Consider the following 57,105-nt stretch of genomic DNA (forward strand, 5'->3'; position numbering starts at 1 on the left):
GTTACTTACTGGCAAGGTTCTCTGAAATAGCACCTTTTTTGTTACTTATGCCGAGAATGATGATGCATACTTTATCTGTGATGTTGCTTTTGGTGATGGTGTCTTTAACGGTGAGCCTGGTGTGCTGGCTGGTTTTAGGTGTGTCTTTGCGGCGGGTGTTGGCGTTTTTATGTAACGACCAGCGCGATGAAGTGAAGGAAATCAGCGGTATTTTTTGGCAGCGGTTGTATTTGAGCCTAACCCTGTTTACGCCGCTGTTGTGCGTACTGCTATTTGCGCCGAATTTCGAGCGCAGTTTGGCGGATAACCTGCTTTACGCCCTGCGCTGGGCCGTGTTTGGCGGCGTGAGTTTGCTGCTGGTATTGGCCTATTTGGTACGCAAACAGATTCAGGTGCTGCAACGCAGCGGTTTTGAGGGTGTGCAAGCAGACAAACAGCCTGCGCAGTGCCGCTTGGAACATGAAGCTACGAATGGTTTGGAGCCTGTTGCTGCATGCGAGCCCGGCCATCAGGCTCAGCACTCATAGCCCTAGGATGCCATTGAGTGAGCAAAGGAAGTGGATTTTAGGCTACCTGAAAATGCAAACCTGAAGCACATGCGAAGGAGTACCAATATGAACATCCTCCTTTTCGGCGGCAACGGCTTTATTGGCAGCCGCGTTGCCAAAATCCTGCGCACGCACGGCCACACGCTGCGCACCCCATCACGCAGTGAGTTTGACTACTTGCAGCCAAACGAAGCTGCCGCCCGCAGCATTCTGAGCGGTGCCGATGCTGTGTTCAACTGCATCGGCGTGATGAGCCGTCATGAACGCGTGCTGGAAACCGTGCACCACCGCACGCCCGCGCTGCTGGCAAAAATCGCAGCGGAACAAGGCGTCCGGCATTGGGTGCAGCTTTCCGCTTTGGGCGCAGACCCGAAACACGCCGTGCATTTTGTCGGCAGCAAAGGGCGCGGCGACGAAGCCGTATGCCAAATTGGCACGGTACACGGCATGAGCGTGGCGGTGGCGCGGCCGTCTATTGTGTATGGTCGCGGCGGCGCGAGCTGCGAGCTGTTTATCCGCCTCGCCAACCTGCCTCTTATCGCTTTGCCCAACGGCGGCCGCTTCGATGTGCAGCCCGTCCATGTTGCCGATGTAGTACAGGGCTTGGCCAATTTATTAACCAGCAGCCTGCCGCACGGTACGGTGCTCAATATGACGGGCAGCCGCTCACTCACGCTGGAACAATACCTCAACATCCTGCGCCAAACCCTACACCGCAAACCAGCCCAGCACGTACTGCCGATACCGCTGCCACTACTGCGCCCGGTGCTGCCGCTGGCCAAACTGTTCAGTAACGGCATCGTCAGCCCGGATAGTTTTACCTTGCTGCAACAAGGCTCTTGCGCCGATAGCCAAGCCTTCGCCGAGCTGCTCGGCCGCCCGCCGTTGGCGGCAGAACAGTTTGCCGAGTATAAATAACCCGCTTCGCTCACTTTTAGGTAGCCTCAGGAGCAGCAACCATTACTGCGAACCAGGGAACAAAAAATGACGAAAATCCAAGCGCATATTTATAACGAATCGACATTTAAATCAGTGCAGTGCAAGCCAACGCAGAGCCGGTTTAAATGTGGCGCACTACTATTGCTGCTCACAAGCTTGCTCACCGCCTGCCAAGAGCCCGACCGAGGCCCCGAAAAACGGCCTGCGCCCATCGTCCCCACCCACTGGCGCGACGGCACGCCGATTGCCGCCGATTATCCGCGCGACCATTATGGTGTGCCTTATCGTATTGGCAATTTGGGCGGGCAGCCGGTTAATTTGCCGGTTCACAGCATGGAAACGCCGGTGGAATATGAAGATTCGCCCGGTTTCGACTGGCGCAAAGCCGAAAACTACAAACCGCCGGTGCGGACTTATAAGGACGTGATTGAAAGCTTTGGTTTTTTTATAGACTACACCGATGGCACGATATACGACAGCTGGCATCCCAATGGCAACAAATGGTATGAGGCAAGAAAGGTAGCGAGAACCTCATGGATACATGTAGGGGTCAGAAGCGGTTCAAGATATCCGAAACGTGAGCATATCTACGATATATATTTGGATGGCAATTTAAATGACTATGCCCGACCACCTCACTATATTCTGCTTGATGTTTATGCAAAAACAGGCGAAACCAAATTCGGCCTGGAGGTATATGCCAACCCCGGCATCAACCCGAAAAACGGAATTGCCTGGCGAAATAACCATGGAGCAAAAGATCTGTTTGTTCAACGCGATGCTGATGGGCATATTGTCAGCTATATCAAATGTTCCAATAATCCTGTGCCCAAACCGCCATGTGATCATCGGTTTCTGATGAAAGGCAATGATATGAAAGTGGCCATGCAACTTTTATATGACCGCCAAAACCTGTCGCATTGGCGGGAAATTGAGGCACAGGCGGAGAAAGCCGTACACAGCTTTATTGTCCGTCCGCCGTCTGAAGCCGTGCAACAGAAGTGGCGGGGCGGATAGCAGGCGTACCCCTTGTGCCTTGTTTTGGTTCACACGTGGCTGTTTGCTGCCGTAAGCCAAAGAGGCTACCTGAAAAGGGATTTCTACTTTTCAGGTAGCCTCTTAGCGTTTTCAGGTAGCCTCTTAGCGTTTTCAGGCAGCCTCAGAGAAGAGTAATAGGCAAACTATTTTATGCTGGCAATCTGTTCTTCCTTCGCAGGTGGTGGAGTGATTTGGCAGCGAAATCAGTGGCAGGTTTGCCTAGCTGGCAAGGATGGAAACCAGAGTCGGGAAGGTATGCAGGTATTTAGCCGCGCCGCCGTTGCAGCACCCATTTGATGTCGTCGCCCAGCTGTTCGATGCCCACGGTGTACCAATCGGGCTCGCGGCTGAGGGCGGCGGGGTTTTCAGGTAGCCTGAACAGGGTGGGTGATTGGGTGCCGCCGAGCAGTTTGGGCGCTTGGTAGCAGACGATTTCGTCCACCAAATCCTGCGCTAAAAACGCGCTGCCCAGTGTGGCGCCGGCTTCCAGCATTAGCTCGCCAATGCCGCGCGCGGCCAAATCGGCCAGCACGGCATTCAGGCTGAGGCGGCCTTGGGCATCAGCCTCCAAACGGCAGATTTCAGCCGCTCCGGCGGGTGCAGGGCGGTCGGACAAGGTGTAGATAAGTGTGGGGGCGCTGCCGTCGAGCAGATGGCTGCCGGCGGGTAGGCGCAGTCGGCTGTCGAGCAGCACGCGCAGCGGGGGGCGCAGGGTGGGGAAGTCGCGCACGGTGAGGCGCGGGTTGTCGGCCAGGGCGGTGCCGATGCCGGTGAGCACGGCGCAGCTTTCGGCGCGCTGGATTTGCACGTCGTGCCGCGCGGCTTCGCCGGTAATCCATTGGCTTTGGCCGTTGGCGAGCGCGGTTTTGCCGTCGAGGCTGGCGGCAGTTTTCAGCTTCACAAACGGGCGGCCGCGTTCGATGCGGGAGAGGAAGCCGCGGTTGAGCTGCCGCGCTTCGCGTTCCATCAGGCCACAGGCTACCTGAATGCCGGCGGCTTCAAGCATGGCCAGCCCTTTGCCCGCCACCAAGGGGTTGGGGTCTTGCATGGCGGCCACCACGCGGCGCACGCCGGCGCGGATCAGGGCTTCGGCGCAGGGCGGAGTACGACCGTGGTGGGCGCAGGGCTCGAGGGTAACGTAGGCGGTGGCGCCTTGCGCGGCGCTGCCGGCCTGGCGCAGGGCGTGCACTTCGGCATGCGGCTCGCCGGCCTTGAGGTGGAAACCTTGGCCGACAACCTGCCCGCCCTGGGCAATCACACAGCCGACGCGCGGATTGGGCGAAGTGGAAAAACGGCCTTGCCGGGCAAGGGCAATGGCTTGCTGCATCAGGGCGTGGTCGGCGGGGGAGAATTGGGGCATTTTGAGTAAGGAGCGGATAGGGAAACGGGTTAAATAAGGTTTTCAGGTAGCCTTTCTTGCTGTTTAAAGGCTACCTGAAAACGAAGCGAAGCAAAGTTTCTGCGAAGCTAAAACGAAGCGAAGCAAAGTTTCTGCGAAGCTAAAAGATGCCGATGGTTTCAGGTAGCCTTCAGGGCTTAAACGGCAGGCCGAAGTGGCTGTAGCTGCGTTCGGTGGCGACACGGCCGCGCGGGGTGCGCTGGAGGAAGCCTTGTTGGATGAGGTAGGGCTCGATCACGTCTTCGATGGTGTCGGGGCTTTCGCCGATGGCGGCGGCGATATTGTCCAGGCCGACAGGGCCGCCGGCAAATTTGTGCAGCACGGCTTCGAGGAATTTGCGGTCCATCATGTCGAGGCCTTCGTTGTCCACATCGAGCATTTGCAGGGCGGCATCGGCTAGGGCGGCATCCACTCGGCCGTTGCTTTTTACTTCGGCATAGTCGCGCACGCGGCGTAGCAGGCGGTTGGCAATGCGCGGGGTGCCGCGGCTGCGGCGGGCGATTTCGAAGGCACCGGTGTCGTCGAGGCTCATTTGCAGCAAGCCTGCGGAGCGGGAAACGATGGTGGCGAGGTCGGCGCTACTGTAGAACTCGAGGCGGGAGACGATGCCGAAGCGGTCGCGCAGGGGGTTGGTGAGCATGCCGGCACGGGTGGTGGCACCTACTAGCGTAAATGGGGGCAGGTCGATTTTCACGCTTCGGGCAGCGGGGCCTTCGCCAATCATGATATCGAGCTGGTAGTCTTCGAGGGCGGGGTAGAGGATTTCTTCCACCACGGGGCTGAGGCGGTGGATTTCGTCGATGAAGAGCACGTCATGCGGCTCGAGGTTGGTAAGCAGGGCGGCCAGGTCGCCGGCACGCTCGAGCACGGGGCCGCTGGTTTGGCGCAGGTTGACGCCGAGCTCTTTGGCGATGATGTGGGCGAGGGTGGTTTTGCCCAGGCCGGGCGGGCCGAACAGGAGGGTGTGGTCGAGGGCTTCACCGCGTTTTTTGGCGGCTTGGATGAAGATGCCGAGCTGCTCTTTGGTTTTGGCCTGGCCGATGTAGTCGGCAAGGGTTTTGGGGCGTAGGGCGCGTTCGAGCTGTTCTTCCTGGCTGGAAATCTGGCGGGCGGTGATGAGGCGTTCGGGTTCGGCGGCGGTGAGGGAATCGGTGTGGAGCATGATGGGGAATGGGGTTTCAGGTAGCCTTAGTGGGTTAATTTGATTGCGGTTTTGTTTGGTCTTTACAGCAGCGCTGCCTTGGTTTTGACAATTAGTTTCGCAGGAACTTCGCTTCGTTTTAGCTTCGCAGAAACTCTGCTTTGCTCCGTTTTCAGGTAGCCTTTTGGGAAGGCGGGGGAGAAGCAGGTGGGCTACCTGAAAATTATATTGCTGTGTCCGGTTGCATTTTAGCGAAATTTGTTCGAGCTTGCCGTTTGCCTTGCTGGCGCTCAGTTCGTCTGCTTTCAGGTAGCCTGTTGGGCTAGAAAGGCTTCGATTGAGCCGGGCTGGCGCCGGCTGTTTTCCAGCCATTCCGGCAGCCATTCGGTGATGCGTTCGCCGACACGGCGGATGAAGGTGCCGGGCTGGGGTTCGTCGATATATTCTTGCTGGCGGACGAGGACGAGCGGGGCTTCGCTGCCGGGCTGCCCTTGGGAAAAGGCGAGGGCTTCGGCATGGGTGGCGAAGGAATGGAAGTAGTCGTCGCCTTCATATAAATCGGGGGCACCGCGCTCGGGATGGCATACGCGGTATTCGAGCACGTCGTCGTAGAAATAGCTGCCGCCGGAATGGCAGTGGGCAGGGTAGATGCCTACTTTTTCCGGATAGGCGGCGGGCGGGTAGGGCGGCTGGCTCATTTTGTGCAACGCTTGCTTGGAAAATAATCAGAAGGCTACCTGAAACGGCAGCCTTCTGTTGCTGGGCTAGGGGGCAGATGCGCCCTTCGGCGGGGCGGAAGCGGCCGAGGCGGCGGCCGGTACGGATGCCGGCATGGCCGGGGCACTGGAATCGGCGGGCAGGGAGCTGTCGGGCAGCAGGTTTTCATCGGCCTGCGATTCGATGCGCTTGCCGTTCATGCTGAAGGTTCTGTTGCGCATCACGATGTGGGTGCTCACGATTTGCTTGCCGTCGATTTTCAGGTAGCCTTGCCGCGCCATGCTTTCGAGCACGCTGTCGAGCCACAGGCGCACGGCTTCTTTGATTTCATGGTCGGCATCGGGCAGGGAAGGATCGACGCTGATGTAGTTTTTGGCTTGAGCGGTGGTGAGCCGTTCGATCACTTGCTGCGGTACGGCGATATGGAAATCGGCGTCGGTTTTGGCGAGCAGATTGTCGATATCGTTCAAATCGGCAGCGGTAAGGCCGCTGAATTTGAGTTCGCCGTTGCCGCTGATCATGCCTTGCGGGGTGGTGAGGTCGAACTGTTTGAGCCGGATAACGGGATCGTTGGTAAACAGGCCGGCGGCTTCGTTGCGCAGGGCGGCAAGCAGGGCTTCGCGCATTTGCTCGTCGCTGAGGCGCTGGGTGATGAGCTGGTCGCGGCGGGTTTTGAGCGCGGCGAGGCTTTCGGCATCGAGGTGTTCGGCGCTCACGTGGATGGCCAGCGGGCCGTAGTTGTCGCTGCCGTAGTTGAGCTTGGCGAAACCGAATTTGCCTTCGGTGTTCACCCAGCGGCCGTCTTGATCCATGCGGGTTTCGATTTGCAGATCGTTGAGGGTGATTTTGGCAGGCGGCACTTGACCGTAGGGGTTGATGAAGCTGCCGATTTGCAGGTCGGACACCATGTTCAGCACATCATTGAGACGGATGTCGTAGTTGATGCTGTCTTTCCATTCTACTTCCACCTGGCCGAGAGTGAGCTTGCTGCTGCCCAAGGCAAGGTTGTGGCTGCCTTCGCGGGTTTCGGTGTGCAACTGGAGGTTTTTGTAGGAAACGCTGCCTTTGTCGGCCAGGGTGATGGTGAGGCCGGGGTTGTTCAGGCTGCTTTGGTATTCGGTGAAGTATTTGGCGTAGTCGGTGCTGCCTTCGAGGCCTTGCCAGTTGATGGCGATGCCGGAGAGCTCTTGGTATTTGAAGGCGGGTACCTGCCAAGTGAGGCGGCCGTTGCCGTTGAGTTGGATCACATTGCGCAGGCTGGCAGGGGCTTGGCTGCCGAAGAAGCGTTGCAGTATTTCGCGGCTTTCGGGCTGGAAAACGAATTCGGTGTCTACCACGGCGCGCACAGGCATGCTGCCGTTGGCAAACAGGCTGTGTTTGATGTTGCTCTCCAGCGTGATGGGCTGGGTGAGGATGGTTTTGATGTTGTCGGGCAGTTTGTCTTGCAGCTGCGCCAGGAAGGTGGGCTTGAAGCGCACCACGGTGGTTTCGTGCGAACTGAACCAGCCGCGCTCGTAGCGGCGGGATTCGACTTGCAAGAAGGATGTGTGGCTTAGGATTTCATGCTGTTTGTTCAGGCTTTGCTCGGCTTTGATACCAAGATAGTAGGGCGCGCCGAGGAACAGGGCGGCCAGCAGCAGGATGAGGCCGGAGAACAGCCAAAGGAGTTTTTTCATGCAACAACCAAAATGCGTGATATTAGGAAAGCGCAAGGATAACACCAAAACGGGGCACTGTCTTGGTGCTGGGCAAGCAAGAGGCTACCTGAAAACGGATTTTTACTTTCGTTAAAATTGTTTTCAGGTAGCCTGTATGCCCTTAACGGGCTAAATCGGGCGGAAAATTAGGCGCCGGTGCCGCTTAGGGCGTTGATGCTGTAGCCGCCGTCCACATAGGTGATTTCGCCGGTGATGCCGGAGGAGAGGTCGGACAGCAGGAAGGCAGCGGTATTGCCCACTTCTTCGATGGTTACGTTGCGGCGCAGCGGGTTTTGCGAAGCAACGTGGCTGAGCAGACGGCCGAAATCGGCGATACCGGCAGCGGCCAGGGTTTTAATCGGGCCGGCGGAAATGCCGTTGCAGCGGATGCCTTCGGGGCCGACACAGGCGGCAGTGAAGCGGATCGCGGCTTCCAAGCTGGCTTTGGCCATGCCCATCACGTTGTAGTTGGGGATGGCACGCACGGCGCCCAGATAGGTGAGTGCGAGGATGGCGCTGTTGCGGTTGCGCATCATCGAGCGGGCGGCCTTGGCCAGTGCAGGCAGGCTGTAGGCGGAAACGTCGTGTGAAATTTCAAAGGCTTCACGGCTGATGCTGTCTAAGAAGTCGCCACTGAGGGCCTCTTTGGGCGAGAACGCGATGGCGTGTACCAAGCCGTCGAGGCCGTCCCATTTTTTGCCCAGATCGGCAAATACTTGTTCAATTTCAGTATCATTTTGCACGTCGCAGCGGAATACCAGATCAGAGCCGAAGTCGGCCGCCATTTTGCGCACGCGCTCTTCCAATTTGTCTACCACATAGGTAAACGCCAGCTCAGCGCCCTGTTCGCGGCAAGCTTTGGCGATGCCATAGGCAATGGAACGCTCGGAAATCATGCCGGTAATCAGGATTTTTTTGCCTTGCAAAAAGCCCATTTTTCGTGTCCTCGGGGAAGTTGTCTGTGTGCAGGCTGTTTGGTTTTCAGGTAGCCTGCGCCCAAAAGCGGGGCATTATAGCTTAATTTAGATTAGCAGAGTAAATCCGGCGTTGTTTTACAGGCGTTATAAATAGCCGAAACCCGCTGTTTTCGGCAGCGGGCTTCAACTTTTCGGTTTTGAGTATTGGGATGTTAAGCAATTGGTTTCGCTAGGCGCACTCCTGTGGAATTGGGTAGATATAGCTTTTTTGCTATACCCCATAAGAAAGGGGTATGGCTATTATACACAAACGATAATTGTTATCAATATTTAAATGGAAAATATTTTTATCAATGAGCATGGGTGCGATTTATTTTCACAATACAGCCAACAGGCAATACGGGCTGCTACCCAGCCGTTATATAATGCCGCCCCACTTTCGCTTTTAATCTTTATAACACCATGAACACAGCGCACCCCACCGTTTCCGCACAACTGCTGCATGCCAACCAACTGGGCACAGACGAAATCGCCCGTGCTTTATCTGCTATTTCCACCCATCAAGTGGACTATGCCGATATCTACTGCCAGCGCACTGCTTATGAAAGCTGGCATTTGGAAGAGGGCATGGTGAAATCCGGCAGTTTTCAGATTGACCAAGGCGTGGGCGTGCGGGCGGTGTCGGGTGAGAAAACGGCGTTTGCGTATGCCGACAGCCTAAGCCCAGCCGTATTGCGGCAGGCAGCGGAGGCAGTGCGCACCATCGGCGCAGCCGGGCAGGAACGGCAGATCAATCTGGCTGGTTCAGCCAGCCACCAGCAGCTTGCACTCTATACGCCGGATAATCCGATTCACGGCTTAGACTCCGCCGCCAAAGTGGCGCTGCTCAACCGTGTGGAGCAACTGGCCAAAGCTGCTGATCCGCGGATTGTACAAGTGATGGCCGGGCTGACTTGCGAACACGATTTAATCTATCTGGCGCGGTTGGACGGCATTACCGCTGCCGATATCCGCCCGCTGGTGCGCCTGAGCATCACCGTGGTGGCCAAGCAGGGCGAGCGGCGCGAAGTGGGCAGCTTCGGCGGCGGCGGGCGGCTCGGGCTGGATTATTTCAGCGAAGAGCGGCTGCGCAGTTATGTGGAGGCGGCGGTAAAGCAGGCTTTGGTCAATCTGGAATCGCGCCCTGCGCCAGCCGGCAGCATGACCGTGGTGCTCGGCAGTGGCTGGCCGGGCGTGCTGTTGCACGAAGCCGTGGGGCACGGGCTGGAAGGTGATTTCAACCGCAAAGGCACCAGCGCGTTTGCCGGTCGTTTGGGCGAACGGGTGGCTGCCAAAGGCGTAACCGTGGTGGATCAAGGCAATATCGAGCAGCGGCGCGGCTCGCTCAATCTGGACGACGAAGGAAATGCCACCCGCCAAACTGTGCTGATTGAAGACGGTATCCTGGCCGGCTACCTGCAAGACGAAACTAACGCCCGACTGATGGGCATGGCAGTAACCGGCAACGGCCGCCGTGAAAGCTACGCCGCTACGCCCATGCCGCGCATGACCAACACTTTCATGCAAAACGGTAACCGCGAGCCGGAAGAAATCATCGCTTCAATTGAAAAAGGCCTGTATGCCGTGAACTTCGGCGGCGGGCAAGTGGACATTACCAGCGGCAAATTCGTGTTCAGCGCCTCCGAAGCGTGGTGGGTGGAAAACGGCAAGCTGCAATATCCTGTGAAAGGCGCTACCATCATCGGTAGCGGGCCGGAAGTGCTTAAACACGTGAGCATGATCGGCAACGACATGGCGCTCGACAGCGGCATCGGCGTGTGCGGCAAAGAAGGGCAGAGCGTTCCCGTGGGCGTGGGACAACCCACGCTGCGTATCGATGCCGGCTTAACTGTCGGCGGCAGCGAAACCGCTTGATAGACTTGTCGGCAAAGGCTACCTGAAAGAGGGTTTCAGGTAGCCTTTGTTGTATCTCACTTTCGTACTACTGGTACATCATCGCTTGGTATGAAGATATATTTAATCCAAGTTTCAACATCAAAAGGCTACCTGAAAACTGTTTCCCTCGCAGGAACCCATTTCCAGGTAACCTTTACTAATACAGAAGGCAAGACCAGCAAATAGCCCGTTGTGCCTAATGAAATAGTAATAGTTATCATGCACACACAAACCAATGTTTCTAATGAAATTCCTAAAAAACACACTATTAAGTGCAAAGAAAAGTAAATAATTTATCCACTGATAATCATTGGCAGATTCACTTGGCTAAACTAAGCTGCCTAACCATTTTATTTTCATGAAATTTTCTACTGCACACTAAAAAGAAATTGCTTATTTTTCAGGATAATTATTCGCATTAATAAGCGCGATATGAGAATTTTCGCATTAAGCTGCGTATAATCCACCAAGTTGAAACGACAGCATATATTACTGCTGCCATTACACGCATCATTCTATTTATTTACAGGAGCAAAACAATGCAAGGCAATAAAGAAGTTATCGACTACATGAACCAACTATTGGCTGGCGAACTTGCCGCCCGCGATCAATATTTCATCCACTCCCGCATGTACGACGAATGGGGCTACACCAAGCTCTTCGAGCGCATCGGCCACGAAATGGAAGACGAAACCGGCCACGCCGCCGATTTCATCCGCCGCATCCTGATGCTCGGCGGCACACCACAGATGGTGCCCGCTCCTGTGCGTATCGGTCGTAATGTGCGCGAAATGCTGCAATTCGATTTGGATACCGAATACGAAGTACGCGAAAACCTCAAACGCGGCATCAAATTGTGCGAAGAAAAGCAAGACTATGTAACCCGTGATTTGCTGATTAATCAGCTCAAAGACACTGAAGAAGATCACGCCCACTGGCTCGAACAACAGCTGCGCCTTATCGACCTCGTTGGCGAGCAGAATTATCTGCAAAGCCAGCTGTAATACAGAAAGGAAAACGCATGAAAGGCGATCGCGAAGTTATCCGCCAGCTCAATAAAAATTTGGGCATCCTGCTCATCACCATCAACCAGTATTTCCTGCATGCCCGCATCCTGAAAAACTGGGGCTTGGGAGAGCTGGGCGGTTATTTCTACAAACAATCCATCACCGAGATGAAAGCAGCCGATGCCCTGATTGAGCGCATCCTCCTGCTGGAAGGCCTGCCCAACCTGCAAGAGCTCGGCAAACTGCTGATTGGCGAAAACACCGAAGAAATCATCCGCTGCGACCTGCAAAAAGAGCAAGACAAACACCAAGCACTGGTAGAAGCCATTGCCGTGTGCGAAGAAAAGCAGGACTACGTTTCCCGCCAGCTGTTGGAAAAACAGAAAGGCGAAAACGAAGAACGCCTCGACTGGCTGGAAACCCAGCTGGATCTGGTGCAAAATTTGGGCTTGCAGAACTACCTGCAACTTGGGGCGCAAGAGGACTAAAAACACCAAACCATTGCCAAACTCGGCAAAGCCCTTTCCAAATAGCAACAGCCTGTACGCTTCAGCGGCAGGCTGTTTTTTGTGGGATCAATCCGATTCAAGTAGCAGGCTACCTGAAAAACTACGCTGCAAGTTTTAACTGCGCTAAGGCTTCCGCTTTCAGGTAGCCTTCGTTTAGCCGGTTTAGGCTACCTGAAACTTATTACTAGGAAAAGACAAGCAAATTTGGAAGCAAGGTGGCACAGCTATGGCTGTTGGTTCTCCGGCAGTTTCTGTATCCACTGCCATTGCTGTTGCAGTACATCTTGCAAGGCGCGTTGTTTTTGTTCGGGGCTTTGCAGATTGCCGGTGATGCGTTGGTAGTCGAGGGCGAAGTTGGGGCGGCTGATGCTGCCGTTGATTTTAAGCGGCAACCAGAGGTCTTGGCCTGCGCTAGCGAGCACGGCGTAGTTGAGGGTAGCAGTTCGAATGTCGAAGTTGCCTTGGCCGCTGAGGTTGAGGCTGTCGCTTTGCAGGCTGAGGCGCGGGGTGGTGCCGATGCCGTTTTCTACACTGGCTTCGATGCTGAAATGGCGGAAGGGGGTGCTGCTCTCGGCGTTGTAGCGGATCAGGTTTTGGGCGGGTAGATTCTCGGGCCTGTTGAGGAGTTTGCCGAGGTTGATGCCTTGCCACGCGCCGTTGTCGAGCACGATTTTGCCGCGCCCGGCTAGGGTGGTGTGCCATTCGCTGCGTTTGAGGCCTTCGGCACCCAGGCGGAAGGATGCGTTGCCGCGCCCGCTGAGGTGGTTGAAGCGGAAGGCGTCTTGCAGCATGGGTTTGATTTGGATGTTGCTGAATTGGAGGGCGGCTTCCCATTTGGGGCGGCTGCCTTGGTGCAACACGGCGCTGCCTTCGGCGCTGCCTTCGTACATCTGCATTTTGATGGTTTGGGCTTCGAGCTTGTCGGCATCAAGGTGCAGGGTGCTGTGGAAGTTTTGGATTTGCAGGCCGGAGCTTTCGAGTGTGCCGATATCGAGGGTGAGGCTGATTTGGCGGCGGCTCAGGGCCTGCGGCCAATATTGGAGCCATAGGGGCAGGGTGTTTTCGGCGGCGGCGGGGCGCTCGGATTCGAGGTAGCCGCTGAGGGAGAGTTTGCTCAGGTTGAGGGCAGCTTGGATGTCGTGGCCTTGTTCGCTGAGGCTGCCGGAAATTTTCAGGTAGCCTTCGTTGTTGTCGAGGCTGCCTTGCAGCTCGGCGTTCCAGCTTTGGCCGTTGCCGGCGGCTTGGCCGTGCCATTGGCCGGAGAGGTAGGGCATGCTGCCGGGGGCGGCGTTGTGGCGGGTGCTGAGGTAGAGGCTGTCGATTTGGAAATGGCCAGGGCCGGCTTGGAGGCGGCCGTTGGCGCTGTAGCCGCTGCTGCCCCGGCCGTATTCGGCGGTGCCGCTGATTTGGAAGCTGCCGATTTCCAGGGTTTGGTTTTGATAGGAGACTTTGTTGATGCTGCCGCTGCCGCTGTGGCGCACGGCATCGGCGGGGGGCTGGCCGTTTGCTGGGTCGGCGTTGCTGAAGATGATGTGGGTTTCGGGCAATACGGCGCTGCCGGGGGTGAGTTGCCAGTTGCGGGTATTGCCTTCGATGTTGAGCTGCCAATCGGGGATTTGGATGCTGAGGCGGCCTTCTTTGGTGTTGAGGCGGCTTTGCCCGGGGGTATAGTCGGCATTGCCTTGCCAGGCGGCGGTGAAGGGCTGGCCGTCGGGTAGGAAGCCAGCCAAATTGGCTTGAAGTTGTTCAAAGTGGCTGCCGCTATAAGCGCCGGAAGCTTCTATCCGGTATTCCTGCGGGGTAAACAGGCTGGCAGAGAGGCTAAAGTTTTCGTCGGCACGATCGATAAAGCCAGACACTTGGCGCAGGGTTTGTTTTTGTTCGCCGTATTGCAGACGCAGGGAACAATCATCAAGTTCGATATGGCGGGGCAGGGTGCTGCTCGCTGTTTGGTTAGCAGTGAATCCAGCCACTTCCCATTGCCCGCTTTCCAGCCGACGTGCGCTGATGCTGGCACGTTGCAGGTGCAAGCTGTGGATAGATACATCGCCCCACAAAGCCGACCAACTAAATGAAAGCCGCACGGCCTCGGCATCCAGCGTTTGGCCGTTTTCCTGCGCACGGCTCAATCCCACTTGGTGCAGCACCACATAAGGGTAGGGAAACCAGCCGCGTTCGATTTGGCGGCCGTCGAAATTCAGCTGCTGGCCTTGCGCAGCCAGCATTTGATTGGCGGTTTGGCGGATGCGGGCTTCACTGAGCAATCGGCTCAAACCGAATGATGCACCCAGCCACAATGCCAACAAAACCAGGCCGAAAAGCAGCGCTTTCAGCCAGAGTTTGCTCCAAATTTTGCCGGAATACAGCTGTTTGCTCATCGAAATACCGTACGCAACAGGGAATCAAACGAAAGGTAGCTGCTTTATGCCCGTCTGGCAAGGGTTTTAGCCGATTTTTTCAGAGGTGGAGGAGGGTAATCTGAAAATATCGGTTTAAAACCCTTGCCAATTTTTCAGGTAGCCTTTGCCGATATGAGGCTACCTGAAAATGTAAACCCCAAACACCCAGGCAAAATGGTTATATAATGCCCGCTTTTCTCCGTCTGCCTACTGTGCCATGCAGCTTGCCGATTTCGATTTCCACCTGCCCGAACACCTGATTGCCCAACAGCCGCCCAAACAGCGCGGCAGCAGCCGACTGCTCGATGCCCGCTCAGACGGCCTCCTATGTGACCGCCTGTTTGCCGAGCTGCCAAACCTGATCGAAGCCGGAGACCTGCTTGTGTTCAACAACACCAAAGTGATGAAAGCCCGCCTATTCGGGCACAAAGCCAGCGGCGGGCGCATTGAAGCCTTGATCGAACGCGTATTGGGCGAACACTGCGCCCTGGCGCACATCCGCTCCTCCAAGTCGCCCAAACCCGGCAGCCTGCTGGAATTTGACGGCGGCATTCGGGCGCAAATGGAAGAACGCGAAGGCGAGCTTTTTAAGCTGCGGTTTTCAGGTAGCCTCAACGTATACCAAATTCTCGAACAAACCGGCCGCTTGCCGCTGCCGCCCTATATTGAGCGTGCTGCCGACGCAGCCGACGACGAACGCTACCAAACCATTTACGCCAAACACCAAGGCGCCGTTGCCGCTCCCACCGCCGGCTTGCACTTCACCTCTGAATTGTTGAACCAACTGCAGGCAAACGGTATCCGCCGCGCCGAAATTACCCTGCACGTGGGCGCCGGCACCTTCCAGCCCGTGCGCAGCGAAAATATTGCCGAACATAAAATGCATAAAGAGTGGTATAGCATCCCCGCCGAAACCGTTGCCGCCATTGCGGAAACCAAAGCAAACGGCAAACGCGTATGGGCTGTCGGTACCACCTCCATGCGCAGCCTGGAAGCCGCAGCCCAAAGCGGCCATCTGCAAGCAGGCGAGGGCGATACCGATATTTTCATCACCCCGGGCTACCGCTTTCAGGTAGCCGACGGCCTGATTACCAACTTCCACCTGCCCAAGTCCACCCTGCTGATGCTGGTGAGTGCCTTTTCCGGCGTCGAACACATCCGCGCCGCCTACCGCCATGCCATCGAGCAGCAATACCGCTTTTTCAGCTACGGCGATGCGATGCTGCTTACCCGGGCAGAGGCTACCTGAAAACAGGGCAGGGCGGCCATTTCCATTTTTCAGGTAGCCTCCCATCCTCAAAGGGCTACCTGAAAACCATCCCTTCTCACACCCAACAGGAGAAAACATGATTCAAGAGCAGCTCAACCCCCTCATCCTTCCCGATCAAAACGGCAACTTCGGCCAACACGGCGGCCGCATCGGCCATCCCGCCCTTGCCCAAGCCCTCTCCGAACTGGAAGCCGGCTTTCACAGCATCATCCGCGATGCCGATTTCATCAGCGAAATGAAACGCCTGCAAGCCACCTATGTCGGCCGCCCCAGCCCCATCTACCATGCCCGCACCCTCTCCAAACGTGGCGCACAAATCTTCCTCAAACGCGAAGACCTCAACCACACCGGCGCCCACAAAATCAACCACTGCATCGGCGAAGTGCTGCTGGCTAAAAAACTCGGCAAGAAAAAAGTGATCGCCGAAACCGGCGCAGGCCAACACGGCGTAGCGCTGGCCACCGCCGCTGCCTTGCTCGGGCTCGAATGCGAAATCCACATGGGCGTGGTCGATATTGCCAAAGAGCATCCCAATGTATCCCGCATGAAAATCCTCGGCGCCAAACTCGTGCCCGTATCCGCCGGCGCCGGTACGCTTAAAGAAGCCGTTGATAGCGCTTTTGCCGCCTATCTGGAACAAATCGACAGCAGCATGTTTGCCATCGGCTCCGTGGTTGGCCCGGCACCGTATCCCGAAATGGTGGCCTATTTCCAAAGCATTGTCGGCCACGAAGCGCGCGAACAATTCCAGCGCGAGCAGGGCGGCTTGCCGGATGAAGTCATCGCTTGCGTGGGCGGCGGTTCCAACGCCATCGGCCTGTTCAACGCCTTTATGGAAGACCAATCCGTAGCCTTGGTGGGCGTAGAGCCTGCAGGAGAAGGCCTCGACAAGCCCGGCCGCCACGCCGCCACCATGACCAAAGGCAAATTCGGCAATATCCAAGGCTTCAACTGCTACTACCTGCAAAACGAAGACGGCACTCCCGCCGCCGTACATTCCATCGCCTCCGGTCTGGATTACCCCGGCGTCGGCCCGCAGCATTGCCATTTGAAGGATATCGGCCGCGGTCGCTACGAAACCGCCACCGATACCGAATGCCTCAGTGCCTTCCTGACACTCTCACGCGAAGAAGGCATTATTCCCGCGCTCGAATCCGCCCACGCCGTTGCCTATGCCTTACGCCGTGCCGCCGAACTCGACAGCAGCAAACGCCTGCTGGTAAATCTTTCCGGCCGTGGTGATAAAGATATCGACTTCGTGTTAGGTAAATTGGATTTTGCTTAAATCTGTTCCGCAATAATAAACAAACGCCGAAACGGTCAATCAATCCGTTTCGGCGTTTTTTGAAGGCGTATATTTTAAAAGATCAGCATAAGTAGCAAAGCCATCTGTATACAACTCAGGCATACGATTCAATATTACTTACGAATAATTTTACATAATATACATTATGCGAATTTTAGTATTATTCATTTTATGCAGGCTAATAATATACATTTGCTGGTGGTAAACAATCTGCAAGGCAGCGAAAATTTTCAGGTAGCCTTCTCACATGCAATCAGGCTACCTGAAAATCTGCTGCACCAATTTAAACTACTTATAGATACACAATCTCGCCACTGCGGCCTTTGCTTTCCTCGCTCATCCAATACACAAACTCAGGGGCGAGTTCGCTTAATTCGCGGCGTTCGCTGCGGGATTCGCCGGGATGGGTTTTCATGCGTTGTGGGGAGTTAATGGGGCCGGGAACGAGTACATTGGCGCGCAGATTGGGAAAACGCGCCCATTCATCGGCGGCAACTTTGCACAAATAGTTCAAAGCGGCTTTGGAGGCGCCGAAGCCGCCCCAGTAGGCTTGCGGGGTTTCACCGTGGCTCTCGCCGATAAAGGCCACCGATGCGTCGGAGGCGGCCTGCAGCATAGGCAGGCAGGCGCGGGTGAGCGCCATGGGAGCGACGGTGTTGATGCGGTATTGGTTTACCCACTCAGCCACAGTTTGGAATTCGAGCGGCGAGAGTGCGTAAAAATAGGCGGCACTATGAATGATGCCGTTGAGACGGCCGCCAGTGGCTTCGGCCACGGCTTTGGCCAGGCGTTCGTATTCCTGTTCTTCAGCGGCCATCAAGTCGAACACCACGGCAAAGGGCTCGGGACAGCCGGCGGAAACGATGGTGTCGTACACTTTTTCCAGCTTTTTCTGATGCCTCCCCACCAACACTACGGTGGCGCCGGCTTCGGCACAGGCGCGGGCGGCTTCTGCCCCAAGGCCTTGTGATGCGCCGGTAATCAGGATGACTCTATCTTGCAGTTTCATGCGTTTCCTTTCTGATGGATTGAGCTGGTGATGGATATGCAGAAACTTGTCTTCCTGCGTAAAGATTGCGTATTTTCAATTGGCTTGATGTTTTCAGGTAGCCTGATGAATGCTGCTTGAGGCTACCTGAAATATGGAAATATCCAGGCGAGCGCGTGCGGTTGTGCGCCAGCCTGGGGCAAGTTTGCGCCCCTATTGCAGGCTGCCATTTTCAGGTAGCCTACCGCCCTACCCGGCCAAACGGCTGCAATCAGCTGCCGATTTTGATCACTTCTGCGCCTTCTGCCCGGCCGATAATCAGCACGTGGGCGGGATGGCGGGCGAACAGGCCGTTTTCCACGATGCCGGGGATGCGGTTGAGTTCGTCTTCCAGTTTGAGTGGCTCGTTGATGGGCATATTGTGCACATCGATGATTTTGTGGCCGCTGTCGGTGGTGAAATTCAAGCGCAGCTGCGGGCTGCCGCCGTATTTGAGCAGCTGGCGCGATACCAGCGAGCGGGCGGCAGGGATGATTTCGATCGGCAGTGGGAATTTGCCCAGCCTGGAAACGTATTTGCTCTCATCTACGATACAAACGAATTTTTCGGCGGCGCTGGCCACGATTTTTTCGGCCAACAGCGCACCGCCGCCGCCTTTAATCATTTGCAGGCTGTGGTTGACTTCGTCGGCGCCGTCGATATACACGGGCAGCTCGGCGGCTTCGGTGAGCGGCACTTCGGGAATGCCGTGTTGTTTCAAGAGTTCGCTGGTGGCTTTGGAGGTGGAAACGGCACCTTTGATGCGGATGCCGCTATTGGCCAGCTCTTCGATGAAAAAGTTTACGGTGCTGCCGGTGCCGATGCCGATGTAGGCATTTTCGGGCACGAATTCGAGGGCTTTTTGGGCGGCGGTGCGTTTGAGTTGGTCTTGGGCGGACATAGTGTTCTCCTGTTATCGTGATTGGTGGGCTTGGCTTCGTTTCAGGTAGCCTTATTCTACTATGCGGGCGGGAGTTTGGGTATGCGGCCGCCCTGCTCTTTTGCTTTGGCGGACGGGATTTAGAACTTTGCCCAGCCGGCAAAATCTTTTTTAATTTCCCAGCCTTTTTTCGTCAGCTCGGCGGCATGGGAGGGGAATAAATCCATGATGCAGTCTTGCCATGCGCCGGAAAGGCCTTCATTGCAGGGGTAGGCCGTATTGCGTTTGTTTCCGCAGGCGCAAACCGGCTTGCAGCAGCGCACTGAGGCGGTCGAGCAATTCGTACACAACAGTTTCGCCCAGTTCGTCGAAATAATCTTGGCGGAAGCTGAGCAGCAGGCCGCTCTGCGGCAGGCCGACGTAACTGGCGTCATCCAGCATCAGGGTAAGTGCCGGTGTGGTGTCTTGCTTGGAACAGGTAACGGGGCTGGGGAAATCGGCATTGAGGTAGGAAAATTCAAAGGCTTCCGGCTGGGCGCTGAGGTAGTAGTTATCGGCAAGTTTCTGCAATATTTCCGCGCACCACGATAGACGGCCGAGTTTGACTTTCCCGTTGCCGTCATACTGGCCGGCGCCGATGCGCGGTATTCCTTTGATTTTTCCGGCGAAGGGAGTGATTTCGTTGATGAAGGTGGGCCAGAAGGCACGGTTTTCAAGGTGTTGCTTGATGCTGAACGGGGCGAGGAGGATAAAGTTTTGGTGGAGATTGGTGAATTTCATCGTGCGGCCTTTCCGGCTGGTGGCAAAGAGGCTACCTGAAAAGGAAAGAAGGGGCAAATCCGGTTTCAGGTAGCCTGATGGGGCTTGAGGCTACCTGAAAAACGGGCGGCTTGGCAAATCCGCACCCCTCCCGCTAGTTTTTCGTTTTTATACTCGGAATTCGGGGTTTATCCGCCAGCCCTTTCCAGCAGCACCACGGCTTGGGCTTCGATGCCTTCCATGCGGCCGAGGTAGCCGAGTTTTTCGTTAGTTTTGCCTTTGATATTGACGCAGTTCTCAGCCAGCCCCAAGTCGGCAGCGATGTTGGCGCGCATGGCGTCGATATGGGGGCGCAATTTGGGCTGCTGGGCGATGATGGTGCTGTCCACGTTCACTACGCGCCAGCCTTGGGCTTGCACAGCAGCGTAGGTTTGGCGCAACAGGGCGCGGCTGTCGGCGTCTTTATGTTCGGCGGCGGAGTCGGGGAAGTGGGTGCCAATATCGCCCAAGGCGGCGGCTCCAAGCAGGGCATCGGTGATGGCATGCAGCAGGGCGTCGGCATCGGAATGGCCGAGCAGGCCTTTTTCAAAGGGGATGGTTACGCCGCCGAGAATGAGCGGGCGGCCGGGCACGAGCTGGTGGACGTCGTAGCCTTGTCCGATGCGGAGGGTCATGGAAGTTGCCTTTGTTGGGTGGATTTTAGGTTTCAGGTGGCCTTGGGCAGGAGGCTACCTGAAAAATCAGTTGTCGATCAAATGGCCGAGTTTGGCGGCTTTGGTTTGCAGGTAGCCTGTGTTTTCGCGGTTTTGGCCCACCAAGAGCGGCACGCGTTCGGTGATTTTAATGCCGCTTTGCTCCATCTTGTTGATTTTATCGGGATTATTGGTAAGCAGGCGGATGAAGTGGACGCCGAGGTGTTGGTAGATAGCTTGGGCCAAACTGAAATCACGGGCGTCTATGGGCAAGCCGAGGGCGAGGTTGGCTTCTACGGTGTCGAGGCCTTGGTCTTGCAGCGCATAGGCGCGGATTTTATTGATCAGGCCGATGCCGCGCCCTTCTTGGCGCAGATACACAATCACGCCGCGCCCTTCGCGCTGCACGGCCTGCATGGCGGCTTGCAGCTGGGGGCCGCAGTCGCATTTTTGCGAAAACAGCGCGTCGCCGGTGAGGCATTCGGAATGGATGCGGGAGAGCACGGGCTCGCCGTTGGCGATGTCGCCCATGCTCAGGGCAATGTGTTCTTGGCCGCTGGGCTCTTCGAAACCGTGCATAGTGAAGATGCCGTATTCGGTGGGCAGGCGGCAGGCTGCGATGAATTTTAGCGGGGTCATGGTGGTTACTTATTGTGTTGTGCGTGGAATGGTTATTTTTAATTTTTCAGGTAGCCTTTATTCGGTGGCTTCTTCCGGTTGCAACAAGGCGGCAAGCGGTTCGGTCAGGGCGAGAGCCAGGCCGACCCAGATACTTTGGGCGGCTTCGTCGAAGGCGGCGGTGTGGCCATGCTCGAGATACACCACGCCGAGCACGCGGCCGTTTTCGGCGCATACCGGCACGGCCAGCTGGCTGCCGGGGCGGTGTCGGCTGCCGGCGAGGTCGCCGTTTTGCAGCCATTGGGCGACGTCGTCTATTTGGTTCAGCCAGCCAGTTTGCGCGCTGCGTGTGGCCAGGTGGACAGTGTGTGCGGCTTCTAAGTCTTGCTCTACCGCGAGCAGCTTTTCCAACGGCTTGCCTTGTGCCACCAGGTGCAACAGGCTGCCTGGTGTGTGCAGCAGATACACGGCGGCACTGCGGCAGGGGCTGGCGGTGTAGGCGGAATCGAGCGCCATAAAGATTTGGCGCAGCCGGGCGTGGTGCGCTTCGTTGCGCGGCAGATGTTGCTCCAATGCGCCGTCTGCACCGCGATACCACAGGATTTCCGGCTCAATCTCCGCCCTGCCCGCTGCCATCACGCTACTGGCAGTGAGCATGGCGATCTGCACCGCCTCTGCCGGCAGTTTCAGGCCTTGGGTGCGCAGGTAGTCTTGAATCAATACGGTGCTCATGGCGGCTTTCTTGAAAAATGGGCAATGATACTGCCAGGGCGGGCAAATGACAATTTCCATTGCCATAGCAACCGGCTATCGCCGCCCTGCCCCTTGTGCCGTGCCGCCATTTTCAGGTAGCCTTCCCTCCTTTGATAACCAGCCATCCAACCCCATCATGAAACTCAAACCCTTCCTCACCCAGGCTGCCTCCGTACTGCGCCGCCTCGACCAAATCCTGCCGCCCGAACAGCGCGAACCCGATTGGCAAGCCATCGCCTTCCGCTGGCAGAAACACGGCAACGGCGGCTTGCTCACCGCCCTGCCCCGCCCGCACACTTTTCCCCTCGCCCGCCTGTGTGCCATCAGCCCGCAAACCCAGCGCCTGGTGCGCAACACCGAGCAATTCCTAGCCGGCCGCCCAGCCAACAACGCCCTCCTCACCGGCGCGCGCGGCACGGGCAAATCCTCGCTCATTAAAGCCCTGCTGCACGAATACGCCGAGCGCGGCCTGCGCCTGATTGAAGTGGACAAACACGACCTGGCCGGCCTACCCGCCCTGCTCGATTTACTCGCCCCACGCAGCGAAAAATTCATCGTTTTCTGCGACGACCTCTCCTTTGAAGACGGCGAAGACAGCTACAAAGCCCTCAAAACCGCGCTGGACGGCGGCCTCTCCCGCCGCGCCGACAACGTATTGGTGTATGCCACCTCCAACCGCCGCCACCTCATGCCCGAGCACATGGCCGACAACCTTGCCCGCACCGGCGAGCGCGGCGAAGTACACCCGCAGGAAGCCGTGGAAGAAAAAGTCTCCCTCTCCGACCGCTTCGGCCTTTGGCTCAGCTTCTACCCCTTCAGCCAAGAAGACTACCTCGCCGCTGCCGAAAGCTGGCTGGCCGATGCCGGCCTGCCGCTGGGCGACACCGCCCGCCGCGCCGCCCTCCAATGGGCACAGATGCGCGGCAGCCGCTCCGGCCGCACCGCCTACCAGTTCGCCAGCGACTGGGCCGGCCGCCTGCCGCACGAGCGGGAAGTGGATTAGCCGTTTGGAATAGATAAAAACCAAAGGCTACCTGAAAACCTTGGCAATAAGATTTTCAGGTAGCCTTTTTCATGCTGCGGCTAAGCCGCTAGCATCATCACACAAAATCCAAAATCGGCCAGCCGCGCTGTGCGGCGGTGAGGGTGAGCACTGGATCGGGATTAACGGCTACGGGTTGGTTTACCTGTTCCAAGAGCGGCAGGTCGTTGCGGGAATCGCTGTAGAAATAAACTTTTTCGTAGTCGGCCTGGCTTTGGCCGCGTTCGGCCAGCCATTGGTGCAGGCGGGTGACTTTACCCTCTTGGAAACTGGGCGTGCCTATCGGGCGGCCGGTGTAGTTGCCTTCATCATTGGTTTCAAGGCTGATGCCGATGATGTTTTCAATGCCGAATTCGCGGGCGATAGGGGTGATGATGAATTCGTTGGTGGCGGAAATCAACAGCAGTGTGTCGCCGGCATCACGGTGGCTATCGACCAGCATTTTGGCCATTTGGGTAATACTTGGGCGGATACGCTGCATGAACTCGCGGTGCATTTCGTCCAACTCGGCACGGCTGTATTCGGCCAACGGGCGCAGGACGAATGCGAGATAGGCATCGAGATCGAGGCAGCCTTTGCGGTAGTCTTGGTCGAACGCTTGGTGGCGCTGCATATCGGCATCGCTGAAGATGCCTTTTTCATGCAAGAAATTGCTCCATTCGCTGCTGGAATCACAGTTGATGAGGGTGTGGTCGAGGTCGAAGATGGCGAGGTTCATTGGTTTAAATATCCTGTTGCAGCAGTTGTTTGAGCAAGGGCAGCGTGATGGGGCGGTGGCTGGCTAGGGCGTGGCGGTCGAGCGCGTCGAGCATGGCCATCAGGCTGCCGATGTCGCGCCGCCAGTGGTGCAGCAGGTAGCGGAAAATATCGGGCGAAATGCGGATTTGGTGGAGGCGGGCGGCTTCAACCAAGGCGGCGATTTTTTCTTCGTCGCTGAGCGGTTTGATTTCATACACCAGGCAGTAACCCATACGGGTGCGCAGGTCTTCGCGCACGGCTAAGCGCGGTGGCGGCACGCTGGCGCCAATCAGGAGCGCGCCCTGCCGGCTTTGGCGGATGTGGTTGCAGAAATTGAACAATTCGGCTTGGCCGTCGGCATCTAGGCTGTCGATTTGGTCGAGGGCGAGATGGCAGCCTGCCGGCGGCATCTCGTGCAATGGCTCGTTGGCAGCATTCAGGTAGCGTGCGCTCAATCCGGCCGCTTCGGCCTGCGCCGCCCAGGCTTGGAGCAAATGGCTTTTGCCGGCGCCGGCCGGCCCCCACACATACACAAAGGGCTCGCGTTGCTCGCGCAAAACTTGCAACAGCTCGCGGTTGCCCTGGCCGAGAAAGGTATCGAAACTCGGCGGGGCAGCGGGAAAATCGAGGATGAGTTGATTCATGATGTGATGGAGGCTACCTGAAACAGAATGACCGCTTTCAGGTAGCCTTTCGCAGGCTTAAGCCGATTCGCGGATACGGCGCAACACTTCTTCTTTGCCGATTAAGGCCAACACGGCATCCACGCTCGGCGTTTTGGCGGTGCCGCACACCGCCAGGCGCAGCGGCATACCGAGTTTGCCCATTTTGATGCCTTCGGCTTCGCAGAACGGTGGGAACAAAGCGTGGATGTTTTCTGCCGTCCAATCCTGTTCTGCCAGCTCGGCTAGTTTTTCGGCGAAACGCTGCATTCGGGCGGGAGCTTCGCCATCCCAATGTTTGGCCACATCGGCTTCCAGCGGCACGGCTTTGCGGTAGAAGTAGGCGCATTCGGCGGCCAGCGCGTTCAAATCGTGGGCGCGGTCTTTCACCAGTGCCAGCACGTCTTCCAGCTTGGGGCTACCTGAAACCGCAACACCTTGTTTTTCCAAGCGCGGCAGCACCAGTTTGGCCAGTTCGGCGTTGCTTGTGGCTTTGATGTGTTCGGCGTTGATCCAATACAGTTTTTTTGCATCCATGCGGCTGGCGGAGGAAGAAACGTGTTCCAGCTCAAACCATTGCACGAACTGCTCCATATTGAAAAACTCGTCGTCGCCGTGCGCCCAGCCCAAGCGGGCGAGGTAATTGAGCAGGGCTTCGGGCAGAATGCCCAGATCTTCGTATTCGGTAATCGCCACGGTGTCGCCGCTGCGTTTGGAAATTTTCTTGCCCTGCTCGTTCAGAATCATGGGCAGGTGGGCGTATTCGGGCGGGGTGGCGCCGAGGGCTTTGAAAATATTGATTTGCTTCGGCGTGTTGTTCACATGGTCGTCGCCGCGGATAACGTGGGTGATGCCCATGTCCATATCGTCGGCCACCACGCAGAAGTTGTAGGTGGGCGTGCCGTCGGCGCGGGCGATGATGAGGTCGTCTAGCGCGGCGTTGGGAATACTGATTTCGCCTTTCACCAAATCGTTCCAGCTGGTTACACCGTCGGTTGGCATTTTGAAGCGGACCACGGGTTCTACCCCGGCGGGAATTTCCGGCAGCGTTTTACCGGCTTCCGGCCGCCAGCGGCGGTCGTAAGTGGCCGTGCCTTCGCGTTCGGCTTTTTCACGCATCTGCTCCAATTCTTCTTTGCTGCAATAGCAATGGTAGGCGTGGCCGGAATCCAGCAGTTGTTGGATTAACTCTTTGTAGCGCTGGAAATTTTGGGTTTGGTAAACGATATTATCGGCATTGTCGGCGTGCAGGCCTACCCATTGCATGCCGTTGAGGATGATTTGCACAGACTCGGCGGTGGAGCGTTCCAAATCGGTGTCTTCGATACGCAGCAGGAATTCGCCACCGTGGTGTCTGGCAAATGCCCAGGAATACAGCGCGGTGCGTACGCCGCCGATATGCAGGTAGCCGGTGGGGCTGGGGGCGAAACGGGTTTTGATGGTCATGATGTTGGCTTTCGGAATGAGATAGATAGAGGATTAACCGGCTTTCGATGCCAGGCAAGCTGATGCCATGGCAAAACGCAGTGAATCCGCTATTGGGAAAGGGCGTATTGTAGCGGATTGGGCTGGCTTCGGGGAATGTGGCGGCAGATATAGTGAATTAACAAAAACCAGTACAGCGTTGGCTCGCCTTGCCGTAACGTGTGTACTGTCTGCGGCTCGCCGCCTTGTCCTGATCTAAATTTAATCCACTATAAAAGGCTACCTGAAAGGCCATGCAGCACAATTTTCAGGTAGCCTGTTTGCCATTTTGGCAGGCGCGTTACAGCGTGGTATTCAATGCGGTATCGATGTCGCGCCAAATGTCTTCAATGTCCTCAATGCCCACGGAGAAGCGCAGCAGGCCTTCGCGGATACCGAGTTTTTCTTTCACCGTCGGGCTCATGCCGCTGTGCGACTGGCTGAAGGAATGGTTCACCAGGCTTTCCACGCCGCCGAGGCTGGCGGCCATGTGCAGCAGTTTGAGATTGCGGATAACGGAATCGGCAGCGGCTTGGCCGTCTTTCTTCAAATATACCGACACCACGCCGCCGAAGCCGCGCATTTGGCGTTTGGCTAATTCGTGGTGCTCATGGCTGGACAGGCCCGGATAGAACACTTTAGCCACGGCGGGATGTTGTTCCAAGCGGCGGGCGAGCTCGGCAGCGTTGGCCAGATGCTGCTTCATGCGCACGGAGAGGGTCTTGATGCCGCGCAACACAAGGGCGCAATCCATCGGCCCGGCAATGCCGCCGGTGTTCACCATGATGCTTTGCAGGCGTTTGGCCAAGGCTTCTTCCTTAGCCACCACAATGCCCATCAGCACATCGGAATGGCCGCAGAGGTATTTGGTGGCAGAATGGAACACAATGTCGCAGCCCATATCGAGCGGGTTTTGCAGATAGGGAGTGGCGAAGGTGTTGTCGATGCCCACCACCGCGCCGGCGGCTTTGGCTTTTTGTGCCAACAAAGGGATGTCCACCAGCCGCAGCAGCGGATTGCTGGGGCTTTCCAGCCACACGAGTTTTACTTTGTGTTCGGCCAAAAGCTTATCTAGGTTTTCAGGTAGCGTGAGGTCGGCGAATACGACGTTTACGCCCCATTGGGCATACACTTCGGTGAGCAGGTCGTAGGCGCCGCCGTAGATATCGGCCACGGCGATGATGGTGTCGCCGGGACGCAATACGGTGCGGAATACGGCATCGATGCCGGCCATGCCGCTGCCGAAGGCGAAGCCGGCGCAACCGTGCTCCAATTCGGCCACGGTGTCTTCCAAAATTTTACGCGTGGGATTGGCGAGGCGGGAATAGCGGTAGGGGATGTTTTCGCCAATTTGGTGCATGGCAAACATACTGTTTTGATAAATCGGCGGCATGATGGCGCGGTTGTGCTCATCAGGGTTGTAGCTGCTGTGGATGATTTCAGTATCAAAATGCATGGAATCTCCTTTCAGGTAGCCTATTTGGCTGAAATAGATACAAAAAAACAGCCTGGCGGTGTGGCCGGCTGTTTTTATTCTTGGCTTTGCAAAGCCGATGCCCTGCAAAAATATTCTGGCGGAAAGGAAGGGATTCGAACCCTCGATACGCTATTCACGTATACACGCTTTCCAGGCGTGCGACTTCAACCACTCATCCACCTTTCCGAGGTAAGGAGTGGAATTATACTAAAACGCCAATAGCAACACAACCATTTTCTGCCCTAGCCCTGCCGGCAATTTCCCGGCAACAATGAAAAGCCTTCGCCCCGCAGTTTGCCGGCCTTTTCGCGCAACGGGGTAAGCGGGTACACTGTTTTCACTGCTGCCAAGCCATAAGCCGCAGCAGCTGCCGGCCACCAGCGGTTGCCCGCCAGCTCCATAAACTGCCATCGCTGCAGCGTCCGCTCGCTCTCCCATGGCGGCACATAGGCCATAAACCGCCCCGTATCCGGCCTGAAACCGGCCTCAGCAAGCATCCGCCGCACTTTCGGCAACGGCAGAGCATGGGCGCGCAGGCCGAGTTGTTTTTCAGGTAGCCCGAAGCGCCACAGCGAATACGGGTTAAACCCGCTGAGTACCAACTTGCCATTGGGCAGCAATACGCGGAAACACTCCCGCAGCAACTCTTCCGGCTGCGCGCATAATTCCAAACCGTGCGGCAGCAGCAAAGTTTGCACGCTACCTGACAACAGTGGCAGTTGCGGCAGGGCACACACCACATCTGCCTGCGCCCTACCCTGCCCCAGCCGCACCACCTGCTGCGGCCAGCCATCCCAGCAGCAGAGCGAAGCGACCACGGTGGTGCCATATGGATTGGCCGTATGCGTAGCAAAAAATGTCTGTTCCGCTGTTTTCAGGTAGCCTCCTGTGGCGGTGTTGTCCAGCCATTCGGCCAACCTGTGTTCTTCTATCATGCCGCCTCCTCATTCTGCCAGCCATCATACCGGTCAAACAAAATTTTGCAAAATACAGCGTAAAGAAACCTGCCGGAAAAGAGAGTTTGGGCGCCCTCTCGTGTTATCATTCTATCTTTGCACATGCCGTATCGGCAAAGTGCCCAGCTGCGGCTTGACACTATTTCCGCCCAGCCTTTAATATCCAAAAAAATTTATCCAATCATAACGTTAACCACGACGGACTCATTCCTCTGCCATGAGTAAATTGAAATTTCTTTCCTTGGCCATTTTAAGCCTGGGAATTCCTGCTGCTGCCCTCGCCCAAACTTATACGCCGGAGCAGATTGCCGCCTCCATCACCAATCTCAACGCTGCTATTCTGCGCAATCCATCCTCCCATCACAACAATCTGTGGGGACGTATGCGGCAAGACTTCCGCATGAGCGAAGTCAACCCGGAAATCGTTCGCCGCCACGAAACCTACTACAGCACCCGCAGCGCCTATTTCAACCGCACCGTAGAGCGCAGCCGCCCCTATCTTTACCACATTCTCTCCGAAGTGGAAAAGCGCAATATGCCCTCCGAAATTGCCTTGTTGCCGTTTATCGAGAGTGCATTCGTTACCAAAGCCCGCTCACATGTGGGCGCCTCCGGCTTGTGGCAGTTTATGCCCGCCACTGGCCGCCACTACGGCCTGGCGCAAAACAATATTTACGATGGCCGTCACGACATCTACGCTTCCACCAATGCCGCGCTGAACTATCTGCAATATCTGCATAATATGTTCGGCGACTGGTCGCTCGCATTGGCTGCCTACAACTGGGGCGAAGGCAACGTGAGCCGTGCCGTGAACCGCGCCCGCAGCCAGGGGCTCGAGCCGGTATATGAAAACCTCAATATGCCCAACGAAACGCGCAATTACGTGCCCAAACTACTGGCCGTGCGCAACCTCGTGAGCAACCCGCAAGTATTCGGCTTAAACCTTTCCAACATCGAAAATAAGCCCTATTTCGAAGCCATCAGCATCGACAGCCCGATGGACATTAACGCCATCACCCGCCTGGCCAACATCAGCCAAGCCGAATTTGAAGCGCTCAACCCCAGCTTCAAAGTGCCCGTGTTCCTGCCCGAAAACGGCCAACGCAAACTGCTTCTGCCCGTAGGTGCGGTAAACGCCTTCGAGCGCAACCTGCGCAATGCGCCCAAAGAGTCCCTGCTCTCCTACGACATCCTGCGCTCTGATGGCGCCACCACCCTCAGCGATATTGCCGACCGCAACGGTGTGAGCGTGGCCGACCTGCGCCGCACCAACGGCTTGAGCAGCAATACCATCCGTGCCGGCCTGCCTATCCTCGTGGCCAAAAACAGCCTGAATAACAGCCAGCTCGGCCGCGGCGTGCAGATGCTGGCTGATAACAAGCCCGCCGGCGACGACCCGCTGGGCAACCTTATTCGCCGCAACAGCCAGAACATAGCCGAACGCACCAGCACCGTGGCTGCTGCCAAACCGGCTGCCCAGCCTGTTGTCACACCGCCCGCCCCCGTTCAGGTAGCCTCAGCCCAACCGGCCCGCCTGCCCGAGCCCGTTCGTGCGCCCGTACAGCAGGCAACAAACCCAGCCCCTGCCGCTTTTGCCGCGTTGGCTGCCAATAGCCCCCGCCCTGCCGAGCCTGCGCCGCGCATAATCAGCGCGCCCGATATTCAGGTAGCCTCGGCTCCAACGATTACCCAAACGGCTGCCCAATCTGTAGCCCAGCCTGTTGTATCCGGCAACATCACTACCTCCGCAGACAGGCTACCTGAAACCGACGAGCTTACCGACGACAGCAATCTCCAGCCCGATCCGTTGATGTCCTTGGCCAACAACGACAGCGTGGCAAACGACACCCCGCCTGCCGACGAAGCCGACAACGGCAATAGCGCCGCAGCCGCCGTGCGCGCTTCCTTAGCCCAAACCGAAGCCCAGGAAACCCGCCGCCAAGCCCAAGCTGAGGCGCGCCGCGCCAACAACGTCGGCTTCGACCAGCTGGCCGCCAACACTGGCAACAACCAACGCCGCGCGGCCCGCCAAGAACAGCAGGCCAACCGCCGTGGCGCACAAACCGTCACCCACAAAGTGCAGGCCGGTGAAACACTGTATTCCATTGCCCGCCGCTACAACGTAGATATGGCCGAACTCAGCCGCGCCAACAATCTGCGCGGCAACAACATCCATCCAGGTCAAGTATTGCACGTGAGCGGCGGCAGCAATCAACAGGCTGCCAACCGCCATGCCGACAACAAACCCAACAGCCGCAACGAACGCGGCAACGAGCGTAATAATCGCGCCACCAACGATCGCAATGGTAGAAACAGCCGCCAGCAAACCGTATCCCACACCGTGCGCAGCGGCGATACCCTGCAATCCATCGCCCGCCGCTACAATACCTCCGTGGCCGACATCAAGCGCAGCAACAACTTGAGCAACAGCGTGCTGCACCCCGGCCAAAAACTGCGCGTGAGCAGCGGCACTTAACCGTTGCCCAAGCCCGCAACGTTTTCAGGTAGCCTCAATTAAGGCTACCTGAAAATATTTCTACAGCTTATCCAGTAAGTTATAGTAAATTAAAAAAACCAGTACAGCGTTGGCTCGCCTTACCGTAACGTGTGTACTGTCTGCGGCTCACCGCCTTGTCCTGATTTTTGTTAATCCACTATATAAACATCATCTCTGTCAAACATGAACCCGCAAAAACGCCGCGAAATCTTCCAGCGCCTGCACGACGCCAACCCCAACCCCACCACCGAGCTGGTGTTTCACAGCCCCTTCGAGCTGCTCATCGCCGTGCTGCTTTCCGCCCAAGCCACCGATAAAGGCGTCAACAAAGCCACTGCCAAACTCTTTGCCGTGGCCAACACTCCGCAAGCCATCCTCGATTTAGGCCTGGAAAAGCTGATGGAATATACCCGTACCATCGGCCTCTACCAAACTAAATCCAAACACATTATGCAAACCTGCCGCCTGCTCCTGGAAAAGCACGGCGGCGAAGTGCCGAATACCCGCGAAGCGCTCGAAGAGCTGCCCGGCGTCGGCCGCAAAACCGCCAACGTCGTGCTCAACACCGCCTTCGGCCAACCGACCATGGCCGTGGACACCCACATTTTCCGCGTGGCCAACCGCATGAATCTTGCCCCCGGCAAAAACGTACGCGAAGTGGAAGACAAACTTATGCGCTTCGTGCCCAAAGAATTCCTGCTCAATGCCCACCACTGGCTCATCCTGCACGGCCGCTACACCTGCAAGGCGCAAAAGCCCCTGTGCCACGAATGCATCGTATACGATTTGTGCGAATACAAAGGCAAAACGGTTTAAACCAATAAAGCCAAGCCCTGTATTTTTCAGGTAGCCTCTCAATAATAAGGCAGGCTGCCTGAACAGACATGGCTTGGTTTTGGGGTGGCAGATATGTTTCAGGTAAGCCTCTCACTGGTTTGGAGGCTACCTGGAACATAATGTGCACACTGTGCTGCTCAATAATCAACTTTCCGAACGGAAGAAGCGGCGGATATCCTGCTCCAGCGTATCCAACATTTCATAACGTTTGCGATACATAGAGCGTTTTTTGCTTTGCACTTCTTCCAGCGGCGTGCGCTCGATCTGGGTGGGCAACCGCCAATAGCCGTTGGCATCGAGGCTGCCTTGGTTTTCCTGCCAGAAGGCATCGTAGTTGAACAGCAGGCGGCTGGAGTCGTTCCAGCGGAATTTGGCCTGGCTTTTGTGCGGAATGCCGTAGAGCTCGCAGCCGAGTTCGGCAGCCATCAGCTTGAATACGTTCACCATCATAAACATCGGCCGCACGCCGTGCAGCTGCTTGGTGGTGTGGCGGATGAGCTCGGGGGCATCGCTGCTGTGCGGGCCTTGGATGGAGGTAATCAGCAGGCCGTTGGGCGCGATAAAGCTGAACACGGCATCGTAAATACGGCTGCGCTCGGTGCTTTGCAGGCTCACCAAAAAGAAACCTTCCAACGGGTCTTTATGGTTGATATTCAAACTGATGGAGAGCTCCGGCGTGGGATGGTTGAGCACAATTGTGCGCTGTGCCACCAGCTCTTGCCACTTGGCAGCGGAAGGCTTATTTTGCGCCAAGGTGAAGTTGTTGATTACGGCCCGCAATCGTTCGTCTTTACCGAAGCGGTTGTCGGCATAAGTATCCAGCACGGCGCGGGCGGCATAGGGATTGTGTTGGAAAATCGGTGCCCACATCGGATGCTGGTTGATGAAGGCGGTAAACGCTTCGCATTGCTGCCGCGCCAGCAGGCGTTGGATTTGGTCGCGCAGATACACCACCGCATATTTGCGGATGCCCCGTTCGCGCAGATTGGGATACTGTTCGTCGAAAGTGGGAAAGTGAAATAAATCAGACATAAGCGCCCATATTATGCAAAACGGCGCCAGGCCGTTTGCGTGAAAATAAAGCGATGCTGGGCAAAAGCCGGCCATCGAAAAGCGGCCAATCCTACCCGATTTGCCAACAGCCTTGCAAGGCTTGCCGCTGGGAATTGAGGCTACCTGAACCCTACTCTACCCTTTCAGGTAGCCTCCCGTCTTGCCTCAACTGTAGATGCGCAATTATGATGCTGCCCATTCGATCATTATTCTCGTCCATTATGCACGCCATCCCGCTCACCACGCCTCCGCTTGCTCCCAAAACTCGGCAAGCGCTGCTCGAACTGGGCATAGCAGACACCGCCGAGCTGCGCCGCACCACGCCCGCCACCGCTTTCCTGCTGCTCAAAGCCAGCGGTCTCACCGTGACCGAATCTACGCTGTGGCAGCTGGTATTGTTGGCCGAAGGGCGGGAAGGTTACCTGAATGCAGATGAACAAGCCATATGGCGCGCCAAACTGCGTGCCCACCGCCCGGTTGCCCTGTTTCCGCCGCGAAAAGAAAGCGAACACTGGATGCGGCAGGCATTGCAACTGGCCGAGCAGGCCTTGGCCGCAGGCGAAGTGCCGGTGGGCGCGGTGGTGGTGTGCCGGGGCGAAATCATCGGGCGCGGCGCCAATGCCTGCGTGGCCGAACACAGCGTGTGCCGCCATGCCGAAATCGCCGCACTTACCGAAGCCGGCCGCCGCTTGGGCAACTACCGGCTGGACGGCTGCGATTTATACGTTACCCTCGAGCCGTGCAGCATGTGTGCCGGTGCCATCATGCAATCGAGAATCCGCCGCCTGATTTACGCGGCTGCCGAGCCAAAAACCGGTGCTGCCGGCAGCGTGCTCGACCTGTTTGCCAACAAACAGCTCAACCCGCACACCGCCGTGCAAGGCGGCGTGTTGGCAGCGGAAAGTGCGCAGCTGTTGCAACGATTTTTCCAGGCGCGGCGGCAAGGATAGTGTGGATTTAAATAAGACGGAGAGCCACAGGGAATGCACGCTTTACAGCTCGGCGAGCCAACGCAATTTTGATTTACAACAGATGCTGATCTGATATAAGCCCCCTAGCCTATCCGGCTACCTGAAAAGCAGCAAGCGAATAACTTTCAGGTAGCCTTTAATTATGCGTCGCCGCCGCTAGCCGGCCGAATACAAACAGCCGGATAACTGTTCCCCGATATGGGAGAAGTGCAGTTATCCGGCTGTTATTGCGCCGTAGCTGTTTCAAACTGATCAGCCAGCCTGCAGCCAAACCGCCACCCCATGCCACAGCTGCCATGCCGCCCACAGGCTGACACTCAGCCCGGCTACCAGCCGGAAATGCGGATGTTGCAGCAGGCCTTTGAGTTGGTTGGCAAATAGCCCCATCGCCAGCAGGTTCGGCAGCGTGCCCAAGCCGAAGGCCAGCATCATCAGCGCCCCATCCGCCGCTTTGCCGCTGCCCAGCGCATACAGCGAAGCGCTGTACACCATGCCGCACGGCAGCCAGCCCCACAGCAGGCCGACGCCGAAGCAGGCAGGAGTATTTTGGATAGGCAAAAGTCGGTTGAGCAGCGGATTGAGCCGCCGCCACACCGGCCGCCCGAGCTTTTCCACCTGCGCGGCATAGGCGTTGAGCCCGGCCAGATATAGGCCGATAAACAGCAGCAGCAGGTTGGCGGCGGCAAACAGGACGTGTTGCAACAGGCGGGTTTGATCCAGCGAAATGCCGAACTGCCCCAGCGCGCCCAGCAAGAGGCCGATCAAGGTGTAGCTGCCGATGCGCCCGAGGTTCATCAGCACAATCATCTTCACGCGCCCCACCTGTGGCGGCAACTGCAAAGCAAAAGCGGTGCTCAAACCGCCGCACATGCCGGCGCAATGGCCGCCGCCGAGAAAGCCGGTGGCGGCAAGGGAGAGGAGTGTGAGGGTGGAGACCATGGCGTTGTTTTCCGGGATAGCTCAAACACTGATTCCTGCCTGCTGGAGGGGAATAATTGCTTTAACTATCGTCGTTCGGTGGAGTCTGCCAAGTGGCAATTCAGGCTACCTGAAAACGGTTTGCCCACTTTTTCAGGTAGCCTTGGCGGGAAATACGATGATTGGTTTATAGGCTACCTGAAAATGATTTCACAACTTTCAGGTAGCCTATTGGCGAATGCATCGGGCAATCAAGCTGATTGCTTGGTGCCGAAAATCTTGTCGCCGGCATCGCCCAAGCCGGGGATGATGTAGCCGTTTTCGTTGAGGTGGCTGTCGAGCGCGGCGGTGTAGATTTTCACGTCTGGGTGCTTGTCGTTCACCAACTTCACGCCTTCCGGTGCAGCCACCAGCACCAGAGCAGTGATGTTGCGGCAGCCTTTTTTCTTCAGCAAATCAATAGTGGCTACCATCGAGCCGCCAGTGGCGAGCATCGGGTCGAGAATCATGGCCGGGCGTTTGTCCATTTTGCTCACCAATTTCTCGAAATAGGAAACCGGTTGCAGGGTTTCTTCGTCGCGCTGCAGGCCGACCACGCTGATCTTGGCGGTGGGCAACAGATCGAGCACGCCATCGAGCATGCCCAAACCGGCGCGCAAAATCGGCACCACGGTTACGGTTTTACCTTTAATCTGCTCGCCTTCGATGCGGCCGCACCAGCCTTCGATAGTCAGCGACTCGGTTTCCAGATGGCGGCTGGCTTCATAGGCCATCAGGCGGGCCAACTCTTTTACCAAAGTACGGAATTGGTAGGTGTTGCAGTTGGCTTTGCGCATCAGGGTGATTTTGTGCTTGATCAGCGGATGATCGATAACGGTTAAGTTCATGCTATGGTTTCCTTCATTTGATTTGGCGGGGCGTATTTTAGCTTAACAGACGGGCGGGAAAAAGCGGGGGCGGTAATTTCTTCCTACGGTGTTGGCTTGGTTTGCTGTATTGCTATACCACATGCAGCACACAGTCTGGTGTATATCTGCTTAGGCACAGCAAAAGGCTACCTGAAAATTTTCAGGTAGCCTCTTATCATTTCAGCAAGCGAACCGGCTTACACTTCGATGATTACTTTCATCGCTTTGGTGTCGGCAGCGTGTGTGAACACCTCGTAGGCTTTTCCATTTCGCTGAATTTAAAGCGGTGGGTAGCCAGTTTTTCCATCGGCAGTTTGCTGGATTCGCAGGCTTTCAGCAGCATGCCGGTGGTGTTGGCGTTTACCAGGCCTGTGGTAACGGTGATGTTCTTGATCCACAGTTTGGCCAAATCGAACTCTACAGATTTGCCGTGTACGCCCACGTTGGCTACGTGGCCGCCTTCTTTCACCACTTTCTGGCAGACATCCCAAGTGGCAGGATAACCCACAGCTTCCATGGCGCAATCCACGCCGCGGCCGCCGGTAATTTCCAAAATCTTGGCCACAGCATCTTCCTTGTTCGGGTTCACTGTGTGGGTGGCACCCATTTCTTTAGCCATGGCCAGACGGTTTTCGTCCATATCCACCACGATGATGGTGGCCGGAGAGTAGAACTGGGCAGTCAGCAGGCAACCCATGCCCACAGGGCCGACGCCAACGATGGCAATGGCATCACCAGGCTTAACCTGGCCGTATTACACACCGATTTCATGGCCGGTGGGCAGTGCGTCGGAGAGGAATACGGCCACATCGGTATTGAGGGTTTCGGGCAGATGGTAGAGCGAATTGTCGGCAAACGGAGTGCGCACGTATTCGGCTTGGGTACCGTCGATCATGTAGCCCATAATCCAGCCGCCTTCTTTGCGGCAGTGGGCGTAGAGCTGTTTCTGGCAGTTGTCGCAAGTGCCGCAGCGGCTCACGCAAGATACGATGACTTTATCGCCTTTTTTGAAGTCTTTAACGGCAGAGCCCACTTCTTCCACCACGCCGATGGCTTCATGGCCTAGGATACGGCCTTCCCATTTGCCGGTTTTTTCGCGGGCAACTGCTTCGATTTCCGGATTTTTGCCCTTCATGATACCCAAATCCGTACCGCAAATAGTGGTTTTGGTAACGCGGATGATAGCATCGGTAGGATCAATGATAGTGGGAACCGGGCGGTCTTCGAAGCGGACATCGTTTTCGCCGTAATAGGTCATGGCTTTCATGGTCTTGCTCATAATACTCTCCTAATGTGTTTGCCGATAAATAATCGGTTAGTTGGGGGGAAGAGTCCGGATAATTCCGAACAATTCATTAGAATCTTTATTCTTCCTGAATGGCAAAATTTTCTATTTTAAAATAAAGTGTTATATTACAACAGAAGCGTAACAACATGGCATTATGCAAATAATAAACTAAGCTATTAGTTCATCAGCGACTCGCAGCAAATGTATTGTATAGCGCAGTGCGAGGAAGAAGTAATGTTCCGACTTGCTCATCCAAATTAGGCCGTTAAACCATTAGGGCTACCTGAAACCCAATGTCCTCCCTGTATAATATAAAACAGCCTCCATCCCGACGGAATGGAGGCTGTTTTCATAAAGCAAAATTACACTTTAGCAGCAGCAGCCACTTCAGCAGCGTAATCCACTTCTTTTTTCTCGATACCGTCGCCCACTTTGAAGCGAACGAAGTTCACGATCTCCGTACCCTCTTGTTTCAGGAACTGCTCAACAGTCTGATCAGGGTTCATCACGAAGGGTTGGCCCAGCAGCGTTACTTCGGCCAAGAATTTCTTCACGCGGCCTTCCACCATTTTGGCAGCGATTTCGGCAGGCTTGCCTGAAGCAATCGCCTGCTCGGTGTAGATGTGGCGCTCTTTAGCCACCACTTCGGGATCAACCTGCTCGGCAGAAATACATTGTGGCTTAGAAGCCACGATGTGCATGCCAACGTGACGGGCAGTGGTTTCATCACCTTTGTACTCCACCAGCACGCCTTCAGTGGCAGCAGCGCCGTGGATGTAGGTGGTGAGGCTGTTGGCAGCTTCGATGATTTCAAAGCGGCGTACAGAAATGTTTTCGCCCAATTTGGCAATCACGGCTTTGCGCTCGCCTTCTACCAATTCGGCCAAGGCTTCAACAGTGGCCGGTTTTTTCTCAGCAACAGTTTTGGCTACGAATTGGGCAAAGGCGATGAAGCCGGTGTCTTTGGCCACGAAGTCGGTTTCGCAGTTCACTTCCACCAAAGCGCCAACTTTGCCTTCAATAGCATAAGCCAACACGCCTTCGGCAGCGGTACGGCCGGCCAGCTTGCTGGCTTTGGCGCCGGATTTAATGCGCAGGATTTCTTCAGCTTTGGCCATGTCGCCGTCGGCTTCCACCAGGGCTTTTTTGCATTCCATCATGCCCAAGCCAGTGGCGGCACGCAGATCAGCAACCATTTTTGCGGTAATTGCAGACATTATTTACTCCTGTTTTATTGAGAAACGCGGCCGGATGCCGCGCTTGGATAAATTGAAGGCTACCTGAAAAGCCGGATTTGGCGTCCGCTTGTTGAAACGGTGTCTTCAGGTAGCCTCATGCAGATTGGCTTAGGCAGATTCGGCTTCGTCGGCAGCAGCCTGCTGTGCGGCGGCTACGGTTTCAGCCAAGGCTTGGTTTTTGCCTTCCAATACGGCATCAGCGATACCGCGGCAGTACAGACGAATGGCTTTAGCAGAGTCGTCGTTACCCGGGATAACGTGTTTCACGCCTTCCGGATCGTTATTGGTATCCACCACGCCGATTACCGGGATACCCAGTTTGCCGGCTTCGGTCAGCGTACCTTTCTGGTAGCCGGTGTCAATTACGAAAATGGCGTCGGGCAGGCCTTTCATGTTTTTGATGCCGCCGAGTGAGCGTTCCAGCTTTTCCACTTCGCGTTGAATGGTGAGCAGTTCTTTTTTGTTGTAACCGCTGGCTTCAGCATTTTCCAAAATGGCAGCTTTTTCTTCCAAGCGTTTGATAGACTGCTTAACGGTTTTGTAGTTGGTCAGCATGCCGCCCAACCAGCGATGATCCACATAGGGCATACCGGCACGGGTGGCTTCTTCACGCACGATGTCGCGGGCTTGGCGCTTGGTGCCGACAAACAGGATGGTGCCTTTGTTGGCAGCCAAACGGCGAACGGCGTCTTGCGCTTCCTGGAACAGGGGCAGGGTTTTTTCCAAGTTTACGATATGGATTTTGTTGCGGGCGCCGAAAATGTATTGTTCCATTTTCGGGTTCCAGTAACGGGTCTGATGACCGAAGTGAACACCTGCTTCCAACATCTGGCGCATAGTAATTTGAGACATTTATTTTCCTTACAAAGGGTTATAGCAAACATCAATGCACACAGAATCTCAAAACTGAGACACCCTTTGGTGCAAGATACGAGCGTTAAAGATAAAAAAGAAACAGCTTTCAAAACGAAAGCTGCGGGATTATAGGAGAAAAGTGTTATTTTGGCAAGGCTTCCCTACCCTGCTTTTCTTCCTGCTTGAGGCGTTTGTTGCGCAAACGGATATAAACCACCCAAAACGCAAACAGCGTGGGCAATATTGTCCACACCACCAAATAAATCAGCATCCGAGCTAACGATGGCTGCGCAAGGGCAAACATCAGGGTAACAAAGATATAGCCGATAAAAACAATGTGCCACATGGCATCTTCCCAATAGGGCTACCTGAAAACCGAGGCTACCTGAAACCGAATGGATATTTTCAGGTAGCCTCATACCTATTGCTGCGGCAGTTGATATTCCTGCCCGTCTGCGGTTAGGAGTTTAGGCTGGCAGTTATCGTTAATCACTGTTTCGTCAATCACCACCGTTTTCACCTGCTCTTTAATATCCGGCAGACGAAACATGGTTTCTAGCAAGGAACGCTCCACAATCGAGCGCAGGCCGCGCGCGCCGGTTTTGCGCTGCATGGCGAGTTTGGCGATACTGCGCAGGGCAGACGGCTGCACCTTCAGCTCCACCCCTTCCATTTCAAACAGCGTTTGATATTGTTTCACCAAGGCATTTTTCGGCTCGGTCAGAATGTTGATCAATGCTTCTTCATCCAACTCAGCCAATGTGGCAATTACCGGCAAACGACCGATCAACTCGGGAATCAGACCGAATTTAATCAAATCTTCCGGCTCGACAATTTCAAACAGCTCAGTAACGTCAGCATCTTCGTCTTTGCTGTGCACCGAAGCGCCAAAGCCGATACCGCCCTTTTCCGTACGCTGGCGGATAACCTTTTCCAAGCCGGCAAATGCACCACCGCAGATAAACAGGATGTTGGTGGTATCCACCTGAATAAAATCCTGATTCGGGTGCTTGCGCCCACCCTGCGGCGGTACGGATGCCACTGTGCCTTCAATCAGTTTCAGCAAAGCCTGTTGCACGCCCTCGCCAGACACATCGCGGGTAATCGAGGGGTTGTCGCTCTTACGGGAAATCTTGTCGATTTCGTCAATATAAACAATACCCTTTTGCGCCTTTTCCACATTGAAATCGCAATTACCCAAGAGCTTGGTAATAATCTGCTCCACGTCTTCGCCCACATAGCCGGCTTCGGTAAGCGTGGTGGCATCGGCCATAACAAACGGAACATCCAAACGCCGTGCCAAACTTTGCGCCAGCAGGGTTTTGCCCGAGCCGGTGGGGCCGATGAGCAGAATGTTGGATTTGGCCAACTCCACATTATCGCCCTCTTTCGGATGGCGCAGGCGTTTGTAGTGGTTGTACACCGCTACCGCCAGCACCTTTTTGGCCTGCTCTTGGCCGATAACGTGCTGGTTCAAATTGCTGACAATTTCAGCTGGCGTGGGCAATCTGTCTTCGCCGGAATGCGCTTCGCCTGCCGCTGCTCCCTCGCTGTGGATCATGTGGCTGCAGGTGTCGATACACTCATTACAAATCAAGGCATTATCGCCTTCAATCAGGTTTTTTACTTTGTTTTCCGATTTGCCGCAGAAAGAACAGTATCGGGTTTCGTTGCTCATTTGGTGTGATTCCGCAATGTAATATGTTGTGCCGTCATGCAGATGGCAAAACGCGAAAGTATATAGAGGAATCCCACGCATATCAACGCAGGAACTGCTGCCATCAGCGCCGCAACCCAATTATTATCCTAGAACAAAGCGCGCCCTTTACAAAAATTCTTTTACACTATCTAGGGTTTACAAACTGGTATTTTTTATCCACAATAAGCAGGTTTTCATTTTTACCGTTAAAACAGATATTTGCCTGCTACAACGGTAAATCGCCTAACGGCATCGCCATACAACAGACTGATAGGTAACAAAATTGTTTGCAATTAGAAAGACTTGGCTGATTTTAGCCACCGGATTAAGCCTAGCCTTGGCCAGCCTGCCCGCCGCCGCACAAGACGATATCGACGTGCTTGGCCAGTTCCTCGAACAAAACCTGCCCGTACAAGATGACCCACTGGGCACTTTCCTCAGCAGCCGCCCGGCTGAACGAGTAGAAGCCCAGGCCGCTGTGGCCGGGCCGCTGCTCACTTCGCAATCCGCACTGATTATGAATGGCCGCAGCGGCGAGATTCTGTATCAAAAAGGTATCGACCAAGTTCGCCCCATCGCTTCCATTTCCAAGCTGATGGCTGCTATGGTGGTGCTGGATGCCCGCCAGAACATGAATGAAACCCTAGAAATCACCGAAGCCGAAATCGACCGCCTCAAAGGCACCGGCAGCCGTCTTTCTGTGGGCACCACCCTCACCCGCCGCGAAATGCTGCACCTGGGCCTGATGAGCAGCGAAAACCGCGCCATCCACGCCCTTGCCCGCAACTATCCCGGCGGCCTGCCTGCCTTCATGAGCGCCATGAACCGCAAAGCGCAGAGCCTTGGCATGCAGCAAACCCGTTTCTACGACCCCACCGGCCTTGATTTCCGCAATGTATCCACTGCGCGTGATTTAAGCCTGATGGTGCGTGCCGCCCACGAATACCCGCTGATCCGCCAATTCTCCACTTCCAATTCCGGCTCCGCCCAAACCAGCAACGGCCGAGTGCAGCAATACCGCAACTCCAACGCCCTGGTGCGCGAAGGCACTTGGAACATCTCCCTGCAGAAAACCGGCTACATCCGCGAAAGCGGCCGCTCCATGGTGCTGTATGCCAATGTACAGCGCCAGCCGCTGATTATCGTGCTGCTCAACTCCCCCTCGCCCACCACCCGCGTAAACGATGCGCGTGCGATTCAAAACTGGGTGAACGGCCGAGAGATTTAAGCCTAATCGGCTTTGTGCATACGCCAAATAAAGGCTACCTGAAAAATAGATTCTTGTTTTTTTCAGGTAGCCTTTTATTAACCGAATGCCCTGCATCACTGACTGAGTCACTGGATATATAGTGGATTAAATTTAAATCAGGACAAGGCGGCGAGCCGCAGACAGTACACACGTTACGGCAAGGCGAGCCAACGCTGTACTGGTTTTTGTTAATTCACTATAGATTGAAGGCTACCTGAAACACTATTTTCAGGTAGCCTTTGATCCAAGCAACAAACCAAGCTATCTTCGCCTTGGGTAAAACTGCACCACATTCTCATTCTCCGGCAGTTGCAGTTTCTTCACCGCATGGCCATGCACGGTTTCCAGCGTTACCGTGTGCAGCAGCCCTTGTGCAAAACCTTCGTTCACGGCGGCGCGGGCAGCGGCTTCGTCGGCAAACTGCAAAGCCGCCCAGATGCCCAACGTGTCCATATCCTGCCAGAAAGTTTCGGCGCGAGTGTAGGCCAGCTCCAGCTTGGCGGTATCCATCACCGGATCGTAGAAGCCGTGGTGGAACATCATATCGCCGAGGTCGTGCATATCGGCAAACGGGCTTTCCACAGCGATGTTGCGCGTTTTCAGGTAGCCTATGATTTCGGCCAGCGTATCGAGGCCGAAATGAGTGAGAAACAGCAGGCCGTCAGTTTTCAGCGCGCGCGCCCAGTTTTCAATCACGGGCACGGGTTTGGCGGCTGAGGGAACCAAGCCGAGGTTGCACCACAGCCAATCAGCCTGCGCCTCGGGCAGCGGGGTTTCGGGCGCTTGGCAGTGTTGCGGCACGGTTTTGCCCTTGCCGGCAAGGCGCTGCCAGAAACCGGTTTGGCGGGCAGCTGCGGCTGCCTGCAGATAGTCGGTACGGCTGTCGTATTCGCTGAACGCGGCTTGTGGATAACGTGCGGCCAGCAGGCGGCGGCTGCAATCGCCGTCGGCGCCGAACAGCAAAATATGCTGCGGCGCGGCGGCAATGAGCGGCAGGCGTTGGTCGGTATCTTCTGCAAGGCGGCGGTGGATTAGCCAGCGGTCGGTAGTCATTTTTCAGGTAGCCTGTGGTGCGTGTCGGGTTTCGGGCAGCCTGCCTGAGGCTACCTGAAAACATCCGTTTCAATAAAGTTAAAATAATTTTTTGATGTTTTTCAGCCTGCTATGTTTTTTCAGGTAGCCCGATAAAGGCTCGGTAGGCGGCAGAAAACTCATCGGCATGGCTTAAAAACGGAATATGCGCTGCCTTTTCAATCATCAGCAGGCGACTATTTGGCAGCTGGCGGTGCAGGTATTCGCCCATGCGCGGCGGGGTGATGCCGTCTTTGCCGCCGAACACAAGCAACACGGGGCACTGTACCTGCGGCAGCAAGGCACGGGCATCAGTGCGCACCACGGCATCCAGCGCTGCTTGCAGGCCGGGCGGTACGCCGTGGCGGATGATCTCCGGCAGCACTTCATCGGCCAGGTGGGCGCGTTCCGGGATGTGCAAAAATTGCAGCTGTAAAAACTGGCGCATATATTTGGCAAAATCTTGGGCAAACAGCGGTATCATCTTGTCCAGCGCGGGTTTGGCCAAACCTTCGGGATAATCCGGCGCGGCAGTAAGGCGGGCAAAACTGGCGGTCAGGCACAGGCTGCGTACTTTTTCGGGATGGTGCGCAGCCATATGCAGCGCCACTAACCCGCCGAGCGACCAGCCGAGCAGGTGTGCGGGCTCGCTTAACTGTGCCGCCAGCGAGTCGGCCACGGCAGCCACGTCGAACGCGCCATCGAACTCAGCCGCGCCGTGGCCGGGCAAATCGGGTGCGGCGATGCGGCATTCGGGCAAATTGGTAACCAGCAGGTCAAAAATATGATGGTTGGCCGCCCAACCATGCAACAGCATAATATTTACGGAATCAGACATATGGCGCTTTCAACTTGGTTAGCCGGGCAGTGGCGGCTATTTCAGCTAGCCTCCAGCCGAGGCAAACGCTGCGTATTATGCCATGAATTATCCGGCAGCCAGGCATTGTGCGGCGGCTGCACGGCGGATTTACACTGTCTGCGACTGGATGTGCACCGCCGCTGCCCGTTGTGCGCCGGTATTTCCGCTTCCGGCTTGCCATGCGGCCACTGCCAACGCAAACCGCCACCGCAAAACCAGCTCAATGCCGCCTTTGCCTACCGGCCGCCGCTGGGCAACCTGCTGTATGCCTACAAATTCCTCGGCCGCAACGATTTATATGCCGCCCTAGCCGAGCTGATGCTGGCCGAACCGCCCGTGTGGCCGACTCCGCCGGATTTGGTGATGGCGATGCCATTGAGTGTGCGGCGGCTGCACAAGCGCGGTTTCAACCAAAGCCTGCTGCTGGCCGATGCCATAGCCAATCGCTTGAATCTGCCGCTGTTGCCGCCGTTTGCGGTAACCCGCTCCCACCGACCGGCACAAAGCACCCTGCCCCGCAACGAGCGTGCCAAAAACGTGCGCGGCATTTTTCAGGTAGCCTCAGCGGCGGATGTAAAGAACCGTCATGTGCTGTTAATCGACGACGTTGTTACCAGCGGTGCAACAATCGGCGAACTTGCCCGAACTTTACAGCGGGCGGGGGCTGCAGCGGTTTATGGCTGGGTGTTCGCCCGCGCCGAATGAAAAGATAATTGACGTAGTTACCCTGCTGCGGCATCATGCCGCGCATCTTCCCAATGGCTGGTTTGTTGCAAATCAGCCTTATTTATTTGAATTTCGCTGCATATCGCTTCATGTTCAGCATTGTTTTATACCAACCCGAAATCCCGCCCAACACCGGCAACATCATCCGCCTGTGCGCCAACAGCGGCGCCGATCTGCATTTGGTGAAGCCGCTGGGTTTCCCTTTGGATTCAGCCAAAATGAAGCGTGCCGGGCTCGATTATCACGAATTTGCCCGCATCAGCCTGCACGAAACCTTTGAAGATTGCCTTGCCGCCTTGCAAGGGCGCCGCATTTTCGCGCTCACCACCAAAGGCCGCACCCGCCCCGACCAAGCCGAATTCCGGCCGGGCGATGTTTTCTTGTTCGGCCCCGAAACCCGCGGTTTGCCGGCAGAAATCCTCGAAAGGCTACCTGAAAACCAAAAACTGCGCCTGCCCATGTTACCCGGCAGCCGCAGCATGAACCTTTCCAACACGGTGGCCGTGATGCTGTATGAAGCATGGCGGCAAAATGGCTACCAAGGCGGTGTCTAACCGCCAACAACCCCATCCACTCAAGAAACGGAGTCTATTTTGGCTAAATTGAAAAATGCCTTCTTTATCGGCATCACTGCCGCTATCGGTCTGTGTACCGCCCTGATTAACACCGCCGCTGCCGAGCCCAAAGCCGCAACGGCCAAGCCCGCCGCCCGGCAGCAATACCACAGCCGCGGCAGCATTCATTTAAACGCCGTCGCCAAACCCGAACGGCTACACCAATCCGCCAACCGCAGCTACCAAGTACGCGGTGTGCGCTATACCCCGATGACCAATGTGCGCCAATTCACTCAAACCGGCCGCGCATCTTGGTATGGCCGCCAATTCCATGGCCGCCTCACCGCTTCCGGCGAGCGTTACGACATGAACCTCATGACCGCCGCCCACAAAACCCTGCCCATCCCCAGTTATGCCCGCGTAACCAACCTTTCCAACGGCAAAAGCGTAGTGGTGCGCATTAACGACCGCGGCCCCTTCCACAGCAGCCGCGTCATCGACGTATCCCAATCTGCCGCCCGCCAGCTCGGCTTCATCAATGCTGGCACCGCCAACGTGCGCATCGAACAAATCCTGCCCAGCCAGGCACGCGCCGAGGCCGAAACCCAGCAGCCCGCTGCCAAACCAGCCGGCAATATTTATGTGGATTTGCGCCACTTCAACCAGCGCAAAGCCGCCCACGACTACGTAGTACAAACCACCACCCGCCTGCGCCACGCCAACAATACCAGCCAACAGGTATTCATGGTGCCGCAGCGCAACGGCGGCTTCCTCGTCCGCATGGGTCCGTTCACCCACCAAGACAAGGCCGATCAAACCAAGGCTGTGGTTACTACCGAACTGTAAACGCCCACTATCGGCAAACAGGCTACCTGAAAACGCAGCGCAGCGAAGTTTCTGCGAAGCTAAACTTTCAGGTAGCCTGTTTCTTATCTGCCGCCGCTCAAAATAGTCTAATCAAGAATAATTCTTGTCTTGCCAAACCATCCAGCTTATGATTAAATGTTATGGTATAACGTTTGAAAGGCAACTCATGAAACCAAATATCCACCCCGAAAACTACCGCACCGTCCTGTTCTTCGATAGCAGTGCCAACGAAGGCTGGCTCATCCGCTCCTGCGCCCCCACCAGCAACACCATGCAATGGAAAGACGGCAAAGAATACCCCGTATTCATGCTCGACACATCTGCCGCTTCCCATCCCGTTTATACCGGCCAGCAACGCGAGCACAACAAACTAGGCCGCGCCAGCGCATTCAACCAACGCTACGGCAGCATGATGTCTGCCCTGAAAAAGGATAACTGAAATGCAAGTCCTCTCTTCGCTCAAAACCGCCAAAACCCGCCATCGCGACTGCCAAGTGGTACGCCGTCGGGGCAAAGTATACGTAATCTGCAAAAGCAATCCCCGCTTTAAGGCTCGGCAGCGTTAAGCAGGGTTTTAACTAAATAATAGGCTACCTGAAAGCCATTTCCGCGAAGCCAACACCTCTTTCGACAACGCCCATTTTCCGATTCCGATTCAACACGCATAGACCGTTATCGAATCTAAGGTTTCTTGCAAACCCGGCGTTGGCTTCGCGGAAATGGCTTTCAGGTAGCCTTTCTGTTTCCACTGTAAAACACAATCATGCCGTGGCATCAAAGCAGCCCCTATCCCGTCAATAAATTCAATCCCCTTCCCGCAAAGCCCTCGTTTATTCCACCGCAAACGCGTATAATGCGCCACTTTTACTAAGTCATTCCTACGGGATAGACATGAGCGAGCAAACACCGTCAGAAAGCAGCGGCATCGGCAAAGCCATCAAGCGCTACCTGATTACCGGCCTCCTGGTCTGGCTGCCCATCACCATCACCCTGTGGGTGGTAACCTACATCGTTTCCACCACCGACCACCTCTTCAACCTGCTGCCCACCCAATGGCAGCCGGAGAGCTACCTCGGCTTCAACATCCCCGGCCTCGGCTTCATCCTGGCCATCGTTGTGCTGTTCGTAACCGGCGTGCTCGGCGCCAACGTGCTCGGGCGCAAAGTGATTGAAGGCTGGGATTCGCTCTTGGGTCGCATCCCAGTGGTGAAATCCATCTATTCCAGCGTGAAAAAAGTGTCCGAGAGCCTGCTCTCCGACAACAGCCGCTCGTTCAAAACCCCTGTGCTTGTACCCTTCCCGCAGCCCGATATTTGGACGATTGCCTTCGTATCCGGCAGCCTTTCCGAAGCATTGCAACAAGGGCTACCTGAAAACGAAGAATACCTCTCCGTATACGTACCCACCACGCCCAACCCCACCGGCGGCTACTATATCTTCGTGCGCAAACAAGACATCCACCCCTTGGCCATGAGCGTGGACGAAGCGTTAAAATATGTGATTTCGCTGGGCATGGTGGCGCCGGATGAGCACAAAAACGGCAAATTGGCTGCTCCAATCAAGCTGCCCGAGCCTACCGAATGATTTTTTAGATAGTCTCTTGCCAATTCCAAAGGCTACCTGAAAATCAACTGTTATCATAATAAAGACACTACTTACCATCTGCGGAGGACATCATGGTATCGGAAACTATCATTCCCGTTGTAAAAGAATGGGGCATCTATATCGGAAGCGCTTTAGCAATCAGTTTAGTTTTAATTATTTTGCTGGCTTTCCTGTTTCGCGCTCTGAATATTTTCCCTAACGACAAAAAAAGCAGGCAGATACTATTTTCATTTCTTGCTAAAACCATTGCGGCACTTTCTATTGCTGCTTCCATGTATCTATATGCTCAAAAATAGCATAAGCAAAATTTTCAGGTAGCCACGAAGGCTACCTGAAAACCCCACAAACCTTTACAATTACCCTTTATCGTTTAATAAAACACTTTTCAGGAAACACCGAAATGCGTACCAACTACTGCGGCTTAATCAGCGAGCAATACTTAGACCAAACCGTAACCGTCAAAGGCTGGGTGCACCGCCGGCGCGACCACGGCGGCGTGATTTTTATCGACCTGCGCGACCGCGAAGGCATCGTCCAAGTCGTCATCGACCCCGACACGCCCGAAGCGTTCAAGCTGGCCGATTCTGCCCGCAACGAATACGTTTTGAGTATCACCGGCCGCGTGCGCAACCGCCCCGAAGGCACCACCAACGACAAAATGGTGTCTGGCAAAATCGAAATCTTGGCCAAGGAAATCGAAATCCTGAACCCCGCCGCTACGCCGCCGTTCATGATTGACGACGAAAACATCAGCGAAACCGTGCGCCTGCAAAACCGCGTCATCGACCTGCGCCGCCCCGTGATGCAGCGCAACCTGCGCCTGCGTTATCAGGTAGCCATGGGTGTGCGCCGTTATTTGGACACACAAGGCTTCATCGACATCGAAACGCCGATGCTAACCCGCTCCACCCCTGAAGGCGCGCGCGACTACCTCGTGCCGAGCCGTGTGCATCCGGGCGAATTCTTCGCGCTGCCTCAGTCGCCGCAGTTATTCAAACAATTGCTGATGGTGGCCGGTTTCGACCGCTACTACCAAATCACCAAATGCTTCCGCGACGAAGATTTGCGTGCCGACCGCCAGCCTGAATTTACCCAAATCGACTTGGAAACCTCGTTCTTGAACGAGGATGAAATCATGGACATCACCGAAGGCATGGCCAAACAGGTATTCAAAGAAGCTTTGGGCGTGGAACTGGGCGATTTCCCGCGCATGCCCTATTCCGAAGCCATGTTCTACTACGGCTCCGACAAGCCTGATATGCGCATCAGCCTGAAATTCACCGAGCTGACCGATTTGATGAAAACGGAAGAGTTCAAAGTGTTCCGTGGCGCTGCCGATATGAAAGGCGGCCGCGTGGTGGCTCTGCGTGTGCCCAACGGCGCGAAACTGAGCCGCAAGGAAATCGACGAATACACCCAATTTGTCGGCATCTACGGCGCGAAAGGCTTGGCCTACATCAAAGTGAACGATGTAAGCAATTTGAGCAACGGCGAAAACAGCGGTTTGCAATCGCCCATCGTCAAATTCTTGTCTGAAAGCAGCCTGCAGGAAATCATCAAACACACCGGCGCGCAAAACGGCGACATCATCTTCTTCGGCGCAGACAAAGCCAAAGTGGTGAACGAAGCCATCGGCGCATTGAGGATTAAAATCGGCAAAGAGCACGGCGCAGAAAACGGCTACTTTGTAGACGAATGGAAACCGCTGTGGGTGGTGGATTTCCCCATGTTCGAATACGACGAGGAAAACGACCGCTGGGCCGCCATGCACCATCCGTTCACCTCACCCAAACCCGGCCACGAAGACCTGATGGAATCCGACCCTGAAAACTGCCTGGCCCGCGCCTACGACATGGTATTGAATGGCTGGGAAATCGGCGGCGGCTCCATCCGTATCCACCGTGCCGACATTCAGGAAAAAGTGTTCGCCGCACTGAAAATTACGCCCGAAGAGCAGCAAGAAAAATTCGGCTTCCTGTTGGACAACCTGAAATTCGGCGCGCCACCGCATGGCGGTTTAGCATTCGGCCTCGACCGTTTGGTGGCCTTGATGGCGCAAGCCGAATCCATCCGCGATGTGATTGCCTTCCCGAAAACTCAACGCGCGCAAGACCTGCTGGTGGATGCCCCCAACCATGTGGACGAACTCCAACTGCGCGAACTGCACCTGCGCTTGCGCCAGAAGCAGACCGAGCAGAAAGAAGCGTAAACTGCCCAGCACACAGCCTGAAAACACCGCAGTTTTCAGGCTGTGTTTTATTCTGAACTATAGCGTTTGCCGCTGCACTTTAGGGATGGCCACAGCAATGATGGCTGCATACCAAGCAAACCAACGCCACAGGAAAAATTAGCACTTTGGCTAAGCCCTGCGGTTAGAGTACAATACCCACAGCAAACTACTGTTATATAAAATATTAACCCCCAACCTATGAAATGCCCCTTCTGCCACCATAACAACACCCAGGTAATCGACTCCCGCCTGCTGGAAGAACAAAACAGCATCCGCCGCCGCCGCCGTTGTGCGGCCTGCGACCGCCGCTTCAGCACCTACGAAACCGTAGAGCTGCGGATGCCGCAGATTATCAAAAACAACGGCGAGCGCGTTATGTTCGATCCGCTCAAACTGCAAACCAGCCTGCAACGCGCCCTGCACAAACGCCCTATTTCTGCCGAAGCCATCGAACACACCGTGCACGAAATCGAAGAGTGCCTGTATAAAACCGGCAGCAAAGAAGTGCCCTCCCGCCTGATTGGCGAACTGGTGATGGAACGGCTTGCCAAGCTCGACCAAGTAGCCTATGTGCGCTTCGCCTCCGTGTATAAAAGCTTTAAAGACGTGGCCGAATTTACCCGTACCGTAGCCGGGCTGGAACGCACCGACCATTCCTAGGCCGCGCAAAATCCTGCAAACCCGCTGCGCCACACAGCCCGTTTTGCTATACTGCGCTCCGTTTACGTTTACTGACTCCAAGGAAAACCTATGAACCGCTCCCACACATCCCTCCTCCTGCTTGCCCTTTCAGGTAGCCTCTTGTTAGCCGGCTGCAACCAACAGGCCGAAACCTCCGTAGTTGCCCCCAGCGCCAGCGAAGTGGCCGCTGCGTCCGCAACCGCTGCAGCATCTGCCGCCGCACAAAATCCCAGCCAAACCCTGGCTACTGAAGACGGCGTTATCAGCCTCACCGTAAACGGCCATTTTGAAGACAAATCAGCCGAAGCCGCCCAATATGTCGACAGCACCGACAGCAATAAAATCAGCCTGCTGCAATACGACGCCGACCAAGACATCGCCATCACCATCAGCAACTTCGGTGCCCCAAAACAGCCGGCCGAAGCCTACTTCGCCAAACTGAGCGAAAGCCTGAAAGCCGACCAAGGCCTGCAAGACACCGCTGTGGATATCCCGGCCGACCAGCGCATGGGCTACCGCTTCAGCCACGGACAAGACGATAACGCGCTCAACGAAAGCTGCGTGGCCGTGTATGCCCAAAACCTCTACACCGTCTGCGCCACCAGCGGCACCGCCTCCCTCCCCGAGCTGGATGCCCTGCTGAAAAACCTCACCGTGAAACAATAAGCCATGCCCAATCCGCCAACCTGCTCAAGTTTGGCGGATTTTGTTTCCCCTGTATGGCTAGTTTTCAGGTAGCCCTCGCAAGCGTGAAGGCTACCTGAAAATTCATCCTCAACAAATCTAACACGAGCTCATGCAGCTTGCTACGCAGCCAACATCCAGCCAGCCATTTGCAGCATGGTATAGCTGAGGATGCCTGCTTAATCTATGTGTTTGAGGCTACCTGAAAACCTAAACCGATTTTCAGGTAGCCTCTGCATCCCACAAACTGCGCTATACTGCCGTACCTGTTTCCTGTTTCCCACCATGCTCACCGACACCCACTGCCACCTTGCCGACTCCGCGCTTGCCCGCCGGCTACCTGAAATCACTACTGCAGCCCATGCCGCAGGAGTGCAGCGTTTTATTGTGCCGGCGGTAACCGAAGCGGATTTCGATGCCGCCTGCCGACTACACGCCCTGCCGGCATATTATGGCGCGCTTGGTCTGCACCCGTGGTTTGCCGAAAGCTTCCAACCCGGTTTAATTAGCCGTATCGCCGATCGCCTGCAAGCGCAGCCGGGGCTGCTGGTGGGCGAAATCGGGCTGGATTACTATGGCGATCGCAAGCAGACCCGAGCCGCACAAACCACTGCCCTGCTCGCCCAGCTCGACTTGGCACAGCAATTCGGCCGACCTGTGCTGCTGCACCATGTGCGCGCCGCTGCCGATGTGGTTGCCGCGCTCAAGCACAGCGGTTTCCGCAGCGGCGGCATTGCCCATGCGTTTTCAGGTAGCCTCGAAGAAGCACATGCCTTTATCCGCTGCGGCCTGCTTATCGGCATCGGCACGCTGGTGCTCAACCCGAATGCCCGCAAAGTGCGCACCGCCGCAGCAGAGCTGCCGCTGGAACACTTGGTGCTGGAAACCGACAGCCCGTTTACGCCGATAGCCGGTATGGGAGAAAACACGCCCGCCAATGTACGGCAGGTGGCAGAAACAGTAGCGGCCTTGCGCGGCATCAGCATGCAGGAAGTAGCTGCAGCCACCGAGCAAAACGTGGATAGGCTGCTGTCTTTCCCTTAAGTTGATGCGGTGGCGCTCTCAAGCATCCATGCAGGGAAGTTTATTTGCATAATTGTTTGGCGACAGCCAATGGCTATACTAAGCAAACAACGCTGTGTCCCATTGTTGGAAACAGCGTTGTTTGCCTGATTGCTCAAGATCAGCCAATGAAAAGGCTACCTGAAATTGGCACCGTATTTATCACAAGACCAGGTTTCAGGTAGCCTCTCCACCCTGTTGCGCCCCTCACTCAAGCAATCGCTCTACCGACTTTAATAAATTTATTTTTGCTGGTTGTAAGTGATTGGTTTAGAAATCCATACACCACCCAGCCACAAAGCCTTACATTTTGCCACCTTTTTTTTGCCATTGAAATACATTATATTGTGCGAGTTTCACTCGCCAAACACATTATCTTGTGTTGCCTACTCAAAATCAGGATGGGAAAATGAACGATACCGTTAATCTCAAAGTTACCAAGCGCGACGGCCGTTTGGAGCCGATCGACCTCGATAAAATCCACCGCGTTGTTACTTGGGCGGCGCAAGGCCTCGACAACGTATCCGTGTCGCAAGTCGAGCTTAAATCCCATATCCAGTTTTACAACGGCATACGTACCGACGATATCCACGAAACCATCATCAAAGCTGCTGCCGACCTGATTTCCGAAGACACGCCCGACTACCAATACCTGGCTGCCCGCCTCGCCATTTTCCACCTGCGCAAAATCGCCTATGGCGAGTTTGAGCCGCCGCACCTGTTTGACCACGTCAGCAAGCTGACCGCCGAAGGCAAATACGACCGCCACATCCTCGAAGACTACAGCCGCGAAGAGTTCGACGAAATCAACGACTATATCGACCACGCCCGCGACATGACCTTCTCCTATGCCGCCGTGAAGCAGCTGGAAGGCAAATATCTGGTGCAAAACCGCGTCACCCGCCAAATCTACGAAACCCCGCAGTTCCTCTACATCTTGGTGGCCATGTGCCTGTTTGCCAAATATCCCAAAGCCACCCGCTTGGATTACGTCAAACGCTTCTACGACGCGGTTTCCCTGTTCAAAATCTCGCTGCCCACCCCCATCATGAGCGGCGTGCGCACCCCCACGCGCCAATTCTCCAGCTGCGTGCTGATCGAGTGCGACGACAGCTTGGATTCCATCAACGCCACCACCAGCGCGATTGTGAAATACGTTTCCCAACGTGCCGGCATCGGCATCAACGCCGGCCGCATCCGCGGCCTGGGCAGCGAAATCCGTGGCGGCGAAGCCCAGCACACCGGCTGCATTCCGTTTTTCAAAATGTTCCAAGCCGCCGTTAAATCCTGCTCGCAAGGCGGCGTGCGCGGCGGTGCGGCCACCCTGTTCTACCCGCTGTGGCACATCGAAGTGGAAAGCCTGTTGGTATTGAAAAACAACCGCGGCGTGGAAGACAACCGTGTGCGCCAGCTCGACTACGGCGTACAAATTAACCGCCTGCTCTACACCCGCCTGATCAAAGGCGGCAACATCACCCTGTTCTCGCCCAACGAAGTACCCGGCCTGTACGACGCCTTCTTCGCCGACCAAGACGAATTCGAGCGCCTATATGTGCAGTATGAGCAAGACCCGGCCATCCGCAAACGCGTGGTGCCCGCTACCGAGCTGTTCTCCACCCTGATGCAGGAACGTGCCGGCACCGGCCGCATCTACATCCACAACGTAGACCACAGCAATACCCACAGCCCGTTTGATCCCGCCGTAGCTCCCGTGCGCCAGTCCAACCTATGCTTGGAAATCGCTCTGCCCACCAAGCCGTTAAACGACATCAACGACGAAAACGGCGAAATCGCCCTCTGCACCCTGTCCGCCTTCAACCTCGGCGCATTGGAAAACTTAGACGAGCTGGAAAACCTTTCCGACCTCGCCGTGCGCGCGCTCGATGCCCTGCTCGACTACCAAGACTACCCCATCCCCGCCGCCCGCAAAGCCACCATGAACCGCCGCACCCTCGGCATCGGCGTGATCAACTACGCCTATTACCTGGCCAAACACAGCGTGCGCTACAGCAACGATTCCGCCCTCGCCCTTACCCACCGCACCTTCGAAGCCATGCAATACTACCTGCTCAAAGCTTCCGTGCAGCTGGCCAAAGAATACGGCGCCTGCCCCCTGTTCGGCCAAACCGTGTATGCCAAAGGCATACTGCCTATCGACACCTACAAAAAAGACCTCGACAGCATCTGCAGTGAGCCCCTGCACTACGATTGGGAAAAGCTGCGTGCCGACATCATCCAGCACGGCCTGCGTAACTCCACCCTCACCGCACTCATGCCCAGCGAAACCAGCTCGCAAATCGCCAACGCCACCAACGGCATCGAGCCCCCGCGCGGCCTGGTAACGGTAAAAGCCTCCAAAGACGGCATCCTCAAACAAGTCGTGCCCGAATTCGAGCGCTTGAAAAACCAATACGAAACCCTGTGGCAGATGGGCGGCAATGACGGCTACCTGAAATTGGTCGGCATCATGCAGAAATTCGTCGATCAAGCCATTTCCGCCAACACCAGTTACGACCCGAAACGCTTCGATGGCGGCCGCGTACCCATGAAGCAGATGCTCAAAGACCTGCTCACCGCCTACAAATTCGGTCTGAAAACCCTCTACTATCACCACACCCGCGACGGTGCAGACGATACGCAGAGCGATATTCAGGACGACGGCTGCGCCGGTGGAGCTTGTAAGATTTAGCCTGTGATAGCAAGGCTACCTGAAAAAGGAGTTTATTTTCAGGTAGCCTATTACTCCTTGTTGATTTCAGCCCAACAGGCTACCTGAAAACCCTTTTTCCACATCCACATCATGCTGATTAAATCTGCCGACGATAAAAGCAAAAAATTAAAGTTGCTGGAAGATTTAAAAAATCTTCCTCTCAACACACGTCAGCGTAAAGACTTAGATAAAGAAATTGATAGGCGTTGGAAAGGGATACAAGGAGAACGTAGTGCGGCCTACTATATAGATAACTATCTCGGAGATAGTGAATATTATATAGTTCTACATGATCTTCGAATAGAGGTTGATGGGGAAACTGCTCAAATTGATCATTTATTAATTAATCGTGTATTTGCCTTTTTGCTTGAAACAAAAAATTTTAATGCCGATATATCCATCAATGAATTGGGAGAGTTTACAACCCAGTCACGCTGGAAAAAACAAGGTATTCCATCCCCTATCGAACAAAGTAAACGGCACGAACGAATCCTATTGAAACTGTTCGATCGTATCGGCGTAAAAATGAAAACCGGTCGCCCGCTGGAAGTACACCATGCCGTTCTTGTGTCGCCGCAGTCCATTATCCGCAGGCCAGATAGCAAAGATTTTGATACTTCCTGCGTCATCAAAGCCGATGCTATCAGGCAATGGCACGAGCAATTCGGCGAAAATAGAGTAGGCGTCGGCTTCGTTCTCAACCATATGTTTGATGCCCTGTTAATCAACAACGAAACCATTCACGAATGGGGGCGGCGCATTGCGGCAGAACACAAACCGGAAGGGCTATTGGAATATCTGCCCAACTCCATCAAACCCTTATTGACAAACTGCCACACCTGCGGGCAGGCCATCAGCGAAAATGAAGCATTGCTATGCCTGCATAACCATGAACGCTTCAGCGGCAAAATATACTGTCGCGAGCACCAGCAGGCAGCCTTACAACAAAAAGCACCCCCCGCCAGCCCCGAATCCGAAACCGAAACCGGACATGATGAATACTGCGCACACTCAGGCTGTCATGAAAAACTCAGCCAGGCAGTCATTCAATATTGCCAAAAACACAGCAGCCGTTTCGGCGGCAAACTGTATTGCTGCGAACATCAGCAGAGCAACACAACCGACAAAATAAGCAACACCCAAGCCGAGCAAACAGAAACAGAGCAAATCCATTGCAACCACCCAGGCTGCGATAAGAAGCTTACCCCGGCAGTGGTTCAATATTGCCAAAAATATTCCAAACGTTTTCACGGTAAACTGTATTGCATGGAACACCAACGTGCCAAAAACCGTACCTAACCCGCTATATTATTTTCAGGTAGCCTGAAGCCCTATATCCTTCCCCAATCACATTGTAAAAGAGATCCCGCTATGTCCTGCGAACACCTCGTCATGTCCTACAGCACCTTCAGCAAGGAAAAAAACGACGCCCTCAAAGAACCAATGTTTTTCGGCCAGCCCGTCAACGTTGCCCGCTACGACCAACAGAAATACGAAGTTTTTGAAAAACTGATTGAAAAACAGCTTTCCTTCTTCTGGCGGCCGGAAGAGATCGACGTATCGCGCGACCGCATCGACTACGCCAACCTGCCCGACCACGAAAAACACATCTTCATCAGCAACCTCAAATACCAAACCCTGCTCGATTCCATCCAAGGCCGCAGCCCCAACGTTGCCCTGCTGCCCTTGGTGTCTATTCCCGAGCTCGAAACTTGGATTGAAACCTGGAGCTTCAGCGAAACCATCCACTCACGCAGCTACACCCACATCATCCGCAACATCGTCAACGATCCCTCCATCGTGTTCGACGACATCGTGCAAAACGAATACATCATCGCCCGCGCCGAAGATATCGCCTGCTACTACGACGACCTCATCGAATACACCCAGTATTACAACCTGCTGGGCGAAGGCGAACACCGCGTAAACGGCAAAACCATCGTGGTGAGCCTGCGCGATTTGAAGAAAAAGCTCTACCTCTGCCTGATGTGCGTCAATGTGCTCGAAGCCATCCGCTTTTACGTTTCCTTCGCTTGCTCCTTCGCCTTTGCCGAACGCGAGCTGATGGAAGGCAACGCCAAAATCATCAAACTCATCGCCCGCGACGAAGCCCTGCACCTCACCAGCACCCAGCACATGCTCAACCTCATGCGCAGCGGCACCGACGACCCCGAAATGGCCGAAATCGCTGCCGAGCTGGAAAACGACTGCTTCGAGCTCTTCAAAAAAGCCGCCGAGCAAGAAAAAGAGTGGGCGGAATACCTCTTCAAAGACGGCAGCATGATCGGCCTGAACAAAGACATCCTGTGCCAATATGTGGAATACATCACCAACCACCGCATGATGGCCGTCGGTCTGAACGCCGCCTTCCCCGCCGCCACGCAAAACCCCATCCCCTGGATCAATGCCTGGCTCTCTTCCGACAACGTTCAGGTAGCCCCGCAGGAAGTGGAAATCTCCTCCTACCTCATCGGCCAAATCGACGCCGAAGTCAGCGCCGACGACTTGGGTGACTTCGAACTGTAATCTCATCCCAAATCCAGCCAAAAGGCTACCTGAAAATCGCCCAACTGATTTTCAGGTAGCCTTTGAGCTTAAAACCACGTGTTAGAATAAAGCAGATTAACGTTCAATCCAAGCAGCCTGCGCAGCC

The 57,105-nt window shown here is 55.6% G+C and carries 53 protein-coding genes, 1 tRNA gene and 1 pseudogene; 27 read left to right on the top strand and 28 right to left on the bottom strand.

Annotated elements, in window-relative coordinates:
* From ACO6EE_RS04260 to ACO6EE_RS04270, 3 genes are all read left to right on the top strand, one after another.
* Window positions 1-527, top strand: a 527-nt coding sequence (locus ACO6EE_RS04260; RefSeq protein ID WP_485959476.1) for a hypothetical protein, incomplete at its 5' end; no start/stop codon positions are given.
* Between the two features lie 87 nt (window positions 528-614).
* The gene (locus ACO6EE_RS04265) at window positions 615-1,466 is read left to right on the top strand and encodes an NAD-dependent epimerase/dehydratase family protein (RefSeq protein WP_485959478.1); all 852 of its coding nucleotides are present in this window, start codon (window positions 615-617) and stop codon (window positions 1,464-1,466) included.
* 66 nt (window positions 1,467-1,532) lie between these two features.
* Complete coding sequence (locus tag ACO6EE_RS04270; RefSeq protein ID WP_485959480.1) at window positions 1,533-2,504, top strand: hypothetical protein; 972 nt, start codon at window positions 1,533-1,535, stop codon at window positions 2,502-2,504.
* A 286-nt stretch (window positions 2,505-2,790) separates the two neighbouring features.
* Here ACO6EE_RS04270 and ribD read toward each other — a convergent pair whose 3' ends face one another.
* The 5 genes from ribD to fabI form a co-directional block, all read right to left on the bottom strand.
* Window positions 2,791-3,885: a bifunctional diaminohydroxyphosphoribosylaminopyrimidine deaminase/5-amino-6-(5-phosphoribosylamino)uracil reductase RibD gene (ribD, locus tag ACO6EE_RS04275; RefSeq protein WP_485959482.1), complete on the bottom strand. Its 1,095-nt coding sequence runs from the start codon at window positions 3,883-3,885 to the stop codon at window positions 2,791-2,793.
* 169 nt (window positions 3,886-4,054) lie between these two features.
* Window positions 4,055-5,086, bottom strand: a complete 1,032-nt coding sequence (gene ruvB / locus ACO6EE_RS04280; RefSeq protein ID WP_064084809.1) for a Holliday junction branch migration DNA helicase RuvB — start codon at window positions 5,084-5,086, stop codon at window positions 4,055-4,057.
* Between the two features lie 284 nt (window positions 5,087-5,370).
* On the bottom strand, window positions 5,371-5,763 hold the full coding sequence (locus ACO6EE_RS04285) for a GCN5 family acetyltransferase (protein ID WP_485959483.1): 393 nt from the start codon (window positions 5,761-5,763) through the stop codon (window positions 5,371-5,373).
* A 66-nt stretch (window positions 5,764-5,829) separates the two neighbouring features.
* Complete coding sequence (locus ACO6EE_RS04290; RefSeq protein WP_485959485.1) at window positions 5,830-7,458, bottom strand: YdgA family protein; 1,629 nt, start codon at window positions 7,456-7,458, stop codon at window positions 5,830-5,832.
* A gap of 167 nt (window positions 7,459-7,625) precedes the next feature.
* The gene (gene fabI / locus ACO6EE_RS04295) at window positions 7,626-8,414 is read right to left on the bottom strand and encodes an enoyl-ACP reductase FabI (protein WP_485959487.1); all 789 of its coding nucleotides are present in this window, start codon (window positions 8,412-8,414) and stop codon (window positions 7,626-7,628) included.
* Between the two features lie 444 nt (window positions 8,415-8,858).
* On the opposite strand from fabI, the gene tldD reads away from it, so the two are divergent.
* From tldD to bfr (ACO6EE_RS04310), 3 genes are all read left to right on the top strand, one after another.
* The gene (tldD, locus tag ACO6EE_RS04300) at window positions 8,859-10,310 is read left to right on the top strand and encodes a metalloprotease TldD (protein ID WP_485959488.1); all 1,452 of its coding nucleotides are present in this window, start codon (window positions 8,859-8,861) and stop codon (window positions 10,308-10,310) included.
* A gap of 560 nt (window positions 10,311-10,870) precedes the next feature.
* Window positions 10,871-11,335: a bacterioferritin gene (bfr, locus tag ACO6EE_RS04305; RefSeq protein WP_003822692.1), complete on the top strand. Its 465-nt coding sequence runs from the start codon at window positions 10,871-10,873 to the stop codon at window positions 11,333-11,335.
* Window positions 11,336-11,352: 17 nt separating this feature from the next.
* On the top strand, window positions 11,353-11,826 hold the full coding sequence (gene bfr / locus ACO6EE_RS04310; RefSeq protein ID WP_485959491.1) for a bacterioferritin: 474 nt from the start codon (window positions 11,353-11,355) through the stop codon (window positions 11,824-11,826).
* Between the two features lie 245 nt (window positions 11,827-12,071).
* On the opposite strand, the gene ACO6EE_RS04315 is transcribed toward bfr (ACO6EE_RS04310), so the two are convergent.
* Window positions 12,072-14,225 carry an AsmA family protein gene (locus ACO6EE_RS04315; RefSeq protein WP_485959492.1) on the bottom strand — a complete coding sequence of 718 codons (2,154 nt, stop codon included), beginning with the start codon at window positions 14,223-14,225 and terminating at the stop codon, window positions 12,072-12,074.
* Window positions 14,226-14,463: 238 nt separating this feature from the next.
* On the opposite strand from ACO6EE_RS04315, the gene queA reads away from it, so the two are divergent.
* Together queA and trpB are read left to right on the top strand one after the other, a co-directional pair.
* The gene (queA, locus tag ACO6EE_RS04320; protein WP_485959494.1) at window positions 14,464-15,495 is read left to right on the top strand and encodes a tRNA preQ1(34) S-adenosylmethionine ribosyltransferase-isomerase QueA; all 1,032 of its coding nucleotides are present in this window, start codon (window positions 14,464-14,466) and stop codon (window positions 15,493-15,495) included.
* Window positions 15,496-15,592: 97 nt separating this feature from the next.
* Window positions 15,593-16,801 carry a tryptophan synthase subunit beta gene (gene trpB / locus ACO6EE_RS04325; RefSeq protein WP_485959496.1) on the top strand — a complete coding sequence of 403 codons (1,209 nt, stop codon included), beginning with the start codon at window positions 15,593-15,595 and terminating at the stop codon, window positions 16,799-16,801.
* Window positions 16,802-17,114: 313 nt separating this feature from the next.
* Here the strand turns inward: trpB and ACO6EE_RS04330 are convergent, their stop codons facing one another.
* The 6 genes from ACO6EE_RS04330 to ACO6EE_RS04355 all read right to left on the bottom strand — a co-directional run bounded on the left by ACO6EE_RS04330 (window position 17,115) and on the right by ACO6EE_RS04355 (window position 21,530).
* The gene (locus ACO6EE_RS04330; protein ID WP_023886541.1) at window positions 17,115-17,831 is read right to left on the bottom strand and encodes an SDR family oxidoreductase; all 717 of its coding nucleotides are present in this window, start codon (window positions 17,829-17,831) and stop codon (window positions 17,115-17,117) included.
* A 250-nt stretch (window positions 17,832-18,081) separates the two neighbouring features.
* Entirely contained in the window at window positions 18,082-18,750 is a 669-nt protein-coding gene (rpiA, locus tag ACO6EE_RS04335; protein ID WP_485959499.1) for a ribose-5-phosphate isomerase RpiA, read from the bottom strand.
* Window positions 18,751-18,987: 237 nt separating this feature from the next.
* Window positions 18,988-19,566, bottom strand: coding sequence for a hypothetical protein (locus tag ACO6EE_RS04340; protein WP_485959501.1), 579 nt, complete (start codon window positions 19,564-19,566; stop codon window positions 18,988-18,990).
* Window positions 19,567-19,676: 110 nt separating this feature from the next.
* Window positions 19,677-20,162 carry a 2-C-methyl-D-erythritol 2,4-cyclodiphosphate synthase gene (ispF, locus tag ACO6EE_RS04345; protein ID WP_485959504.1) on the bottom strand — a complete coding sequence of 162 codons (486 nt, stop codon included), beginning with the start codon at window positions 20,160-20,162 and terminating at the stop codon, window positions 19,677-19,679.
* Between the two features lie 66 nt (window positions 20,163-20,228).
* Window positions 20,229-20,819: a GTP cyclohydrolase II gene (gene ribA / locus ACO6EE_RS04350; RefSeq protein ID WP_485959506.1), complete on the bottom strand. Its 591-nt coding sequence runs from the start codon at window positions 20,817-20,819 to the stop codon at window positions 20,229-20,231.
* Window positions 20,820-20,876: 57 nt separating this feature from the next.
* Window positions 20,877-21,530, bottom strand: a complete 654-nt coding sequence (locus ACO6EE_RS04355; protein ID WP_485959508.1) for a GAF domain-containing protein — start codon at window positions 21,528-21,530, stop codon at window positions 20,877-20,879.
* A 157-nt stretch (window positions 21,531-21,687) separates the two neighbouring features.
* Between ACO6EE_RS04355 and ACO6EE_RS04360 the strand changes: the two genes are divergently transcribed.
* Window positions 21,688-22,554 carry an ATP-binding protein gene (locus ACO6EE_RS04360; protein ID WP_485959625.1) on the top strand — a complete coding sequence of 289 codons (867 nt, stop codon included), beginning with the start codon at window positions 21,688-21,690 and terminating at the stop codon, window positions 22,552-22,554.
* Between the two features lie 97 nt (window positions 22,555-22,651).
* Here the strand turns inward: ACO6EE_RS04360 and ACO6EE_RS04365 are convergent, their stop codons facing one another.
* The 6 genes from ACO6EE_RS04365 to ACO6EE_RS04390 form a co-directional block, all read right to left on the bottom strand.
* The gene (locus ACO6EE_RS04365; protein WP_485959510.1) at window positions 22,652-23,311 is read right to left on the bottom strand and encodes an HAD family hydrolase; all 660 of its coding nucleotides are present in this window, start codon (window positions 23,309-23,311) and stop codon (window positions 22,652-22,654) included.
* Between the two features lie 4 nt (window positions 23,312-23,315).
* Window positions 23,316-23,975 (bottom strand): DnaA regulatory inactivator Hda, encoded by a 660-nt coding sequence (hda, locus tag ACO6EE_RS04370; protein WP_485959512.1) that lies wholly within the window; start codon window positions 23,973-23,975, stop codon window positions 23,316-23,318.
* Window positions 23,976-24,032: 57 nt separating this feature from the next.
* A complete protein-coding gene (gltX, locus tag ACO6EE_RS04375) occupies window positions 24,033-25,439 on the bottom strand; it encodes a glutamate--tRNA ligase (RefSeq protein WP_485959514.1) in 1,407 nt (468 codons plus the stop codon).
* A gap of 319 nt (window positions 25,440-25,758) precedes the next feature.
* Window positions 25,759-26,913, bottom strand: coding sequence for a trans-sulfuration enzyme family protein (locus ACO6EE_RS04380; protein ID WP_485959516.1), 1,155 nt, complete (start codon window positions 26,911-26,913; stop codon window positions 25,759-25,761).
* 116 nt (window positions 26,914-27,029) lie between these two features.
* Window positions 27,030-27,120: transfer RNA gene (locus tag ACO6EE_RS04385), tRNA-Ser, on the bottom strand.
* 56 nt (window positions 27,121-27,176) lie between these two features.
* Window positions 27,177-27,869: a class I SAM-dependent methyltransferase gene (locus tag ACO6EE_RS04390; protein WP_485959518.1), complete on the bottom strand. Its 693-nt coding sequence runs from the start codon at window positions 27,867-27,869 to the stop codon at window positions 27,177-27,179.
* A gap of 238 nt (window positions 27,870-28,107) precedes the next feature.
* Here ACO6EE_RS04390 and ACO6EE_RS04395 point away from each other — a divergent pair, with 238 nt between their 5' ends.
* Together ACO6EE_RS04395 and nth are read left to right on the top strand one after the other, a co-directional pair.
* Window positions 28,108-30,366: a LysM peptidoglycan-binding domain-containing protein gene (locus tag ACO6EE_RS04395; protein ID WP_485959520.1), complete on the top strand. Its 2,259-nt coding sequence runs from the start codon at window positions 28,108-28,110 to the stop codon at window positions 30,364-30,366.
* Window positions 30,367-30,570: 204 nt separating this feature from the next.
* On the top strand, window positions 30,571-31,203 hold the full coding sequence (gene nth / locus ACO6EE_RS04400; protein WP_485959522.1) for an endonuclease III: 633 nt from the start codon (window positions 30,571-30,573) through the stop codon (window positions 31,201-31,203).
* Between the two features lie 165 nt (window positions 31,204-31,368).
* On the opposite strand, the gene ACO6EE_RS04405 is transcribed toward nth, so the two are convergent.
* On the bottom strand, window positions 31,369-32,256 hold the full coding sequence (locus ACO6EE_RS04405) for a VirK/YbjX family protein (RefSeq protein WP_485959524.1): 888 nt from the start codon (window positions 32,254-32,256) through the stop codon (window positions 31,369-31,371).
* Between the two features lie 206 nt (window positions 32,257-32,462).
* Between ACO6EE_RS04405 and tadA the strand changes: the two genes are divergently transcribed.
* Entirely contained in the window at window positions 32,463-33,227 is a 765-nt protein-coding gene (tadA, locus tag ACO6EE_RS04410; RefSeq protein ID WP_485959525.1) for a tRNA adenosine(34) deaminase TadA, read from the top strand.
* Window positions 33,228-33,500: 273 nt separating this feature from the next.
* Here the strand turns inward: tadA and ACO6EE_RS04415 are convergent, their stop codons facing one another.
* The 7 genes and pseudogenes from ACO6EE_RS04415 to clpX all read right to left on the bottom strand — a co-directional run bounded on the left by ACO6EE_RS04415 (window position 33,501) and on the right by clpX (window position 40,133).
* Window positions 33,501-34,187, bottom strand: a complete 687-nt coding sequence (locus ACO6EE_RS04415) for a sulfite exporter TauE/SafE family protein (RefSeq protein ID WP_485959527.1) — start codon at window positions 34,185-34,187, stop codon at window positions 33,501-33,503.
* A gap of 230 nt (window positions 34,188-34,417) precedes the next feature.
* Window positions 34,418-35,053, bottom strand: a complete 636-nt coding sequence (upp, locus tag ACO6EE_RS04420; protein WP_070632776.1) for a uracil phosphoribosyltransferase — start codon at window positions 35,051-35,053, stop codon at window positions 34,418-34,420.
* Between the two features lie 218 nt (window positions 35,054-35,271).
* Window positions 35,272-36,341, bottom strand: a pseudogene (locus tag ACO6EE_RS04425) (zinc-dependent alcohol dehydrogenase family protein).
* Between the two features lie 383 nt (window positions 36,342-36,724).
* A complete protein-coding gene (gene tsf / locus ACO6EE_RS04430) occupies window positions 36,725-37,579 on the bottom strand; it encodes a translation elongation factor Ts (protein ID WP_485959529.1) in 855 nt (284 codons plus the stop codon).
* A 129-nt stretch (window positions 37,580-37,708) separates the two neighbouring features.
* Window positions 37,709-38,452, bottom strand: coding sequence for a 30S ribosomal protein S2 (gene rpsB / locus ACO6EE_RS04435; RefSeq protein ID WP_064104859.1), 744 nt, complete (start codon window positions 38,450-38,452; stop codon window positions 37,709-37,711).
* A 145-nt stretch (window positions 38,453-38,597) separates the two neighbouring features.
* Window positions 38,598-38,801, bottom strand: coding sequence for a hypothetical protein (locus tag ACO6EE_RS04440; protein ID WP_003822734.1), 204 nt, complete (start codon window positions 38,799-38,801; stop codon window positions 38,598-38,600).
* A 75-nt stretch (window positions 38,802-38,876) separates the two neighbouring features.
* On the bottom strand, window positions 38,877-40,133 hold the full coding sequence (gene clpX, locus ACO6EE_RS04445; RefSeq protein WP_485959532.1) for an ATP-dependent Clp protease ATP-binding subunit ClpX: 1,257 nt from the start codon (window positions 40,131-40,133) through the stop codon (window positions 38,877-38,879).
* A 304-nt stretch (window positions 40,134-40,437) separates the two neighbouring features.
* Between clpX and ACO6EE_RS04450 the strand changes: the two genes are divergently transcribed.
* Entirely contained in the window at window positions 40,438-41,382 is a 945-nt protein-coding gene (locus tag ACO6EE_RS04450) for a serine hydrolase (protein WP_003822736.1), read from the top strand.
* A gap of 282 nt (window positions 41,383-41,664) precedes the next feature.
* Here the strand turns inward: ACO6EE_RS04450 and ACO6EE_RS04455 are convergent, their stop codons facing one another.
* Complete coding sequence (locus ACO6EE_RS04455; RefSeq protein ID WP_485959533.1) at window positions 41,665-42,456, bottom strand: methyltransferase; 792 nt, start codon at window positions 42,454-42,456, stop codon at window positions 41,665-41,667.
* 109 nt (window positions 42,457-42,565) lie between these two features.
* On the bottom strand, window positions 42,566-43,312 hold the full coding sequence (gene bioH, locus ACO6EE_RS04460) for a pimeloyl-ACP methyl ester esterase BioH (RefSeq protein ID WP_485959534.1): 747 nt from the start codon (window positions 43,310-43,312) through the stop codon (window positions 42,566-42,568).
* Between bioH and ACO6EE_RS04465 the strand changes: the two genes are divergently transcribed.
* The 14 genes from ACO6EE_RS04465 to nrdB all read left to right on the top strand — a co-directional run bounded on the left by ACO6EE_RS04465 (window position 43,313) and on the right by nrdB (window position 56,978).
* Window positions 43,313-44,038 carry a ComF family protein gene (locus ACO6EE_RS04465; RefSeq protein ID WP_485959535.1) on the top strand — a complete coding sequence of 242 codons (726 nt, stop codon included), beginning with the start codon at window positions 43,313-43,315 and terminating at the stop codon, window positions 44,036-44,038.
* A gap of 110 nt (window positions 44,039-44,148) precedes the next feature.
* Window positions 44,149-44,613: a tRNA (uridine(34)/cytosine(34)/5-carboxymethylaminomethyluridine(34)-2'-O)-methyltransferase TrmL gene (gene trmL, locus ACO6EE_RS04470; protein ID WP_485959627.1), complete on the top strand. Its 465-nt coding sequence runs from the start codon at window positions 44,149-44,151 to the stop codon at window positions 44,611-44,613.
* 39 nt (window positions 44,614-44,652) lie between these two features.
* The gene (locus ACO6EE_RS04475) at window positions 44,653-45,459 is read left to right on the top strand and encodes a septal ring lytic transglycosylase RlpA family protein (RefSeq protein ID WP_080984527.1); all 807 of its coding nucleotides are present in this window, start codon (window positions 44,653-44,655) and stop codon (window positions 45,457-45,459) included.
* Between the two features lie 187 nt (window positions 45,460-45,646).
* Window positions 45,647-45,919 (top strand): type B 50S ribosomal protein L31, encoded by a 273-nt coding sequence (locus tag ACO6EE_RS04480; protein ID WP_035580083.1) that lies wholly within the window; start codon window positions 45,647-45,649, stop codon window positions 45,917-45,919.
* A gap of 1 nt (window position 45,920) precedes the next feature.
* Window positions 45,921-46,046, top strand: coding sequence for a type B 50S ribosomal protein L36 (ykgO, locus tag ACO6EE_RS04485; RefSeq protein WP_003822751.1), 126 nt, complete (start codon window positions 45,921-45,923; stop codon window positions 46,044-46,046).
* A 325-nt stretch (window positions 46,047-46,371) separates the two neighbouring features.
* Window positions 46,372-47,064 carry a DUF502 domain-containing protein gene (locus ACO6EE_RS04490; RefSeq protein WP_485959536.1) on the top strand — a complete coding sequence of 231 codons (693 nt, stop codon included), beginning with the start codon at window positions 46,372-46,374 and terminating at the stop codon, window positions 47,062-47,064.
* A 92-nt stretch (window positions 47,065-47,156) separates the two neighbouring features.
* A complete protein-coding gene (locus ACO6EE_RS04495; RefSeq protein ID WP_070632799.1) occupies window positions 47,157-47,381 on the top strand; it encodes a hypothetical protein in 225 nt (74 codons plus the stop codon).
* A gap of 104 nt (window positions 47,382-47,485) precedes the next feature.
* Complete coding sequence (aspS, locus tag ACO6EE_RS04500; RefSeq protein WP_485959538.1) at window positions 47,486-49,294, top strand: aspartate--tRNA ligase; 1,809 nt, start codon at window positions 47,486-47,488, stop codon at window positions 49,292-49,294.
* Between the two features lie 219 nt (window positions 49,295-49,513).
* On the top strand, window positions 49,514-49,975 hold the full coding sequence (gene nrdR / locus ACO6EE_RS04505; protein WP_035580086.1) for a transcriptional regulator NrdR: 462 nt from the start codon (window positions 49,514-49,516) through the stop codon (window positions 49,973-49,975).
* A gap of 90 nt (window positions 49,976-50,065) precedes the next feature.
* A complete protein-coding gene (locus ACO6EE_RS04510) occupies window positions 50,066-50,662 on the top strand; it encodes a hypothetical protein (RefSeq protein WP_485959540.1) in 597 nt (198 codons plus the stop codon).
* Window positions 50,663-50,965: 303 nt separating this feature from the next.
* Window positions 50,966-51,724, top strand: coding sequence for a TatD family hydrolase (locus ACO6EE_RS04515; RefSeq protein ID WP_485959629.1), 759 nt, complete (start codon window positions 50,966-50,968; stop codon window positions 51,722-51,724).
* 427 nt (window positions 51,725-52,151) lie between these two features.
* A complete protein-coding gene (nrdA, locus tag ACO6EE_RS04520) occupies window positions 52,152-54,431 on the top strand; it encodes a class 1a ribonucleoside-diphosphate reductase subunit alpha (protein ID WP_485959542.1) in 2,280 nt (759 codons plus the stop codon).
* Window positions 54,432-54,542: 111 nt separating this feature from the next.
* Entirely contained in the window at window positions 54,543-55,751 is a 1,209-nt protein-coding gene (locus tag ACO6EE_RS04525) for a nuclease-related domain-containing protein (protein WP_485959544.1), read from the top strand.
* 93 nt (window positions 55,752-55,844) lie between these two features.
* On the top strand, window positions 55,845-56,978 hold the full coding sequence (gene nrdB, locus ACO6EE_RS04530) for a class Ia ribonucleoside-diphosphate reductase subunit beta (RefSeq protein WP_067447042.1): 1,134 nt from the start codon (window positions 55,845-55,847) through the stop codon (window positions 56,976-56,978).
* Window positions 56,979-57,105 lie beyond the last annotated feature (127 nt).

It is taken from the genome of Eikenella sp. (assembly GCF_057315495.1).

Bases quoted from the DNA above. Each gene is read 5' to 3' on its own strand.
- trmL (WP_485959627.1), top strand. From the start codon at position 44,149: ATGTTCAGCATTGTTTTATACCAACCCGAAATCCCGCCCAACACCGGC.
- ruvB (WP_064084809.1), bottom strand. From the start codon at position 5,086: ATGCTCCACACCGATTCCCTCACCGCCGCCGAACCCGAACGCCTCATC.
- ACO6EE_RS04265 (WP_485959478.1), top strand. From the start codon at position 615: ATGAACATCCTCCTTTTCGGCGGCAACGGCTTTATTGGCAGCCGCGTT.
- queA (WP_485959494.1), top strand. From the start codon at position 14,464: ATGCAGCTTGCCGATTTCGATTTCCACCTGCCCGAACACCTGATTGCC.
- ACO6EE_RS04390 (WP_485959518.1), bottom strand. From the start codon at position 27,869: ATGATAGAAGAACACAGGTTGGCCGAATGGCTGGACAACACCGCCACA.
- ispF (WP_485959504.1), bottom strand. From the start codon at position 20,162: ATGACCCTCCGCATCGGACAAGGCTACGACGTCCACCAGCTCGTGCCC.
- ACO6EE_RS04395 (WP_485959520.1), top strand. From the start codon at position 28,108: ATGAGTAAATTGAAATTTCTTTCCTTGGCCATTTTAAGCCTGGGAATT.
- ACO6EE_RS04355 (WP_485959508.1), bottom strand. From the start codon at position 21,530: ATGAGCACCGTATTGATTCAAGACTACCTGCGCACCCAAGGCCTGAAA.
- bfr (WP_003822692.1), top strand. From the start codon at position 10,871: ATGCAAGGCAATAAAGAAGTTATCGACTACATGAACCAACTATTGGCT.
- ACO6EE_RS04515 (WP_485959629.1), top strand. From the start codon at position 50,966: ATGCTCACCGACACCCACTGCCACCTTGCCGACTCCGCGCTTGCCCGC.
- ACO6EE_RS04465 (WP_485959535.1), top strand. From the start codon at position 43,313: ATGGCGCTTTCAACTTGGTTAGCCGGGCAGTGGCGGCTATTTCAGCTA.
- ACO6EE_RS04290 (WP_485959485.1), bottom strand. From the start codon at position 7,458: ATGAAAAAACTCCTTTGGCTGTTCTCCGGCCTCATCCTGCTGCTGGCC.
- rpiA (WP_485959499.1), bottom strand. From the start codon at position 18,750: ATGTCCGCCCAAGACCAACTCAAACGCACCGCCGCCCAAAAAGCCCTC.
- ribA (WP_485959506.1), bottom strand. From the start codon at position 20,819: ATGACCCCGCTAAAATTCATCGCAGCCTGCCGCCTGCCCACCGAATAC.
- tldD (WP_485959488.1), top strand. From the start codon at position 8,859: ATGAACACAGCGCACCCCACCGTTTCCGCACAACTGCTGCATGCCAAC.
- ACO6EE_RS04270 (WP_485959480.1), top strand. From the start codon at position 1,533: ATGACGAAAATCCAAGCGCATATTTATAACGAATCGACATTTAAATCA.
- ACO6EE_RS04405 (WP_485959524.1), bottom strand. From the start codon at position 32,256: ATGTCTGATTTATTTCACTTTCCCACTTTCGACGAACAGTATCCCAAT.
- ACO6EE_RS04285 (WP_485959483.1), bottom strand. From the start codon at position 5,763: ATGAGCCAGCCGCCCTACCCGCCCGCCGCCTATCCGGAAAAAGTAGGC.
- fabI (WP_485959487.1), bottom strand. From the start codon at position 8,414: ATGGGCTTTTTGCAAGGCAAAAAAATCCTGATTACCGGCATGATTTCC.
- tsf (WP_485959529.1), bottom strand. From the start codon at position 37,579: ATGTCTGCAATTACCGCAAAAATGGTTGCTGATCTGCGTGCCGCCACT.
- ACO6EE_RS04415 (WP_485959527.1), bottom strand. From the start codon at position 34,187: ATGGTCTCCACCCTCACACTCCTCTCCCTTGCCGCCACCGGCTTTCTC.
- clpX (WP_485959532.1), bottom strand. From the start codon at position 40,133: ATGAGCAACGAAACCCGATACTGTTCTTTCTGCGGCAAATCGGAAAAC.
- hda (WP_485959512.1), bottom strand. From the start codon at position 23,975: ATGAATCAACTCATCCTCGATTTTCCCGCTGCCCCGCCGAGTTTCGAT.
- nrdR (WP_035580086.1), top strand. From the start codon at position 49,514: ATGAAATGCCCCTTCTGCCACCATAACAACACCCAGGTAATCGACTCC.
- bfr (WP_485959491.1), top strand. From the start codon at position 11,353: ATGAAAGGCGATCGCGAAGTTATCCGCCAGCTCAATAAAAATTTGGGC.
- ribD (WP_485959482.1), bottom strand. From the start codon at position 3,885: ATGCCCCAATTCTCCCCCGCCGACCACGCCCTGATGCAGCAAGCCATT.
- ACO6EE_RS04360 (WP_485959625.1), top strand. From the start codon at position 21,688: ATGAAACTCAAACCCTTCCTCACCCAGGCTGCCTCCGTACTGCGCCGC.
- ACO6EE_RS04480 (WP_035580083.1), top strand. From the start codon at position 45,647: ATGAAACCAAATATCCACCCCGAAAACTACCGCACCGTCCTGTTCTTC.
- rpsB (WP_064104859.1), bottom strand. From the start codon at position 38,452: ATGTCTCAAATTACTATGCGCCAGATGTTGGAAGCAGGTGTTCACTTC.
- bioH (WP_485959534.1), bottom strand. From the start codon at position 43,312: ATGTCTGATTCCGTAAATATTATGCTGTTGCATGGTTGGGCGGCCAAC.
- gltX (WP_485959514.1), bottom strand. From the start codon at position 25,439: ATGACCATCAAAACCCGTTTCGCCCCCAGCCCCACCGGCTACCTGCAT.
- nth (WP_485959522.1), top strand. From the start codon at position 30,571: ATGAACCCGCAAAAACGCCGCGAAATCTTCCAGCGCCTGCACGACGCC.
- ACO6EE_RS04525 (WP_485959544.1), top strand. From the start codon at position 54,543: ATGCTGATTAAATCTGCCGACGATAAAAGCAAAAAATTAAAGTTGCTG.
- ACO6EE_RS04330 (WP_023886541.1), bottom strand. From the start codon at position 17,831: ATGAAACTGCAAGATAGAGTCATCCTGATTACCGGCGCATCACAAGGC.
- nrdA (WP_485959542.1), top strand. From the start codon at position 52,152: ATGAACGATACCGTTAATCTCAAAGTTACCAAGCGCGACGGCCGTTTG.
- ACO6EE_RS04380 (WP_485959516.1), bottom strand. From the start codon at position 26,913: ATGCATTTTGATACTGAAATCATCCACAGCAGCTACAACCCTGATGAG.
- ACO6EE_RS04510 (WP_485959540.1), top strand. From the start codon at position 50,066: ATGAACCGCTCCCACACATCCCTCCTCCTGCTTGCCCTTTCAGGTAGC.
- trpB (WP_485959496.1), top strand. From the start codon at position 15,593: ATGATTCAAGAGCAGCTCAACCCCCTCATCCTTCCCGATCAAAACGGC.
- ACO6EE_RS04315 (WP_485959492.1), bottom strand. From the start codon at position 14,225: ATGAGCAAACAGCTGTATTCCGGCAAAATTTGGAGCAAACTCTGGCTG.
- ACO6EE_RS04490 (WP_485959536.1), top strand. From the start codon at position 46,372: ATGAGCGAGCAAACACCGTCAGAAAGCAGCGGCATCGGCAAAGCCATC.
- upp (WP_070632776.1), bottom strand. From the start codon at position 35,053: ATGAACTTAACCGTTATCGATCATCCGCTGATCAAGCACAAAATCACC.
- ACO6EE_RS04495 (WP_070632799.1), top strand. From the start codon at position 47,157: ATGGTATCGGAAACTATCATTCCCGTTGTAAAAGAATGGGGCATCTAT.
- nrdB (WP_067447042.1), top strand. From the start codon at position 55,845: ATGTCCTACAGCACCTTCAGCAAGGAAAAAAACGACGCCCTCAAAGAA.
- ykgO (WP_003822751.1), top strand. From the start codon at position 45,921: ATGCAAGTCCTCTCTTCGCTCAAAACCGCCAAAACCCGCCATCGCGAC.
- tadA (WP_485959525.1), top strand. From the start codon at position 32,463: ATGATGCTGCCCATTCGATCATTATTCTCGTCCATTATGCACGCCATC.
- ACO6EE_RS04440 (WP_003822734.1), bottom strand. From the start codon at position 38,801: ATGTGGCACATTGTTTTTATCGGCTATATCTTTGTTACCCTGATGTTT.
- aspS (WP_485959538.1), top strand. From the start codon at position 47,486: ATGCGTACCAACTACTGCGGCTTAATCAGCGAGCAATACTTAGACCAA.
- ACO6EE_RS04455 (WP_485959533.1), bottom strand. From the start codon at position 42,456: ATGACTACCGACCGCTGGCTAATCCACCGCCGCCTTGCAGAAGATACC.
- ACO6EE_RS04365 (WP_485959510.1), bottom strand. From the start codon at position 23,311: ATGAACCTCGCCATCTTCGACCTCGACCACACCCTCATCAACTGTGAT.